Annotated in this window: 46 protein-coding genes, 1 tRNA gene and 4 pseudogenes (2 of these 51 running past the window's edge); 31 read left to right on the top strand and 20 right to left on the bottom strand. The window is 45.8% G+C overall.

The features are described 5' to 3' along the window. Positions 1-2,023 carry the 5' portion of a helicase-related protein gene (locus PMG25_RS15260; protein ID WP_283767758.1) on the bottom strand. Its footprint begins 1,574 nt before the window's first position, so the window shows 2,023 of its 3,597 coding nt (coding positions 1-2,023); it begins with the start codon at positions 2,021-2,023; the stop codon falls past the left edge of the window. Between the two features lie 34 nt (positions 2,024-2,057). Here PMG25_RS15260 and PMG25_RS15255 point away from each other — a divergent pair, with 34 nt between their 5' ends. Beyond that, positions 2,058-3,203 (top strand): beta-ketoacyl-ACP synthase, encoded by a 1,146-nt coding sequence (locus PMG25_RS15255; protein ID WP_283767757.1) that lies wholly within the window; start codon positions 2,058-2,060, stop codon positions 3,201-3,203. Here the strand turns inward: PMG25_RS15255 and PMG25_RS15250 are convergent. Beyond that, entirely contained in the window at positions 3,200-4,282 is a 1,083-nt protein-coding gene (locus PMG25_RS15250) for a Gfo/Idh/MocA family protein (RefSeq protein ID WP_283767756.1), read from the bottom strand. The genes PMG25_RS15255 and PMG25_RS15250 overlap by 4 nt on opposite strands. 166 nt (positions 4,283-4,448) lie before the next feature. Then, entirely contained in the window at positions 4,449-4,751 is a 303-nt protein-coding gene (locus tag PMG25_RS15245; RefSeq protein WP_283767755.1) for a Mo-dependent nitrogenase C-terminal domain-containing protein, read from the bottom strand. Between the two features lie 442 nt (positions 4,752-5,193). Here PMG25_RS15245 and PMG25_RS15240 point away from each other — a divergent pair, with 442 nt between their 5' ends. Next, positions 5,194-7,500: a putative PEP-binding protein gene (locus PMG25_RS15240; protein WP_283767754.1), complete on the top strand. Its 2,307-nt coding sequence runs from the start codon at positions 5,194-5,196 to the stop codon at positions 7,498-7,500. 61 nt (positions 7,501-7,561) lie between these two features. Then, on the top strand, positions 7,562-8,692 hold the full coding sequence (gene hypD / locus PMG25_RS15235; protein WP_347178843.1) for a hydrogenase formation protein HypD: 1,131 nt from the start codon (positions 7,562-7,564) through the stop codon (positions 8,690-8,692). A 66-nt stretch (positions 8,693-8,758) separates the two neighbouring features. Here the strand turns inward: hypD and PMG25_RS15230 are convergent, their stop codons facing one another. Continuing rightward, complete coding sequence (locus tag PMG25_RS15230) at positions 8,759-9,274, bottom strand: FKBP-type peptidyl-prolyl cis-trans isomerase (protein WP_430540971.1); 516 nt, start codon at positions 9,272-9,274, stop codon at positions 8,759-8,761. 70 nt (positions 9,275-9,344) lie between these two features. Then, positions 9,345-9,668, bottom strand: a complete 324-nt coding sequence (locus PMG25_RS15225; RefSeq protein ID WP_283767751.1) for a phasin family protein — start codon at positions 9,666-9,668, stop codon at positions 9,345-9,347. 173 nt (positions 9,669-9,841) lie between these two features. On the opposite strand from PMG25_RS15225, the gene PMG25_RS15220 reads away from it, so the two are divergent. Further along, on the top strand, positions 9,842-10,348 hold the full coding sequence (locus tag PMG25_RS15220) for a GNAT family N-acetyltransferase (protein ID WP_283767750.1): 507 nt from the start codon (positions 9,842-9,844) through the stop codon (positions 10,346-10,348). Here the strand turns inward: PMG25_RS15220 and PMG25_RS15215 are convergent. Next, the gene (locus PMG25_RS15215) at positions 10,232-11,794 is read right to left on the bottom strand and encodes a TM0106 family RecB-like putative nuclease (protein WP_283767749.1); all 1,563 of its coding nucleotides are present in this window, start codon (positions 11,792-11,794) and stop codon (positions 10,232-10,234) included. The genes PMG25_RS15220 and PMG25_RS15215 overlap by 117 nt on opposite strands. A gap of 153 nt (positions 11,795-11,947) precedes the next feature. Between PMG25_RS15215 and PMG25_RS15210 the strand changes: the two genes are divergently transcribed. Next, a complete protein-coding gene (locus tag PMG25_RS15210) occupies positions 11,948-14,815 on the top strand; it encodes a response regulator (protein WP_283767748.1) in 2,868 nt (955 codons plus the stop codon). A 15-nt stretch (positions 14,816-14,830) separates the two neighbouring features. Then, complete coding sequence (locus tag PMG25_RS15205) at positions 14,831-16,450, top strand: class I SAM-dependent methyltransferase (protein WP_283767747.1); 1,620 nt, start codon at positions 14,831-14,833, stop codon at positions 16,448-16,450. A gap of 16 nt (positions 16,451-16,466) precedes the next feature. On the opposite strand, the gene PMG25_RS15200 is transcribed toward PMG25_RS15205, so the two are convergent. After that, positions 16,467-17,060 (bottom strand): esterase/lipase family protein, encoded by a 594-nt coding sequence (locus tag PMG25_RS15200; protein ID WP_283767746.1) that lies wholly within the window; start codon positions 17,058-17,060, stop codon positions 16,467-16,469. A gap of 370 nt (positions 17,061-17,430) precedes the next feature. On the opposite strand from PMG25_RS15200, the gene PMG25_RS15195 reads away from it, so the two are divergent. The 7 genes and pseudogenes from PMG25_RS15195 to PMG25_RS24505 form a co-directional block, all read left to right on the top strand. Further along, complete coding sequence (locus PMG25_RS15195; RefSeq protein WP_283767745.1) at positions 17,431-17,676, top strand: UPF0175 family protein; 246 nt, start codon at positions 17,431-17,433, stop codon at positions 17,674-17,676. Between the two features lie 27 nt (positions 17,677-17,703). After that, positions 17,704-18,033 (top strand): annotated as a pseudogene (locus PMG25_RS15190) (PIN domain-containing protein); the annotation flags it as partial. A 217-nt stretch (positions 18,034-18,250) separates the two neighbouring features. Then, positions 18,251-20,671 carry a VIT domain-containing protein gene (locus tag PMG25_RS15185; protein WP_283767743.1) on the top strand — a complete coding sequence of 807 codons (2,421 nt, stop codon included), beginning with the start codon at positions 18,251-18,253 and terminating at the stop codon, positions 20,669-20,671. A 262-nt stretch (positions 20,672-20,933) separates the two neighbouring features. Beyond that, entirely contained in the window at positions 20,934-21,953 is a 1,020-nt protein-coding gene (locus PMG25_RS15180) for a hypothetical protein (RefSeq protein ID WP_283767742.1), read from the top strand. A 278-nt stretch (positions 21,954-22,231) separates the two neighbouring features. Then, entirely contained in the window at positions 22,232-22,768 is a 537-nt protein-coding gene (locus tag PMG25_RS15175) for a DUF3782 domain-containing protein (RefSeq protein ID WP_283767741.1), read from the top strand. A 201-nt stretch (positions 22,769-22,969) separates the two neighbouring features. Next, positions 22,970-25,123 carry a tetratricopeptide repeat protein gene (locus tag PMG25_RS15170; protein ID WP_283767740.1) on the top strand — a complete coding sequence of 718 codons (2,154 nt, stop codon included), beginning with the start codon at positions 22,970-22,972 and terminating at the stop codon, positions 25,121-25,123. Continuing rightward, positions 25,120-25,227: pseudogene (locus PMG25_RS24505) on the top strand (ParA family protein); the annotation flags it as partial. The gene PMG25_RS15170 and the pseudogene PMG25_RS24505, both read left to right, overlap by 4 nt. 183 nt (positions 25,228-25,410) lie before the next feature. Here the strand turns inward: PMG25_RS24505 and PMG25_RS24500 are convergent. From PMG25_RS24500 to era, 4 genes and pseudogenes are all read right to left on the bottom strand, one after another. Next, positions 25,411-25,629, bottom strand: a pseudogene (locus PMG25_RS24500) (tyrosine-type recombinase/integrase); the annotation flags it as partial. Between the two features lie 179 nt (positions 25,630-25,808). Continuing rightward, a complete protein-coding gene (locus tag PMG25_RS15155) occupies positions 25,809-26,654 on the bottom strand; it encodes a Uma2 family endonuclease (protein ID WP_283767737.1) in 846 nt (281 codons plus the stop codon). A gap of 49 nt (positions 26,655-26,703) precedes the next feature. Beyond that, complete coding sequence (locus tag PMG25_RS15150) at positions 26,704-27,144, bottom strand: Uma2 family endonuclease (RefSeq protein ID WP_283767736.1); 441 nt, start codon at positions 27,142-27,144, stop codon at positions 26,704-26,706. Beyond that, positions 27,087-28,064: a GTPase Era gene (era, locus tag PMG25_RS15145; protein WP_283767735.1), complete on the bottom strand. Its 978-nt coding sequence runs from the start codon at positions 28,062-28,064 to the stop codon at positions 27,087-27,089. The genes PMG25_RS15150 and era overlap by 58 nt, the downstream gene beginning before the upstream one ends. 144 nt (positions 28,065-28,208) lie before the next feature. Between era and PMG25_RS15140 the strand changes: the two genes are divergently transcribed. Further along, positions 28,209-29,285 carry an ATP-dependent 6-phosphofructokinase gene (locus PMG25_RS15140; RefSeq protein WP_283767734.1) on the top strand — a complete coding sequence of 359 codons (1,077 nt, stop codon included), beginning with the start codon at positions 28,209-28,211 and terminating at the stop codon, positions 29,283-29,285. Positions 29,286-29,367: 82 nt separating this feature from the next. On the opposite strand, the gene folK is transcribed toward PMG25_RS15140, so the two are convergent. The 3 genes from folK to fabG all read right to left on the bottom strand — a co-directional run bounded on the left by folK (position 29,368) and on the right by fabG (position 31,385). Next, the gene (gene folK, locus PMG25_RS15135) at positions 29,368-29,754 is read right to left on the bottom strand and encodes a 2-amino-4-hydroxy-6-hydroxymethyldihydropteridine diphosphokinase (protein WP_283767733.1); all 387 of its coding nucleotides are present in this window, start codon (positions 29,752-29,754) and stop codon (positions 29,368-29,370) included. A gap of 270 nt (positions 29,755-30,024) precedes the next feature. Then, complete coding sequence (gene folB, locus PMG25_RS15130) at positions 30,025-30,489, bottom strand: dihydroneopterin aldolase (protein WP_283767732.1); 465 nt, start codon at positions 30,487-30,489, stop codon at positions 30,025-30,027. A gap of 149 nt (positions 30,490-30,638) precedes the next feature. Continuing rightward, positions 30,639-31,385, bottom strand: a complete 747-nt coding sequence (gene fabG, locus PMG25_RS15125) for a 3-oxoacyl-[acyl-carrier-protein] reductase (protein WP_283767731.1) — start codon at positions 31,383-31,385, stop codon at positions 30,639-30,641. Between the two features lie 100 nt (positions 31,386-31,485). Here fabG and trxA point away from each other — a divergent pair, with 100 nt between their 5' ends. Both trxA and PMG25_RS15115 read left to right on the top strand, forming a co-directional pair. Further along, positions 31,486-31,803, top strand: coding sequence for a thioredoxin (gene trxA / locus PMG25_RS15120; protein WP_283767730.1), 318 nt, complete (start codon positions 31,486-31,488; stop codon positions 31,801-31,803). Between the two features lie 104 nt (positions 31,804-31,907). Continuing rightward, positions 31,908-31,978: transfer RNA gene (locus PMG25_RS15115), tRNA-Gly, on the top strand. 243 nt (positions 31,979-32,221) lie between these two features. Here the strand turns inward: PMG25_RS15115 and PMG25_RS15110 are convergent. Continuing rightward, positions 32,222-34,291: an ABC1 kinase family protein gene (locus tag PMG25_RS15110; protein WP_283767729.1), complete on the bottom strand. Its 2,070-nt coding sequence runs from the start codon at positions 34,289-34,291 to the stop codon at positions 32,222-32,224. A 124-nt stretch (positions 34,292-34,415) separates the two neighbouring features. Here PMG25_RS15110 and recN point away from each other — a divergent pair, with 124 nt between their 5' ends. The 7 genes from recN to PMG25_RS15075 all read left to right on the top strand — a co-directional run bounded on the left by recN (position 34,416) and on the right by PMG25_RS15075 (position 43,348). Next, entirely contained in the window at positions 34,416-36,143 is a 1,728-nt protein-coding gene (gene recN / locus PMG25_RS15105) for a DNA repair protein RecN (RefSeq protein WP_283767728.1), read from the top strand. Positions 36,144-36,447: 304 nt separating this feature from the next. Further along, positions 36,448-39,576: an adenylate/guanylate cyclase domain-containing protein gene (locus PMG25_RS15100; RefSeq protein WP_283767727.1), complete on the top strand. Its 3,129-nt coding sequence runs from the start codon at positions 36,448-36,450 to the stop codon at positions 39,574-39,576. Positions 39,577-39,796: 220 nt separating this feature from the next. After that, positions 39,797-40,387, top strand: coding sequence for a hypothetical protein (locus PMG25_RS15095; protein WP_283767726.1), 591 nt, complete (start codon positions 39,797-39,799; stop codon positions 40,385-40,387). Positions 40,388-40,463: 76 nt separating this feature from the next. After that, the gene (locus PMG25_RS15090; protein WP_347178841.1) at positions 40,464-40,919 is read left to right on the top strand and encodes an ABA4-like family protein; all 456 of its coding nucleotides are present in this window, start codon (positions 40,464-40,466) and stop codon (positions 40,917-40,919) included. Between the two features lie 130 nt (positions 40,920-41,049). Further along, positions 41,050-41,235, top strand: a complete 186-nt coding sequence (locus PMG25_RS15085) for a TLTLP motif-containing protein (protein ID WP_283762747.1) — start codon at positions 41,050-41,052, stop codon at positions 41,233-41,235. Between the two features lie 145 nt (positions 41,236-41,380). Continuing rightward, positions 41,381-41,893 carry an inorganic diphosphatase gene (locus PMG25_RS15080; RefSeq protein ID WP_283767724.1) on the top strand — a complete coding sequence of 171 codons (513 nt, stop codon included), beginning with the start codon at positions 41,381-41,383 and terminating at the stop codon, positions 41,891-41,893. Between the two features lie 549 nt (positions 41,894-42,442). Then, a complete protein-coding gene (locus PMG25_RS15075) occupies positions 42,443-43,348 on the top strand; it encodes an MBL fold metallo-hydrolase (RefSeq protein WP_283767723.1) in 906 nt (301 codons plus the stop codon). A 49-nt stretch (positions 43,349-43,397) separates the two neighbouring features. Here PMG25_RS15075 and PMG25_RS15070 read toward each other — a convergent pair whose 3' ends face one another. The 4 genes from PMG25_RS15070 to PMG25_RS15055 form a co-directional block, all read right to left on the bottom strand. Then, positions 43,398-44,120 (bottom strand): lysophospholipid acyltransferase family protein, encoded by a 723-nt coding sequence (locus PMG25_RS15070; protein WP_283767722.1) that lies wholly within the window; start codon positions 44,118-44,120, stop codon positions 43,398-43,400. 121 nt (positions 44,121-44,241) lie between these two features. Continuing rightward, complete coding sequence (locus PMG25_RS15065; protein ID WP_283767721.1) at positions 44,242-45,387, bottom strand: DUF819 family protein; 1,146 nt, start codon at positions 45,385-45,387, stop codon at positions 44,242-44,244. A 12-nt stretch (positions 45,388-45,399) separates the two neighbouring features. Further along, positions 45,400-46,452 (bottom strand): N-acetyltransferase DgcN family protein, encoded by a 1,053-nt coding sequence (locus tag PMG25_RS15060; protein ID WP_283767720.1) that lies wholly within the window; start codon positions 46,450-46,452, stop codon positions 45,400-45,402. Next, entirely contained in the window at positions 46,442-47,497 is a 1,056-nt protein-coding gene (locus PMG25_RS15055) for a dipeptide epimerase (RefSeq protein WP_283767719.1), read from the bottom strand. Before PMG25_RS15055 ends, PMG25_RS15060 begins: the two co-directional genes overlap by 11 nt. 133 nt (positions 47,498-47,630) lie before the next feature. Here PMG25_RS15055 and PMG25_RS15050 point away from each other — a divergent pair, with 133 nt between their 5' ends. The 5 genes from PMG25_RS15050 (at position 47,631) to PMG25_RS15030 (ending at position 53,461) form a co-directional block, all read left to right on the top strand. Then, positions 47,631-48,878, top strand: a complete 1,248-nt coding sequence (locus PMG25_RS15050) for a glycosyltransferase family 61 protein (RefSeq protein ID WP_283767718.1) — start codon at positions 47,631-47,633, stop codon at positions 48,876-48,878. Positions 48,879-49,164: 286 nt separating this feature from the next. After that, a complete protein-coding gene (locus PMG25_RS15045) occupies positions 49,165-49,995 on the top strand; it encodes an ABC transporter permease (protein WP_283767717.1) in 831 nt (276 codons plus the stop codon). Positions 49,996-50,015: 20 nt separating this feature from the next. Next, positions 50,016-51,287: an ABC transporter ATP-binding protein gene (locus tag PMG25_RS15040; protein ID WP_283767716.1), complete on the top strand. Its 1,272-nt coding sequence runs from the start codon at positions 50,016-50,018 to the stop codon at positions 51,285-51,287. Between the two features lie 181 nt (positions 51,288-51,468). After that, positions 51,469-52,362, top strand: a complete 894-nt coding sequence (locus tag PMG25_RS15035) for a class I SAM-dependent methyltransferase (protein WP_283767715.1) — start codon at positions 51,469-51,471, stop codon at positions 52,360-52,362. A gap of 7 nt (positions 52,363-52,369) precedes the next feature. Continuing rightward, positions 52,370-53,461, top strand: a complete 1,092-nt coding sequence (locus PMG25_RS15030) for a glycosyltransferase family 4 protein (RefSeq protein ID WP_283767714.1) — start codon at positions 52,370-52,372, stop codon at positions 53,459-53,461. 10 nt (positions 53,462-53,471) lie between these two features. On the opposite strand, the gene PMG25_RS15025 is transcribed toward PMG25_RS15030, so the two are convergent. Continuing rightward, positions 53,472-54,305 (bottom strand): glycosyltransferase family A protein, encoded by an 834-nt coding sequence (locus tag PMG25_RS15025; RefSeq protein ID WP_283767713.1) that lies wholly within the window; start codon positions 54,303-54,305, stop codon positions 53,472-53,474. A gap of 1,109 nt (positions 54,306-55,414) precedes the next feature. Here PMG25_RS15025 and PMG25_RS24495 point away from each other — a divergent pair. From PMG25_RS24495 to PMG25_RS15010, 3 genes and pseudogenes are all read left to right on the top strand, one after another. Continuing rightward, positions 55,415-55,621: pseudogene (locus PMG25_RS24495) on the top strand (ABC transporter permease); the annotation flags it as partial. 166 nt (positions 55,622-55,787) lie between these two features. After that, positions 55,788-57,023: an ABC transporter ATP-binding protein gene (locus PMG25_RS15015; RefSeq protein ID WP_283767711.1), complete on the top strand. Its 1,236-nt coding sequence runs from the start codon at positions 55,788-55,790 to the stop codon at positions 57,021-57,023. Between the two features lie 259 nt (positions 57,024-57,282). Then, positions 57,283-57,671, top strand: partial view of a glycosyltransferase family 61 protein gene (locus PMG25_RS15010; RefSeq protein WP_283767710.1) — the 5' end (the start) only. The gene runs 784 nt beyond the window's last position; 389 of the gene's 1,173 nt are visible here — the first part of the coding sequence; the start codon lies at positions 57,283-57,285; its stop codon lies beyond the right edge, outside the window.

Below are 57,671 nucleotides of genomic sequence, written 5' to 3'. Positions count from 1 at the left end.
TTAAGGGGGATGTAGGGGGATCGTTCCGACTGTCTCTCATTACCGCGTAAAGTGTTGTATCTCCCATGTCGGTAGCTTCCCAATCCTGACTCAGCAAGCTATCGCTATCCTCATCCGTAGTGCTATCGAGCAAGAGAGCATCTTGGCTGCCAATGGGAATGGGCAAATTCTGGGCGATCGCATACAAATACACCGAATTGCGTAAAATATGACGCTCAATGGACTGAAGAAAAGCCGCGCCACTACTTTCTAGACGCTTAAATAAATTGGTGCGGCAAAACCCCATCAGGCGCTGCCCTGCATGGGAAAGATTGGCCAAAATTTTCCGCTCTGCTTCCGTGGGCTGCAAATGGTCAAATCCAGTAACCAAGCTCATTTGACCGGGTGAAGTTTTACCCTTGGTTTTCTTATTTTTGGGGGGAGATATCACATAATTACCCAAACCATAGCGAGGCAAATGCAAGCGGTTGATCGTATCTACCACGCGATCGCTATACAGCCGCGCATAGGGATCGGTGGCTGCATCGGTAGTAAACGTAACTGTCCGAGGACGGCGCAGAGGAAAATAGAAGCGATCGCCATTAGCAAACTCTAAATAAGCGCCTCGTTCATCCTGTTTAGCATAGGTATTTTTAATAAATCCCCTGGTTCGTCGCAACATATAGCGATTCATCAACTGCTGCCAATCTTCCGGCCGATCGCTCTGTTCAAAAGCCATCAGCGATCGCACCGGTGTCGCCGGGTGTCGCCATACAAATTTCACCTCTCCCCCCATGTCGCGAATATAAGCTTCTGGCTTAATGCCCAAATCCTGTTCTGGACGCAAAAATAGACGCAACTGAGCCGACAAATCTAAATAGTCTTTGTTATAAGGCGTTGCCGTCAGCAAAATACACCGACTCCCACTTTCCTCCACATACTTCTTAATCGCTTGATACCGTTTCCCCTCCCGGTTGCGGAGGTTATGACTCTCGTCAATCAGCACTAACCGAAATCTTGCGGGCACTTCCGGTAAGATTTTTTCTACTTGGCTAACGGGAACCACTTTTCCCCGTAAGCCATATCGATCCACATACCCTTGCCACATCAATTCCAGATTCTTGGGACAGATGATCAAGGTACTCGTACCATATTCTTCTTCGCACTTATAGGCGATCGCCGTTCCCACCAGGGTTTTGCCCAAACCCACCACATCCCCAATGATCACCCCATGGCGCTTATCAATATGCTGCATGGCTACCCGCACCGCTTGCTCCTGAAATTCCAATAAGCCAAAATGTTTGGGCGCTTGGTATCGACTCAAGCCATCTCGCGCTTCCTGGGATAGGTGATAGGCCATCTTCAGGTAAATATAAAAAGGCGATCGCTGTTTACCGGCCCAACTTTCATCAATCACCTCAATCAGATCTTGGGAAATATCCAGGGAAAACCGGTCTTCCCAGCGATCGGTAAACCACTTTTCTAGCTTCTCGGTATCATCGCGATCCGTGACTTCCACATTGAGTTCCCCCTGACCCCTGAGACCGGAAAAGGTCAAGTTACTACTGCCCACATAGGCAATACGGGGAGTAATGCGATCGCCGCGATAAATCAGATAAAGCTTGGCATGGAGCAGATGGCGCAGAAATAGTTTGACCTCCAGTTTGCCCGCTTCTAACTGGCTCTGCAATCGTTTTAGACTCGCTTCATCCTCGGTCGTCGGCACACCATAGGTCAACTGCTCCCGAAACTCTTGGGCCATGACTTTTTTGAGTGGCAGGGTCTGCTCCTGGGACATCTTTAGATTGCCTCGACCAATGGCTAGAAGGCTTTTCAGATGGTCGTTGGGGAGTTTGTGCATTCCCACTAATAAACGACAGTTGTGGCCTGCACCAGCCCTAAATTGCTCGACTTGGGCTTCTAATTTCCCCCAACCTCTGAGGTTAAAATAGCCGACACAGAAATCGGCCCGATAGGCTTGCTGCAAGACCTGCTGGAGTTGGGGCAGTAAGGGAAAATCACAATTATCATAAATACCAGACATAAGGTTAAGTGGCGATAGAGTCGTTTTCGATATTATGACAGTGGTTGTTGTTACTGGATTGGGTTTAGTCTCGGCGTTGGGAACTAGAGATCGCACTTGGGAGAAGTTACTCAAGGGAGAATCGGCGATCGCCACAGCTCAACCCTTCCCCGAACTCAAACCTCGTCCTCTAGCCATGATTGGCGATTCCCCGGCCAATTTGCGGGATCTGACTCGTCAGTTAGTTCTCGATACCTTACAGGATGCGGGGATGACTCCTCCTTTACCCGATTTGGCGATGGTGATTGGATCGAGTCGTAGCGATCAAGGGAGTTGGGAGGCGATCGCCGATCGGTTTTTGACCGGCCATCCCAATTTATCCGATTGTCTCGACTATTTGCCCGATCTGCCAGCGCGAATGGCGGCTCAACTCACCGGGAGTCAAAGCATTGTTCAAGCGCCCATGAATGCTTGTAATACGGGCATGTGGGCGATCGCCCAAGGTTATGAACTGATTCGCACCGGTTATGCTCAACAGGTGTTAGCGGGAGCCATTGAAGCCCCCATTACCCCCTTAACCCTAGCCGGATTTACGCAAATGGGAGCCTTAGCCAAAACCGGATGTTATCCCTTTGACCGCGATCGCGAAGGCTTAGTTTTAGGGGAAGGGGGCGCGTTTCTGCTCCTAGAGTCCCTAGAGTCCGCCCAGCAGCGCCAAGCCTCCATCTACGGTCAAATTCTGGGAGCTGCCTTTACCAGCGATGCCTACCATGTGAGCGCCCCCAAACCCGATCGCACCAGTGCGGCGATCGCCATTAAAACCTGCTTAGAGCGATCCGGCTTAACTCCAAGGGCGATCGATTACATTCACGCCCACGGAACCAGCACCGCCTTAAATGATGCCGCCGAAAGCCGCCTGATCCAGCATCTCTTTCCCCCCACCGTTCCCATCAGTTCCACCAAAGGCGCAACCGGCCATACTCTCGGCGCATCTGGAGCCTTGGGCATCGCCTTTTCCCTAATGGCACTTAAGCATCAAATCTTACCCCCTTGTGTCGGATTAAGAGAGCCAGAGTTTAATCTCAACTTGGTTCGTGCTGCCCATTCTCAGTGTATCCAACACTGTTTATGTCTAAGTTTTGCCTTTGGCGGCAATAATGGGGCGATCGCCACCTCCGCAGTTTCCCGGCGCTTCCCCTAAACAATAACAATGGAAGAATGGAGATTATGGGAGGATTGAGAGTCTAAACCCTGCCAAGATTGACCCTCTAGAGCCATATGCTCAATCGAACTAGCTAACCGCAAGGCTCTCAAGGCTTGTTCGCCGCCGACTGAAGGTTGGTCTCCACCCCGTACACAGGTGACAAAATGCTCCAACTCAGCATGAAGAGGCTCTATATTACTGGTATAAACCTTTTCAATTAATCCATCCTGACGATACAGCACCTGACCATACTCGGTGCGATAGTTGGCAGTGGTTTGGCGATGGATCAAAATTTCATTGTTGAGAAAATCGGCTTCTGTGAGCGAATTCTTGCAATGGGCAGCAATGCGGCGGATTTTGCAATGAGTGACTTTACTGGCAGTCAGAGTAGCAATAATGCCATTTTCAAAGCCTAGAGTTGCAGTGACATAATCTAAATACCCAGAATCTGAGGCTCTATTCCCACTGGCCGTTAGCTTTTTCACAGGAGCAGCGGCCAATTCTAGGAGCAAATCAATATCATGAATCATCAAGTCCAAAACCACCGACACATCATTGGCCCGGTTAGAATAGGGACTCATGCGATGGGCTTCTAGGGCCAGGATTTCCTCAGTTTTGAGGACTTTGCTCAGTTCTTGAAAGGCGGGGTTAAAGCGTTCAATATGGCCGACTTGGAGAATACAGTTACATTCGGCTGCCAGGTTGACTAAATTTTCGGCTTCTTCGATGCTGGCAGCGATGGGTTTTTCAATCAGGACATGGACTCCAGCTTCCAAGCAGGCAGTGCCAACTTCATGGTGGAGACGGGTGGGAACAGCAACACAGACAGCATCGATGTGGGGGAGAAGGTCGTGATAGTTCTCGAAGAAGCGGATGCGATATTTGCCGGCTGTATCTAGCCCTCGTTCGATGTCTACGTCGGAGATGCCAATCAGGTGTACGTCTTTGAGCAAACTTAAAACGCGGGTGTGATGTTGGCCCATATGACCCACACCAATGACTCCAATGCGAATGGGTTGGAGTGGATTATGTGGTTCTTTAATCTCTTCTTTCACATCCTCATTTCCCCGTGACATGGTATGTTGCACTCCTGTCTACTCCTCCACCGGCTGCGATCGCCCTGTTCTTAGCTCGATCGAACCACCAAGATAGTAACATAGCTGCTGAAATCTGAAGAGGAGTTACACCAACTGGTTGTCTCTACTCCTCTTCAGATTGGGGTTCTGTTCGATGATGGAGTCTTCAGATATAAGCTCCGATATCTTCACCACACTCGTCGGCAAGAAAGGACAGACAACGGAACCGGAGACTCATCAGCTCATCATATAGGGGATTGAGTTTGCACAGGGGAGGAATGCGGGCAATTGTGCGTCCAAAAAACTTAATTTCTCGCGCAAAGGGGCATTGAGCGGGGATGAGTTGAACAATTAATCGAGCAATTTTTGGCCGATCAATTTCTAGGGTATTTAACCATTGGCGAACGGGATACAGGAGATCCCAGTGTATGGGAGAGCTGAAGGCGATGTGACTAATTTTGATTAACATAAATCCTCACTCCTTGAGGCGAAATAGATCGATTTTTGGGTTAAAAAAAGGGGGTCACTTACCCTTTTTGGGAATCCTACAACCGGGATATCCAGTTAAGTCTAGGGTTATCGATGGATTCAAGGGGTTAATCGTTCCTTCCGGATCGAGACCTAACTAAAGGGATACACGGGAATTATTGATGAGTTTAACTGGAGGTTAATAGCATCGAGGGTTGATGTAGACGATTCTTGAGTTGTCACCTCGATCGCTCATTTGTTGTTGATGTCGCTCCCATAAAACACTGCTTCTCTAAGCTTTAATCTCAAATGGAGGGAGAAGAACGATAATGTTACAATTATTTAATATTTGCAAGATTAGCTCATGTTTTGTAATTTTTCTTTGATCGAAAATCAGACCGATTACAATAGATTCAAAAGATATCCGACGATCGCCACTGCCCATGCATCCGATTTACTGGCTCACTGAGATTCAAGATCAACACCGCTCTTCCGTGGGCGATCGAGCTTGGGATTTAAGCCAATTGCTGCAACAAGGCTATCCCATATTACCGGGTCTGGTGATTCCCAATGAGATTCGACAGCACTGTTTACAGTCTCTACAGTGGTCTGATCCCCTCCTGGCGCAACAAGTGGGGTTAGGCCTCTCGGAAACCTCTAATCCAACCCTAACGAATCTAGCGGATGAAGAACGGGATATGCAGTTGCGCCAAATGACTCAAAGTATTCGGGCGCAAATTCTCCATAGCGCCCTCAAGGGTTCATGGTATAGCCGGGTACTCGAAGCGATCGCCGACTGGGAAGGAGATTTTGTTCTCTGTCGTCCCTCCCTGAGTTTACCGAAACAACTTACACCCCACAGTCACAGCACCTTGTCTCGATTGTGGAGAGCTTGGGGAACGGCTAAAACCCCTGAACCCCTAGCCCAGACGATTAAACAAATATGGGCCGAAACGTTCCGCAATAAATACTTGCTCTACTGGCAATATCAAGGCATACCCTTAAATCAGATTAGGATGGGCATCTTAATTCAGCCTCTCCAGAATGAAGTCATCAGTGGGGCGATTGAAACCCAAGGTGATAAGATTCGCATTGAATCGACCTGGGGCTTAGGCTATCTCTTCAGCGAACCCCAAGTGACCTCAGATTCTTATCAGATTCACCTTCACCCTTACCAACTCAAAGAGCAACATCTGGGAAACAAACGCCTGGCCTATCAACTCTCTGGAGAACCCTCCCATCTCCCCCTAGAGGCTTCCCTGTTCAACAATCGTGATACCCTTCTCTGTGCCTATACGGTGGAGTCTTCCTGGGTCGATCGGCCCTGCTTAGAGGAGGCCCAAATCCAATGTTTAGGCGATCGCACCCTTTCCCTCAAAAACCAGTGGTACGATGAATTTCGCCTAGAGTGGATAGGCTATCCTGACTTAAATTGGTGGATTACGGATATTGTTCCCTTAAATGAGAACCATCCCACGGCCCTGCTCCACCAGGGTACAGGAGCTGCCCCAGGGGTAGCTGTGGCTCCGGTTTTGGTGTTAACCGATCCACTCGAATCCATGACCGTAACTCCAGGGAAAATTATCGTGAAACAAGCGATCGCCCCCCAAGAAACCTGGGTTTTAAATGGGGCAGTCGGTTTAATTACAGAGGTAGGCGGAATCAGCAGCCATGGAGCCATTGTAGCCAGGGAATTAGGTATTCCTGCCTTGGTGGGAGTCTCCCAGGCGACTCACTATCTATTCACCGGAGATCTGATCCAAATTAACGGTGAAACGGGAGAAATTAGTGCAGGAGTCCATCATTGTTCATCCCCAGAGCCGATTGAAGTTAACCCTGAAATGGGACGGGTGAGTGTAGAAAAACCAGAGAACCCTGTTTCACCCCCACCTGCTCCCCTACATGCAACGCAGCTCTGGATTAATCTCTCGCAACCCCATTCTCCCATGAACCCTTCAGACTTAGACGTGGATGGGGTGGGATTATTGCGCTCAGAATTATGGGCTGCCAGCTTATTTCCGGGGATTCAATGGTGGAGAGATGTGGATCGATTTGTGTCCGAATGGTATAAGCATCTGGCAAAGTTAGCCCAGGCATTTTATCCCCGTCCCATCTATTATCGTTCCTTTGATTCCTTTTATCCCTGCTCCCTACGGGGAACCCTAGCCTGTGAGCTGAATGACCAGAGATCGACTCTATTCGACTGGGAATTAACCGTGCTGGAAAAAGTCCATCGCCAGGGGTATCAGAATCTGCATTTAATGTTGCCCTTTGTGCGGACGGTGGAGGAAGTGGTTGCCATCCGCAAGCGAGTGGATAGACGGCAGTTATCCCAGATGGAATTGTGGATTATGGTGGAGGTTCCTGGGGTGTTATGGCAGATTTCTGATTATGTGCAGGTGGGGATTGATGGGTTGAGTTTGGGGACTAATGATTTAATTCCTCTGTTGTTTGGTCTCGATCGCCAGCAGTGGGAGGAAAATCAAGGGGGTCTAAATGCTGTCCATCCTTTGGTGTTAAGGGCCTTGGAGCAGTGCATTACCCAAGCGCGAGCTGGGGGAATTCAGTGTAGTGTGTGTGGTCAAGCAGTGGTGAATTATCCTCAGTTAATTCACGATTTGGTGCGCTGGGGGATCGCGTCAGTTTCCGTGGAGATGCCTGCTGTCGATCGCGTGCGATGGGCGATCGCCCGTGCGGAGCAGCAGTTGATTTTAGAAGCAGCCCGGAGTCAATTAAAAATTAAAAATTAAAAATTAAAACGGAGAGGGGGTTTTCCTTTTTAATGGTGGGGAAGACTGGGGAACCATGGTTATGAAATTTGTGGATGAATATCGGGATGCTCAACTGGCGCAAAGGATGGCAAAGGCGATCGCCGAAATCACCACCCAACCGTGGACAATTATGGAAATTTGTGGCGGTCAAACCCACTCCATTATTAAGTATGGTATCGATCAACTGTTGCCCGAAGAGATTACCCTGATTCACGGGCCGGGATGTCCCGTTTGTGTGACTCCGGTGACGCTGATCGATCGGGCGATCGCGATCGCCTCCCGTCCCCAAGTGATTCTCTGTTCCTTTGGCGATATGTTGCGCGTTCCCGGAACCGAAAAAGACCTACTGAGCATCAAAGCCTCTGGTGCAGATATACGCATCGTTTATTCTCCCCTAGACTGTCTCAAAATTGCCCAAGCCAATCCAGAGGCTGAAGTCGTCTTTTTTGGTGTTGGTTTTGAAACCACTGCCCCCGCTACCGCCCTGGCCGTATATCAAGCTAAACAACAACAAATTCAAAATTTTTCCCTTCTTGCCTCCCATGTGCGCGTCCCTCCAGCCATGGAAGCCATTCTCTCCTCTCCCCAATGTCGAGTACAGGGATTTCTCGCAGCCGGTCATGTTTGCACGGTAATGGGATATACCGAGTACGAACCCTTGGTGCAGAAATACCAGATTCCCATTATTGTTACCGGGTTTGAACCCGTGGATATTCTTCAGGGGTTATATCACTGTATTGAACAGTTGGAGAAAAAAACAGAAGCAGTGACTCTTGATAATCAATATAGCCGTTCCGTCCGTCGGGAAGGCAATCTAGGGGCCCAAAATCTGATCGATCAAGTCTTTGAAGTCATCTCTCGCACCTGGCGCGGGATTGGCGAAATTCCCGATAGCGGGTTAGGACTGAGAGCAGAATATTCTCCTTGGGATGCCGAAGAGCGCTTTGCCGACTGGCTCGATCCCAATCCCCCCGTACTGACAACTGAATGTATCAGTGGTGAAATCATGCAAGGGGTGAAGAAACCCCATGATTGCCCTGCTTTTGGCACACGCTGCACCCCAGAACATCCTCTGGGTGCGCCCATGGTATCCTCTGAAGGTGCTTGTGCTGCCTACTATCGCTATCGGGGGAATGAAATTAAGGCCTACCAACAGAGGGTTGTTCATTGAAAACCCCCTGGCTTAAAAAGCAGGGGGTTGGGGGGATCTTTACCTGGCCTTCACAGGGACAGGAGATTATTTAACGTCCAAGAGTTCCACATCAAAAATCAAGGTGGCATTGGGGGGAATGACACCGCCTGCACCTCTGGCTCCGTAGCCTAAATCTGGGGGAATGGTGAGCTGTCTGCGGCCACCCACTTTCATGGACATGACCCCCTCATCCCAACCTTTGATCACTTGGCCAACGCCAATGGTGAAGGTAAAGGGATTGTTACGATCGCGGGAACTATCGAATTTTTTCCCATTTTCTAAAGTTCCCGTATAGTGAACCACCACTTTATCGCCTTTACTGGGGCTTTTTCCATCTCCCTCAACCAGATCGACATACTTGAGACCCGATGGGGTCATGGTCGCTTCTGCGGGTGCTAAATTTTCGGCGCTATTTTCGGCACTAGCCATCAGTTCAGTTGCTCCTTGATTGCTGATTTCAGTGATTTCTGGAAGGGAAACCTCTGATACCTTAGCAGCATTCGCCTGACTGGGGGAGCTAAACAGTTGTGCTGCCACCAAAATCACGGCACAGGTCGCCATTACCCCAAAGGTAATCCAAATTTCTTTCACGTAAGTTTTCCTCAATGCGATCGTCGATTCAACAGCGTCATTAACGCCAAAGTTTATTTTCCAAGTCTCGCACCTGGCGCTCCAATCGGTCTAGCCTTCCCCGCAACTCATCCATCTCTGACTGACGGGGAACCCCCCAATCCATCAATAAATTTCGCAGTTGGCGCTGAAACTGTTCATCAAAGCTTCCTTGCTCGGTTTTGAGCTTTTCTACCAGGTCATCCATCATGTTTTTTGCCTGATCTGGGTTAATCGTGCCGTTTTTCACCCATTCGTCGCTGGCCTCTTTGAGCTTCTCAGCGACGATAGAGGTGGTTCCGACTCCCAGCATGAGCAATTGATTAATCAAATTATTGTTATCCATAGGTTGGGTTGTTGAGTTGAACGGTTTTACAGGGGGTTCAGTTCCCGGATTTTGCCGGTATCTGACCCATGGAATTTAATTCTGTATTGATCTTAACCTTGAATTTCTCTCCATCAGTTATACTGCTCTCTGAGATTTTCCTTGCGTTTGGGTAGCCTAAATTCTTGCTTGGCATGACCATCAGATATTCCCGTGAAGCCGATTTACCGAAAATAGTTGAAATTTACAACGCCTCTGTTCCTTGCCGTTTGGCCACGGCCGATTTGCTGCCGATTTCCGTTGAAAGTCGTCTTCCCTGGTATCAAGACCATTCTCCGAGTTCCCGGCCGCTTTGGGTTAAGGAGATAGATGGCCAGATTGTAGGGTGGCTGAGTTTGAATCATTTTTTAAATGGCCGTCCTGCCTATCAATCTACGGCGGAAGTGAGTATTTACATCGATCCTGGATTTCACCGTAAAGGGATTGGTCGGGAGTTATTAACCCAAGCGATCGCCTCCGGGCCGGGTTTGGGTATCACCAGCTTAGTCGCCCTCATTTTCTCCCACAATCAACCCAGTATTGCCCTATTCCAGAAGCTGGGATTTGACTGTTGGGGCCATTTGCCCGAAATTGCCAACATGGACGGACTGAAGCGGGATTTGTTGATTTGGGGGCGGCATTTGTCGGAGGAAGGACACTAACCAGTCTTTGACATGGTAGGTGGCTCGACAGTCGTCTTCGTTATAGCAAATAATGCGCTCTAAGAAGGTGCGATCGCCGCTTTGGAGCCATTGGTCGTACCAATAGACGGTTTGCGCTCCACTGGCGCTCTCATCTCGCCATTCAAACCCCATCCATCGGGCAATGGTTTTGAGGGCATAGCTTTCAATGGGGAGGGTGACAAACCGAGTCACCCGTTCGTGAATATCTACAAAGCGCCGGATCAGGGGTTTTAATTCCGATGAGGGTGTGCCAAACCGTTGCGCTAAGGCGCTGACGGCTTTGACTTCATATTCGCAAAAATGGAAAATGGGCATGGGATCGTAGCGATTCACCAGTTCTAGAAAGTCTTGCCACATTCGCTGTTGATCGTCGGGAGATTCGGCTAAAAAGGGGTAAAACCGGGAGCGTTGGGCCGTGCGATCGATGACTAAAACGCCGAAGAGATATTCTAGATTTAAGTCGGGTTCGGTTTCGATATCAAAATAGAGTTCCACCGGGGTAATGGGAAAATCGTCGGGACTCCAGGGGTGGAGCGCGATCGCCCGTTGTTCTAAACTCGATTGCGCTTGACGGATGATTTGCTGGCTCACCTGCTGGCCAAATTCTTGGCTTAAATCCGGTAAGGGTTCAGTTGTCAAGGATTCTAGGGAGGTTAACCCTAGCTCCTGGAGACGCTCATAGCGTTTTGGAGTAATTCCAGGAATCAAAGAGAGATGATTTTGGTGTTGGGCGACTTGATGACAAGTCGTTAACCATTGACAGAGACTGCATTTTTGCCGACTGATAAACACTTCCGGTTCATCCGACTCTAGGAGCAGGGTCAACATTTGCCCTAGCAGGATTTGAAACTCTGGCCAAAGACGGACGAGATCCACCGTATAGGGCGATCGATCCCTTAAAATCAGGTCTACTGTATCCGGCCATTCCCCTTGGATCTGACTTAAAATCCAAGCATGAAACACCGAGACCATTTGATATTCTCGCTTCGGACGTTTCCCCCATTTTATCTCCACTGGAGTATATTTCCAGGGGCCAAACTTCGACTCCCCTGGCGTTTTTACCCACAAACTCGGACGACTCAAATAAGAGAACTTTGCCCAGTGCTGACTCAGAAAAGGGGGCAACTCCAGCCCTTCTAAATCCGCTTCCTCAAGCCAGAGAATCCCGTGATAGATAGTGTCTACGCCCTCTTGCATCAGAGCGAGGGTTGCTAAAGTCCCTTCTTGCCAATTGCCCTGGGCATACTCTGGTTTATGATAGGAATGATGAGCAAGGATCGTTTTTTGGTAGGCAGAGCTATCCTGTCTTAATTTCAACAGATAGTCACTCGGAGGGTCTCGTTGGCGATCGTCTCCGTACACATCCAGAAACGCTCGGCGATGACAGCGTTGGTAATCTAGTAATAATTGGGCAGTCAGGAGCATGATGATTAGATTAACAAAAACCTGTCATAGGGTGGGGAAAGGTGAGGATATAACTCACTGCGATAAAGTTACATACAGTGTTCTTATCCTAGAGCTACCCTATATATTGTCCCTCGATCTTGAAAGATTGCCCTAGATTAACCCTTAAATGCCGTGAATCCAAACATCGATGATTCTTCCAACCCAGAAATGTCTCGCCCCTCGATTCGGCGTTTAGCCATTCTGTCCTTAGCGTCTTTGGGCATTGTGGCTCTGTTGTCAATGTCGAGTCAAATTTTGATTCAGCGTACTCTGAAACAGGAGATTCGCTACAGTCGGGTTTTGGAGTCAATGGAGAATTATCGCCGCTTAACCACAACGGTAACCGGACAAGGGGTTGCCATTACTCAGGACTTTACGGAGTTTGAGCAGCTCCCTAGAGTGGAAGATTTAGTCCGGGTGCGCCAAGAATGGCAAGAGATTTATGAGAGGCTCCAAGAGGAGATGTTGGGATTACAGGTGGGGCCAAATCAGGCTGACTTAGGACAGAGGTGGGCAGAAATTGAGGGTTGCTATGAGCAGATGTGGGATCTGACGGAAACGCTGGTGAATCCAGAAGTAGCCCCCCGTGCCTCAGAAGAGCAGTTATGGCAACAAGGGACAACTTGCGATCGCCAGATTGAGGCCATTACTAGCCAATGGTATGCTCAGAGCGCCCCCCACTTAAATACGGCTCGCCAAGTTCAATTAGCCGTATTTGGATTAACCTTAGTGGTGCTGTTCCTGGAAGGAGCCTTGATTTTTTATCCGGGACTTCGGCAAATTCGAGACTATATCCAAGCGATCAAATTAGCGGAACAGGAAAAAACCAAGATTACCCAAGAACTCAAAGCCAAAAATAAAGCCCTGGATCTGGCTCTGGAAGAAGCTCAATCCGCTACTCGGCTGAAATCTGACTTTTTAGCAGTTATGAGTCATGAAATCCGCACGCCCATGAATGGGGTGCTGGGAATGACGGGCTTATTGTTGGATACAGAATTGGATGAAGAACAATTAGAATATGTAGACACGATCCGCAATAGCGGCCAATCTTTGCTGACGATTATTAATGATATTTTAGATTTCTCCAAAATAGAAGCGGGTAAGCTGGAATTAGAAACTCAACCTTTTGATTTATATGAATGTGTTGAAGATTCCTTGGATTTATTAAGTACCCATGCGGCCGAAAAAGGTTTGAATTTGGCCTATGAAATCGATCCTCAAACTCCCCATGCTTTAGTGGGAGATGTGACCCGGTTGCGGCAAATTTTGGTGAATTTAATTGGCAATGGTGTTAAATTCACCCAAGAAGGAGAAGTTTGGGTACAAGTAAGTTCAACCCGTGTAGGGGGGGATTCGAGTCCGATTCCCGATCTGGCAGAAAAAGTTTCTTATGACGTAAAATTTATGGTTAAAGATACCGGGATTGGTATTTCTAAGAAAGTGCAAAATAAACTTTTTCAGTCCTTTTCCCAGGTAGATGCTTCGACAACTCGTCGCTATGGAGGAACGGGTTTAGGATTATCAATTTGCAAGCGCTTAAGTGAGTTAATGGGCGGTAAAATGTGGGTGGAAAGTGAAGAGGGAGAGGGAGCCGAATTTCACTTTACCATTGTGGCGGAAGGGGCGCGATCGCCGATTCCCATCCATTTACGCAATAGCCAACCCCAACTGCGAGACAAGCGGATCTTAATTCTCGATCGCTCGGCAACCAATCGCCGCATTCTCAAAGATCACGCCCAACGCTGGGGAATGAATAGTTTAGAGCTGAGTACCCCAGAAGAGGTGATGAACTGGATGGAGCGCTCTATTCCCTTTGATGTTGCAGTTTTGGGGGCGCTTCCAGAAGGAGAATCCTTAGAGAATTTAGTAGATCGGATTCGCCAATACCGCGATCGCGACTCCCTGCCCTTAATCTTACTCACCTTTACCAGCCTGATCGACAAGTCCTACCAAACAAAATTTGATTCTACCCTCTCTAAACCCATTAAACTCTCCCAATTTCACCGGATTTTAATCAGTCTTTGTGCAGGACGCACCGTTGATCCCCATACCTCCCCCACGGAATTTATTCCCGATACATCCGATGCCCATGATTCAGATCATTCAGAAGATAACTCTAAACCTCCATTCTCCCAACCTCCCGTCACCCCACTAGAGACGGGAAACCAGAACGCCCCCTTAGAAAAACCAGAAACTTCCCCAGAAGATTCCTCCGTTTATACTCTACGCATTCTCCTGGCTGAAGATAACAGCGTCAATCAAAGAGTGGCGATAAAAATGTTAGACCGTTTAGGTTATCGCGCCGATGTGGTCAGCAATGGCTTAGAAGTGATTGAAGCCCTGCAACGGCAATTTTATCATATCATTTTAATGGATGTGCAAATGCCGGAAATGGATGGACTCGAAGCGACTCGATACATTTGTCAAACTTGGCAAACATCCCAACGTCCCCATATTATTGCCATGACTGCTGGAGCCGCCGATGGCAATCAATGGCAATGTCTAGAAGCGGGGATGGATGATTATGTCAGTAAACCGGTGAAAGCCGAAGCCCTGAAAGCGGCGTTAGACCGAGCTAAAAGTAAGCTGCAAGAACTGAACACGGTATCTGCTCCAGTTAAGTTAAATTTAACCATGAATCCGGGAAGAGAAGAAAGCTTAGATTGGGAGATTTTTAATCGCCTGCGAGATGAGTTGGATAGCGAAGATGACCCGGAATTTTTTACCGAGTTGATCGATCAATATTTGCAAGATGTGCCCAAAATTCTGGAAGAGATGAAGCAGTCTGCCCAAACAGAAGATAAGGAAACGTTAACCATTAAAGCTCATACCCTTAAGGGTAGCTCGCGAACCTTTGGGGCTAAGGCTTTGGCGAATTTATGCCGAGATCTAGAAGCTGAAGCGCAAACGGCGAGTCTGGTAAAGTTGGGTGAGAAAATTGCCCAAATTGAAGTAGAATTTAATCATGTTAAATCTGTATTAGAACAACAGAAGCAATAATTGTATGATGGATCGATGAAACCTCAGACTATTCAGCCATTGACCTCCGATTTGGTTCGAGCATACTTGTGGGATCGAGTGGGTGGGTTAGAGTCCTTTAATTCCCAGATTCATCTCAAAGATGAGATGTTGCTTTTTCTGTTAGATACGCCGAGTTATAAAGGAGAGCAAGAGCAGGCGATGCTGGCTTATTTTAAGTCGGCTCAGGAGATTGTCGATCGCGTGGATCAAGCGATCCAATGGCATCATCGGGATTGGCATAATATTGACCGTTTTTTAGAGTTTGCTTGTGGGTATGGACGGTTAACGCGATTTTGGGTGAACAAGCTCGATCCACACAAGGTTTGGGCTTCCGATATTTATACGGATGCGGTTGATTATGTTGGGCAAGAGTTGGGGGTGCATGGGATTTACTCGGCGATCGATCCGGAGAGTTATGAGTGTGGAGAACAGTTTGATTGTATTGTGGTTTATTCTTTGTTTAGTCACTTGCCCGCAGATCGGTTTGTCCAATGGTTAAAGCGCTTAGATGATTTACTTTTACCCGGTGGTTTATTGCTGTTTAGCGTTCATGATGAAGCGGTGAAACCACCCGGTTATGAGATGCCGGAATCGGGGATTTTATTTGTGGAACAAAGTGAAAGTCAATCTCTGGATCGGGCGGAATATGGTTCGACTTGGGTGACGGAGGAGTTTGTGAAGGGGGCGATCGCCGCTTCGATGGGTGATAAAGTTTCTTATACTCGTATCCCCAGAGCCTTTACCCTACAAGACCTCTATGTGGTCGTTAAAGCCCCCGATCGCGACTTTTCTGATTTAAACATCAATTTTACCCCCAAAGGCGCTCTAGAAGACTATTTCATGGACGATCAGGGGCGATTTTTTCTGCGGGGATGGAGCGCCATAGTGCAACCGGATCATGGAGTGGCAGAAATCCAAGTGTGGTGGAAAGGAGAAGGGGGGAATCAATTACTGCAAAAATGTATCCCGTCCACTCCTTCTCCAAAAGCAGCGCAAGTTTTGGACATCGATCCGCGATGGACGGAACAAGCTGGATGGTGGTGTGCATTCAGTCTACCGGAGGAAGTGGATTTAGAAACCGGTATCCTGATGATTAAAGCAGTGAGCGATCGCCAGAAAGAACGGATTATTGTCTTAAACTGGATGAAAACCTTATTACCGGATGGTATACGGACTCAACCAGCCCCTAAAACCACTTGGAAAGATGTGATTCGCTCTCAGACCAATTGGTGGCGCTCCAAAGTCTTAGATAATATTTGGTCTAATAATATTCAATCTAATTTAGACCGCGCCACCCTTCAAGCGACTTCAGATGGCCCAGGGATGATTTTAGAATTGGAAGGATGGGTGGTTGCTTTGCATTCTGATATAACTGTTGAAGATATCCAAATTTTCCTCAATGACACACTGACACAGCGCTGTTTACCCACTTGTCTGCGTCCCGATGTGGCTCAATATTGGGGAAAACCCAATTATGTTTATAGTGGCTGGATTGCCCAATTTTATCATCCAGAAGAGATCCAACCGGAGCGCGATCGCCTACACATTAAAATCATTGACTCTGAAGGAGAAATTCATACCCTTTGCGATCAGATCCTGGCGATCGTACTTTAAGAAAACCTATTACCTATTACCGCGCGAAGCGCTGTAAGCATTGCACGACTAACTCAATGGTGCGATCGTCGGTTAACATCCAAGGATGAATAAGAACAGGAACCGTGATATTTTTGCCCACGGGAACTTGAGAACTGTTGGCGGGCAAAATCATTAAATCGTTGTTCGTCCAAATAGAGGTAAACTGAATCGAATTCAGTCGATCCAGATCTCGATTTAAATCTTGCAAAAACTCACTATTGGGACGCATTTGTACGCAACCGGGGTTTTGGCGGAAGTAGGCCATTAGGCTACCATTATGGGGAGAAGATAGGGTAATGAAGCGATCGCATCTTTTTAACCCTCCCAAGCGCTGCAAGTAGTATCGGCTAATGATTCCTCCCATACTAAAAGCTACGATATCGAAGCGTATATCTTGACTAAAGGCTTGGTCTACATACCCCTTAATCTGTTCGGCCAATCGATCTAAACCCACATTACCATTATTGGGTACTAAATCCAGAGCATAGGTGAACCATCCTTGACGCTCTAACACCGCCGCCATTTTCTTAAACACGGCTCCAGTGTCATCAATACCATGAATGAGTAAAACCGGGTTGTGAGTTGTCATGAAAAAATCCTAGAGAGACAAAATCCGAGTGTTACTATAAATTGTAACCTAGCCTCCATACCCGTGCAGTTATATCAAATTCGCTTATTCATGTCCGCGAAGCGGAAATACCCTAATTAAAAATCCAGGGAGCAAGATGCTCCCACTCCAGTCATATCAAAGAATTCGAGGAGTGCGGGCATCTTGCCCGCTTCTTAACAAATTTTCATGTCCGCTTGCGGAAACCGGACTTGATATTATGCCATTCTGGGATAAGATCGGGGGGACGTGAGAATGAGCGATAATCCTCCTAACGATAGCTAGTGGTTTAACCACTGCCCCCAACCAATACTCGTTGTTCGTTATGAAAATTGTTAATTGATATAACACTATGAGTTTAATTATTTCTGATGAAATTGTTGCCGCTAGTGGTTGGTCTGAAGATGAGCTACTGCTAGAGCTAGTTCTGTTGTTATTTCAGCAGGAAAAAATTAGTCTAGGGAAGGCTGCTCGGTTGCTCAATTTCTCCCAGATTCGATTTCAGAAAATCCTAGCAGAGCGCGGGATAAACCTCCATTATGATGTCTCGGAGTTGCGCGAAGATATCCAGTATTTACAATCTAAAGGATGGTTATGATTGTTGTCAGTGACACTTCGGTTTTGAATGGATTGGATTGAGGTTGGTTTGCCTGGCGATCGCCAACTCATTGAAACGCTGCAACAATTGTATCATTTGGATATTGGAGAATCGGAGGCGATCGCTCTGGCCTTAGAAGTTCAGGCAGACGAGTTATTAATTGATGAACGTCTTGGACGCAGACAAGCTATCCGTTTAGGACTCTCAATTACCGGTCTGTTAGGCATTTTGTTAGTGGCCAAGCATAGGCAATTGATCGTAGAAGTGCGACCCATTATCGATTGTCTGATTGAAGAGGCTAATTTTCGAGTCAGTGAGGCTTTGTATGCAGAAATTCTAGCAACTGCTGGTGAATAATACAGCGAAAGTGATTATTGCGTACCCCACATGAAACCATCCTAGAGAGAAAAAATCGGAGTGTTACTAAAAGTGTAACCTAAGCTCTATCCCCTTGCAGTTATGCCATTCTAGGACATGGGGACGCACAGATGCGGGGATACCGAGACGCGGAGACGCGAAGATGGGCCTATTCCCTATTCCCTATTCCCTATTCCCTAACGCGAAGCGCTCTATTATGACTAAACTCACCTATTTTCTCCCCCTATCCTTACTCCTCACCGGGTGTCTCAACAGCACTGCAAACATCTCCATTGTTCCTCCTACCTCCCCCAATCCCATGATGCAAGCGGCTAACCCCATGCAACCCCCCGCCGATACGCCCGCTAACGGTCTCTGGGTGACCTCAGAAGAGGGTCAAACCCAAGTTTTTCCCTTAAAAAACACTTCCGTCAATGCCACGGTTTCCGGCAATGTTTCCCAGGTGGAAGTGACCCAAACCTTTGAAAATCCGTTTGAAGACCCCCTAGAAGCGGTGTATGTGTTTCCGCTCCCGGATGAGGCGGCGGTGTATGATATGGAGATTAAACTGGGCGATCGCATCATCAAAGGCAGCATTAAAAAACGGGAAGAAGCCCAGGAAATCTACGAACAAGCCAGAGCAGAAGGACGCACTGCGGGACTTTTGGAGCAAGAGAGGGCGAATATCTTCACCCAATCTTTAGCCAATATTCGACCGGGAGAAAAAATTGAGGTCACCATTCGCTACACGGACTCCCTCACCTTTGAAGGCGGGAATTATGAGTTTGTCTTTCCCATGGTAGTTGGGCCGCGCTATATTCCTGGTAACTCTATTCAGGGAACGGAAGATACGGATCAAGTGCCTGATGCTTCTCGGATTACGCCCCCGGTACTGACACCGGGGAGGCGATCGGGTCATGATATCCAAGTTTCAGTTAACATTGATGCGGGCGTTCCCATCAGCAATATTAGCTCGACTTCCCATAAAATCTTAGTGCGGCAACAGCGCAACATCACTGAAATTCAACTCTCTCCAGAAGACCAAATTCCCAACAAAGATCTCGTATTGCGCTATCAAGTTTCAGGACAAGAAACCCAAGCTACTATCCTCACCCAAAAAGATAGCAATGGGGGACATTTCGCCGCCTATTTAATTCCAGCTTTAGACTATCAACCCAGGGAAATTATCCCCAAAGATGTGGTCTTTCTGATGGATACTTCCGGTTCCCAGTCGGGCGCACCCATTGCCCAATCTCAAGCCTTGATGCGAGAATTTATTCAGGGTTTAAATCCTGATGATACGTTTACAATTATCGATTTTTCTAATACGGCTCGCCAGTTGTCTGCATCTCCGCTAACGAATACCCCGCAAAACCGGCAAAAAGCGCTCTCCTATATTAATCAACTGAACGCCGAAGGGGGAACGGAATTGATGAATGGCATCAATGCGGTGCTGAACTTTCCCCCACCCCCAGAAGGACGGTTGCGGAGTGTCGTCTTACTCACCGATGGCTATATTGGCAATGACCAGGAAATTATTGCGGCAGTGCAACAGAATCTGCAACGGGGAAATCGCTTGTATAGCTTTGGTGTGGGCAGTTCCACGAATCGATTTTTGTTGGATAGACTAGCAGAAGTGGGCCGGGGAACGGTGCAAGTGGTACGCCAGGATGAGAATATCGACCCGGTGGTGCAGAAGTTTTTCAGCCAAATTAATAACCCAGTTTTAAGCAATATTGAGGTAACCTGGAGCGGTGCAGGAGAAGCTCCCGAAATTTATCCCCTCGCGCCCCCAGATCTGTTTGCCAGTCAGCCGTTGGTGCTGTTCGGACGCAAGGCAGACAGCCAGCCAGGGACGTTAAGCATTCGGGGGGTTTCGGCAGGGGGAAAACGCTATGAACAGGTGTTCTCGGTCAATTTTCGGGGGGATAGTGAGGCGATCGCCCAGCTCTGGGGTAGAGCAAAAATTAAGGATCTGATGACGGAAATGTTTGGCGGCGAAACGAAGTCGGGAGTCGATGCAGTGACGCAGACGGCTTTAGATTATCGCCTCTTGTCTGAATATACGGCATTTATCGCCGTCAGCGAGGAAGTGCGCGTTAACCCGAATGGTGAACGAGTGCGGGTAGAAGTTCCGGTAGAATTACCTGATGGCGTGAGTTATGAGGGCGTTTTTGGTTCCCCAGAGGAGGATCAAGCGGTGATGCAAAGTGCTGGAACTAGAGGAGCATCCCGTTCTGCATCACCTTTAAGGATGTCAGCACCCATGCCTGCTGCGGCTCCTCCTCCTCCTGCTCCCCTAATGGATAGCATGGAAATGGAGCTTGCTGAGGAAGAGAAGGTAGAGGTAGAGCCACGTATTGAAGTGATGAAGGCTGAGGGACTGAGTGAGGAGGCGATCGCCGCTTTAACCCAATATATCCAGTCTATCTCCCTTCCTGACGAAGTTTCCGGCGATCTGACCTTAGAAGTCTGGACAAATAATGGGCGCGTCCGTCGGGTGCTTCTAGATGAGGAGAATTCCACCATAGAAGACGAAGACGTTATTCGAGCAGTGCGATCGGTTTTACTCGGTTGGCCCGTTCCCAGTTCCGTTCAGGGTACAGTATCGGTAACCTTGCGAGTTAACGGGAATTAACAGACTTAGGGACAGGGAAACCTGTCTCTCATTAGTCTTGATCGAGATACCGATTCCACCAACTTTTGAGAAGAGGGATAAAACTTAAAAATGGGAATGAATCACCCTTACTTTCCCAAGGAATTAAGATCGATGTATATCCCCTGATCCCCCAGCCCCAAAAATGGTTGGGAACCAGAAACCCGGTTTCTCCAAGAAACCGGGTTTCTAGGCATAGGTGGGGGCAGCAAATCATCATATCACCCCTTACTTCTATTGCACTATGAACATTTACCCCGACGACAGTAGTCAATACTCACAACCCGATTCCACCGTACCCGAAGCCTATGGCACGACGTGGGACGATAGCACCACCAGCTTACACAGCGATCCAACATCATCGCCCGATCCAGACCCTTATCTCACCCATGAGGATCAAACCTATCAGTTCAGCCATGACCATTATGACCCCAATCAAGACCCGTCCCTAGTGGTTGGACATCCAGCCGAGGAAATGAACTACTGGCACGAGCAGCAAACTGATTATAGCTGTGGAATTGCTGCCCAGCAATCGGCGATCGAGCATCTCACCCATCACCCTTACTCAGAAGCGCAACTGAGCCACTATGCCCAACAGCGAGGTTGGTACGATTCCGCTCATGGAACCCCTAGTGAGGACTTTGGCAAACTTTTGGCAGATCAAGCCCACGTTCCTGTCGAGAGCCATGTGGGGGCAAATTTAACCGACATCAGCACCAAATTAAAGCAGGGTGAAGAGGTTTTTGTTGGGGTTAGTTCCACCGTCGAATGGTTACCCGAAATCATCGACCCCCATTTACTCGCAGGACAACCTGCCGACCACATTGTACAAGTGATTGGGGTAGAACCTAAGCCGGAAATTGCACCACCTACCCATGTCATTCTCAATGATCCAACCTCACCAGAAGGACGCGGTGTAAAAATTCCAGTCGAGCAATTTCAAGTCGCCATGGATGCCAGTCACGATTATATGGCATCCACAGAAATGCACAATCAACCCTCTTGGTTTACCAGCCATTTAGGAAATACTGAATCCATGACCTTTGGCTGTAAGATTACTACTAACAACTATCATCACACAGTTTATCTAGATTCCAGAGAAGTTGGCACGTATAACGGCAACAGTTTCTATTGGAGAAATGGCAATGTTGCTGGGAATTGGAATTGCAATAACCATCATGCCTATAATGCTCATGGACAAGATTTAGGCTATGCCAAAACCTGGTCAGATGCAGCGTTACTCATCTACAAACAAACCCATTAAAATAACCTTGTAGGGGCGGGTTATACCCAAATCTAGAAATCTCACCCAAAACTTCCCTAAACCCGCCCCCACCCTCTCGAAAACCCACCAAAAATGGTGCGTTACATTTCATTAACACACCCGACTGGACTATTTCATCTAATTTGATGCATTAGATTTTGTTTGTAGTGATTGCTTGAGCAATCTCCAGCTAGGCTTTAAAGCACTAAAGTGCTTACTACAAACAAAGCCCTATTTTAGGTGGGTCAGCCCACTACGAAATCGGAGAATCAATCATTATGAGCGAACAAATTACCATTGAAGACATCTACAAACTTTTCCAAGTATCCCAAGCGGAAGCAGACCGACGACTGAAAAAACTGGAGAAAACTGTCGCCCAAACCAGTAAAGAAGTCGCCGGGTTAACCACGCGCTGGGGGCGATTTGTAGAAGAATTAGTCGAGCCTGCCGTCGTGCAACTATTTCAACAGCGAGGCATTCAAATCGACCAAACCTTCTCTCGCGCTCGACAGCGAAGACAGGGACTAGCCATGGAAATTGATATCCTAGGAGTCAATGGTTCTGATGTAGTTGTAGTGGAGTGTAAATCTCGGTTATCGAGAGATGATGTGGATGAATTCTTAGATAAACTGCTACGATTTAAGCAGTCATTTCCCACTTACCAAACCTATCGCGCCTATGGAGCAGTCGCAGCCATTGAAATTGACCGAGGGGTAGACCGATATGCTTATCAAAATGGTTTGTTTGTCATTCATCCATCGGGCAATACGGTGGAAATTGCCAATGATACAGGATTTGAACCGCGCACATGGTGAGGCAATGAACAATTAACAATGAACAATGAACAATTAAATCCTGTAGGGGCGGGTTATACCCAAATCTAGAAAACCAATCCAAAACTTCCGTAAACCCGCCCCCACCCCCTCGCTAGACTTTTAAGCACTAAAGTGCTTACTACAAACAAAGCTCTATTTTAGGTGAAACAGTCCACTACAAAATTATCGGAGGAAATTATCATGAAATCACTGCCTGGAAAACAAAGATGGTGGCAAAGAGCTGGAAATTGGGCTAAATCTGTTTTATTTCCCACTAAAGCCATTATCGATAGCCGACAAGAAAATACTGAAATCATAGCCGCTAATCAACGGGAGATTGCCCACAAGCAGCAACAAATACAATTAGAGGGCTTGAAATTGCAATATGTCCAGCAAGAGCAACGACGCGAACATGAAGCGGAGCAAGCCGCATTGTCGCGAGACTTCCAAGCCAAACAAGCCGAACTCTCCAGGGAACATCAAGAAGCCCTGACGCGATATATTCAGGACTCCGAAAACCGCCGGTTAGCCTCGCGCATTGAACATGAACGGTGGCTAGAGTCGCAACGGGCACAACTGCAACGGGAATTGCAAAAAAGCCAGCAGGAATTCAGCCTGTTTATGGCATTCTTGACGGCTAAAATTAATCGAGACACGGATGAAGAGCGGCGCATTCTCGATAACCAACCTTGGCGGACTCCGCCTAAACCTTTGATGCAATATTATGAGCAATATCGAGACCGGTTGCCGATTCCGCCTTTGGTGGTGGTTTCGCCTCCGGATGTGGAATTTGACCGCTATCCGAATGCGGGTTCTGGACTGCCCCGAATGGCGAATGATATTGAAGATGAATTGAGCAATTTTTTGGGTTGCCATTATCCGGAACGGGACTCGGAACGCCCGGCAAAACCGATTGCGGGACTCTGGGACACCAACCGCATGAAAGATGGGGCGGCGGTGTTGTCGTTGCATTATCTGTTTGCGGCTGTACCGACGATTATTTTGGAGTCTAAAGTTGCGGGGGATTTGCTCAATTTTTCTCTGTTTTCCTGGGACGCGGGACAATTGGACTGGCAGAAAGAATCGATTTTATTTCAGTTTTCTCACAAGGAGTTTATTTACGACGTGCAGCGAGAGTTGGCGCGGGAGTGGGGACAGAAGAAACAGAAACTGATAGAAGCGGGTTTAGATGTTCAAGAAGCCATTAGTGATGCTAAAGAAAATGAGATTGACGAGTTTAACTTAACGAAACTGCTGAGAGAAGAAAAACGTATAGCCTCGAATGTCAAAGTTGCAGTAGAATATCGCCCCACACCTTCGGGTATTATGCGGTTGAAGAAATATCTCAGTCAACTCCATTGTCTTGCCGCAGGGATGGCGCTGGATGATTATCATTTACTGCGTCATGGCACTGCGCCGAAAATGCCGGAGTTGCTGGCTGAGTTTATTGAGGGGATGCCTGACTATGAGGTGCAACCGCTTCTGGAGATTGTCCTGACTCACTATCAAGCGTTGATAGAAGCGTCGGGTGAAGTGTGGTTTGATGTGCCGAGTTTGCTGTTGGATGTGGCTTTGGCGTTCTCGAATTTACCGGATTCTAGTCCGACGCAGCAGTTGATGGAAATTTCTATTAACCGTTGGCTTTCCCAACGTCAGCTACCAGGGAGCGGTGAGCCTCTGGAGACTCTGGGGAGTGCGTTGAATATTGCCGATGAGGGCTATGTGGCGAAATTGAATCGCTGTTTGTCGGTGCTGGGAGACTCGCGGCAACTGGATATTGCCCAATCTTGCTATCGTCGTGGGGTGAAACGTCTGGAAGCAGAGGATTATGAGGGAGCGCGGTATGATTTCGAGCAAACGATTACTCTGGCTCCTCGCGCCATTGCCTATTATCAGCGCGGTTTAGCCTATCAGGGGTTAGGAGAACTCCAGCAGGCACTTACGGATTTGGATAAGGCGGTGAATTTGCAACCGAATCAGGCGAAGTTTCATGAGGCGCGGGGAGATGTTTATCGGCAGTTGAATAATATTGAGATGGCGCTGGCGAATTATGCCGAGGCGGTAGAGTTGGGTTCTGAGAGTGCAGCGCAGAAGTATGAGGAGTTGCAGCGCTGGTGGACAGATGAGCGCCGGAAGGCGAAGGAGGCGGAGGAAGCCAAACAACGGGCTGAAGCAGAGCGACGGAGAGTAGAGGAAGAGCAACGTAAAGCTAAGGAAGCTGAGGAAGCAGGACAACGGGTCACCAAATCAGCAATAAAAACAATGGCAAAATCAATAACAGTAGCGAGTTCATTAGATGCAATAAGGGCAAAGAGTAGAATGTATAACCGGTTACTCTCCGAGAGGAAGGAGTGAGGAAAACCACGACGACGGTGAATCTGGCAGCGATCTTATTGAAGTCCCGGCGCACGTTATTGGTGGATGCTGATCCTCAAGGGTCAGCATCTTGGTGGTGCGATCACGCATCGTCTAAAGGCCTAATAGGTTCAACTCTTCTCGTAATTCGGCAATATTCCTCACCCTCGACCAATCCACATCCGCATCAGCAAGCAAGTCGATCGCCACGCCAATCAGATGCTGAGGATAAGTGCGATCGCAATCGGGAATCGTATCTGTAATCTTTGTAAAATGAGCGGAAAATCTCAGAACAGACTGGAGTCGCCATCAACACTATCCGCAAGGTCAAGAGCTGTATGAGGCTTCTTAGCTGAGTTCAACGCACTCAACGCCGAAACTGCCCCGCGCACCTGGTCGGGATGCACTTCAAGATATCGTTGTAATTGTTCCAAGTTTCGGTGGCCTGATATTTCCTGTATTACGCGCAAAGGAATTCCAGCATCGCTCATTCGAGTTAGGGCTGTCCCGAAGACCAGAAACCCGGTTTCTTCAAGAAACCGGGTTTCTAGACATGGGTGGGGGTTCTGGATTTGGGTATAACCCACCCCTACGGTTTTTGGGGAATAGGATTGGGGATGGGCGATCAAATTGTTACAAACTATTGCCTGTTGGCGATCGCTCAAAAACCGATACAAAGATGGGTTTAGCTTTGTCCCCACTGACTCACTTCCTTAATAGAGAGTCCCAAGATTTCAGCCACCTGTTCGCGACTCATCCCCATACTCAAAAGCCGAGGAATTGCTGCTTTCTGCGCTTGTTCGGCAGCATTAGCCCGTTGTTCAGCGTTGTTGGCTCGTTGGTTAGCCCTCTCAGCCTCTTCCTCTGGCGTAGGAATCCAATTTCCCTGGGCATCATACCAGCGTAACCATTGTCGCTCTAATCCATGGTATTTTCCCAACCATAATCCCAGTCCTAATTCTAATTCGGGAAACCAGAATCTCGATTCAGTCAATTCTTGTTCTTGATAGCGATTTCTTTGCAGTTGAAAGACTTGTAACTGGTCTCGATAGCGGTCAAAAACAATATAGTAAGGAATGCCGAGAATTTGCTCGTAGACTTCCCATTTGGTTGGCTGTTTACCCCGTCGCTTGGTTTTACCCAAGTCTTCATTGCGGGTTCCTGGGGAGAGTAGTTCCACGATCATAATCGGTGGCACTTCTTCTTGCCAGAACACATAACTTAACCGAGCTTCGGTTTCGTCGTACAGGTGAGGTACTCCCACTACAGCATACCAATCCGGTCGCTTGTACCATCGGGGATGTTCGGGGTCATAGTAGAGGTTTAAGTCACCAGCAACTAGGATTTGTTCGGGGGGATAGGTTGGGGGACGGAATGTGGCGCTACAGAGTTCGGCTTGCCACACATGATACAGGTCAGGCAATCCAGAATCTCCTATTTCTTCGCTGGGTAGATCGTACATGGTGGGCAGGGTTTCTTTGTCGGGGAAGGGAGGAGAAACCCGTTTGAAAGCAGTTTCGGTGGGAGACATGGCAATGGCGTTTAAGTTGGGTGGTTGTATTGTAACAATGCTCTCTCATTTACCATTGAAGATCGTCATATAAATCAGCCAAAGAGATCTCACAAGGTAGAGAAGTCAACTTCACCAAATCTGCTCTACTTTGGTATTCAGAAAATACCCATTGATTGACTTTTGCTTTATAATAATGCTCAACTTTGGTTTGATATTGATCGATTAACAGATACTCTTGAAAACTGGAAATACTGCGATAGGCGGCAAATTTTTCATCTTTGTCATAGTTTTTAGTCGATTTAGAGAGGACTTCAGCAATCATCAAGGGATTGGTTACGGTTTCCTTGCGCCCTTCTTGCAGTTCCACTGGAAGAGAAATGACCATGACATCCGGGTAATTGTAACCCTGCTCTGTGTAGCGAGTTTCTAGGGGGTAGAAGCGATCGCTCCTTAATCCTCTCCCACTTGATAGCCAAACTGGGACAGACGAGCGCGAGAGTGTCGCCATTTCGGTCTGACCTTAACAAATAACTCCAAATAAACCTGACCTAAAATCAGTTTTTGCATCTGTTCCCGTGCCGCCGTACCAATACTTTTGAGCATCGATCCCTTTTTACCAATCAAAATCGCTTTTTGGGAATCTCGCTCCACATTAATTGCCGCAAAAACGCGGGTAATTTTCGGAGTTTCTTCCACTCGTTCAATTTCGACAGCCACCGAATGGGGCACTTCTTGGCGCGTCAACAGTAAGATTTGTTCCCGGATTAATTCACCCATAATAAAGCGTTCCGGTTGGTCAGTGACCAAATCGGGGGGATAATAGTAGGGGCCAGAGTCTAAGTTTTCCGCCAACCGGGTTTGTAGGGAGTCTAACCCCTCACCCGTAAGGGCAGAAAATTTCAGGGTTGGCCAATGATGAGCTTGGGCTAGTTGCTCATAGGTTCGATCGATCGCCTCAAAATCATCCGGTTGTTGATCCGCTTTATTCAAACCGAGAATAATCGGTAACTTCACATTCGAGAGCAGCTCGGCAATATAGCGATCGCCCCCTCCCGCAGCCACCCCACTATCGACCACAAACAACACCACATCCACCGATTTAATCGCCAATTTCGCATTTTCCACCAACACCTTCCCCAACTCATGGTGGGGTTTATGAATTCCAGGAGTATCCACAAAAATAAACTGGGCCTCTGAAGTCGTCAGGATTCCCCGTAAGCGGTTGCGTGTCGTTTGAGCCACCGGGGAAGTAATGGCAATTTTTTGGCCCACCAACTGATTCATAATTGTGGACTTGCCCACATTGGGACGGCCGATAATCCCCACAAACCCAGACTTAAAGCCAGGAGGGGGTTCGGGAATTAAATTGAAAGATGCAGGGGCAATATCGTTCAAAGCTTCAGATTCAGGATCGCGAGAATGGGTCATGGGGGATCGTAAGTCAGGAAATAACAAAGATTAAGTCAAGTTGACGTTATGGAACTTTCAGAGAATTTAAGTTTAATTTACTCCTGTAAGGGCCACTTAGCCCTTTCTCTTCACTCAACTTAAAAGCTACAGGAGGACAAAGTTATGGGAAAACGCATTGGCATTTTAACCAGTGGCGGAGACTGTGCCGGTCTCAATGCTGCGATTCGGGCTGTCGTCTATCATGCCATAGGAACCTACGGTTATGAAGTCTTTGGCATTTATCAAGCCACATTAGGGTTGTTGGAGAGGCCTCCAAGAGCAATCCAGTTAACCCGCACCAACATTCGCGGATTATTGCTCACCGGTGGAACCATGTTAGGAACGACCAACAAGGGTGACCCCTTCGCTTATCCGATGCCCGATGGTACATTACTCGATCGCTCCCAAGAAATGATCGAAGGATATCACCAACTCGGTCTCGATGTCCTATTAGTCATCGGTGGAGATGGATCTCTCGCCATTCTGCGTAAACTGGCCCAACAAGGCAACATGAACATTATCGGTATTCCCAAAACCATTGATAATGACATTGGCATCACCGAGCGCTCCATTGGCTTCCAAACGGCGGTTAATATTGCCACAGAAGCCCTAGACCGGCTCCAGTTTACCGCAGCCAGCCATAACCGGGTCTTGATTCTAGAAGTGATGGGCCGGGATGCGGGCCATATTGCCATCAGTGCCGGAATTGCTGGCGGTGCGGATGTAATCCTGATTCCCGAAATTCCCTACGATATCAATAAGGTTTGCGATCATATTGTTAAGCGTCGAGAGCTGGGTAAAAACTATTCTCTGGTGATTATCTCCGAAGCGGTGAAAACCATTGACGGTGGAGCCATTACCAACGTGGATGTCCTTGGAGAGCGTCGCTATGGAGGGATCGGCCATTATATTGCTGATAGCATTACCTCCAAAATTGGCGCAGAAACCAGGGTAACTGTATTAGGACATACCCAACGGGGAGGCATACCCGCAGCCACCGATCGCCTAGTCGCTTCTACGTTTGGAGTAGCCGCCGTCGATTTAGTGGCTGAGGACAAGTACGATCACATGGTGACTTGGCAACATCGGCAAGTCGTGAGTGTGCCCATTGAAGATGCGATTAAGCATTATCAGACGGTTGATGCCGAAGGTACTTTGGTGAAAACGGCTAGAGGGCTAGGAATTTGTTTGGGGGATTAAATCCTAACACAAAGGACTGAGAGCAACTTGTTTTAGGAGCAGAACTCAAAAAAGTGGCTCTCAGCTCCTTGCTCTATAATCTTCAAGAGACTAAATCAGGAATCAACTCTAGAACCGTAGTTTGTAAAAAATCACGTTGATAGAAATCAGGATCAACAATTTCCCGATTGAACACAATAATATCTAAGTCAATACATCGAGGGCCATTCTTGTTTTCAGTTTTAACTCGCCCTAACTCAATTTCAATCTGCTTTAATTTACAGTTTAAATCTTCCTGGCTATCAGCAGTATGAATTAAATAAGCTCCATTCACAAAGTCAGGCTGATTAGTCAAACCTAGAGGTTTCGTTTGATAGAATTGAGATTCCTTAATCAAGATTTGGGTTTCTTGCAGTTTGCTTTTCGCTTTGGGAATATGGAAACTGGGGTCAATGTTAGAGCCAACCCCAATGACTGCTTCGTTTAGCATAATTGTTTAGTCAGCGAAGAGGGAAAATACAGGGCTTTGCGCTAGGCAAAAGGCAAAAGTATTGTTCTACAACGTTTTGAACATTACAGCACTTTCCTCTGCTATGCCCTGCATCAATGGTGGTTTTTAAAGATAGCCAGAATAGCTCACTCGCTAGATTGAGTCTGTTTTTCACTCCCCCCACTCCCCCACTACAGTGCTTCGCGCTGTAAATTCCGTATTCCATAACAGTGCGAACCACTGTATAGAAGAGAAAAACTAGAATGACCATCAAGGAAAGTTGCTGCGGTGGGCTTTGAGTTTAACCGATACAGAATCCGAAAAGCGTAGAGCATAAGGTTTATCAACTTTGACCTTAGTCCAGATTACTTGGGGATCTTCCATCACAACATCAATAATGGTTTGAGCCATTCTTTCGATCAAACCATAGCTACGGCTTTCTACTTGTTCAATAATTTGCTTGGTGATCAATTTATAATTGACCGTATCTTCGATTTTGTCTGTTTCCGAAGACTTTTCGGCATCAAATCCTATTTTGATGTTGATGACGACATCTTGTTTCTTTTCCCGTTCCCAATCGTTAATCCCAATCAACGTTCTTAATCTTAGATTAGTTATTTTAATGACACCTAAACCAGTTTGAATCCCTTTGGTGTGCTTTTGTTCAATTTCTTCGCAGAAAAAGGTGTTTTGCTTGACTGATGACTCGGATGCTGTATGGCTTACTGATATCATAGTAGTTGAAATAATTTTTTGTTAACTTTATTTTAAATCCATTTTAACCTATGCCTACCAACCTTGTCTATATCCATTCTCCGTATTTTCCTAGTTAATATAACTTAATCTCGGAGTGCAGATTATATCTGCACTCCGAGATCAGTAGACTAGGCCATCACCATCCCCCCATCAACGTTAAAGACTTGACCGGTAATATAGGCGGCTGCGGGATCGGCAGCAAGGAAACGCACCATTCCTGCCACTTCCTCCGGTTGACCATAGCGACCCAGGGGAATGAATTTGAGGATTTCATCGGCCGCCAGGTCTTTGGTCATGTCAGTGGCGATAAAGCCAGGCGCAACGGCATTAGCCGTTACGCCACGACTGGCAATTTCTTTAGCTACGGTTTTGGTAAATCCAATGACTCCGGCTTTGGCGGCGCTATAGTTGGCTTGACCGGGGTTTCCCATCAGGCCAGAGACAGAGGCAATGTTGATGATGCGGCCTTTGCGTTTTTTGAGCATAATTTTACTGACGGCGCGAGTACAAAGAAAGACTCCGGTTAAGTTGAGGTTAATGACCGCTTGCCAGTCTTCGGGCTTCATCCGTAGGAGTAGACCATCTCTGGTAATCCCGGCGTTATTGACCAGCACATCAATCTGTCCCCATTGATCCATGACGGCTTTAACCAGGGTATCGACGGCTTCGGCTTGGGAAACATCGGCTCCGATCGCGATCGCCTCTCCCCCTTGGTCTTTGATTTGACTGACCACTTCTTCGGCTGCTGTGCTAGAACTAGCGTAGTTAACCGCAACTTTAGCTCCTTCTGCGGCTAAGTCAAGGGCGATCGCCCGACCAATTCCCCTAGAAGCTCCCGTCACTAGAGCCACTTGATCTTGGAGTAGATTTCCCATAAACGACTTCTCCTGCACTTTCTTAAGGTTTTATTGAGGTTAGGCTTAGGGCATTTTGCCTTAGAATGGGGGAGATTGCCTAACTTTTGCAGAATTTAACATGGCCGTTAAAAAGCAATTCACCAGTTTTTCTGACCTCCTCACCCAATCTGATGTCCCGGTGTTGGTCGATTTCTATGCCACTTGGTGCGGCCCCTGCCAAATGATGGTTCCCATTTTGGAGCAAGTCCAAACTCAGATGGGCAAAGCGATCCAAGTGGTCAAGATTGACTCAGATAAATATCCCCAACTCGCTTCTGAGTACCAGGTCGAAGCCTTACCCACCCTGATTCTGTTTAAGCAGGGGAAACCCATTGATAAGATTGAGGGCGCGATTAAAGCAGAACCCCTGATCGCCCGTCTCCAGTCCCTGATTTAAGAACCGTACAGAAATTTTGCCCACGGTCTAGCTTTTTTCTAAAACTTGTGTTAGATTAATGAGAGTGGGTAATCAACGGTCGCATCCGTTCATTTACTCAAATTGCGGGTATAGTTTAGTGGTAAAACCATAGCCTTCCAAGCTATTGATGGGGGTTCGATTCCCCCTACCCGCTTTTGCCTAATTGCGTTAGTTCTGTTAGGGGTTGTCGGTTCGATTCCCCCTACCCGCTTTTACCTAATTGCGTTAATTCTGTTAGGGGTTGTCGGTTCAAATCCCTCTCTCCGTTTCTCATATCTGATAAAGTTCTTGCCTTTGCGGTAGGTTGCGATCGCCTCGAAATCCCTTGAAAAGCTGCAAGGTGAGGAGATAGGGAATTTACTCATCACCCCACCTTACGCTGTATATACGCTGTATATTACGATTCCATGGACACCACGGCCGCAGCCGGTAAAGCCAAAGGCGAAGACCCGGAGTTAGGAATCGAGGCTAACTTTTTTGCGCTACTTCCGTTTTCCCCATCTTCACTAAGTAACACTTCGCGAATAAACCGTACCAAAACCCGTTGAGCCAAGCCACTAGCAATTTGTTGCCCCATTTGTTGGGTTTCGGGTTTCAAGAGAACTTTGGGCAAGAGGGGCACAATTTTCATGGGGTCAAACCCTTGTGTTTCTTGCACAATTTGTAAAATTCGTTGAATATGTTCGAGGTTTTTCTGATCGTCAGGATTGCCGTTTGATATCGGTTTCACGGGAGTCTGACCATTCATACCGACCGTTTTGCGGAAGCGATCGCTCACGGTTTCCAACGTCGTGCGTCCCAGGGTGTCCACACTTTTAACAATTTCCTCGACGATGCGATCGCGGATAAAGCTGCCGCGATCGGAAAACAGAAAATCAATGGTCTGATTCAACACCACATCTAGATCGTAATCTTGGCTATTGCGGGCATTTTTGAGCAAGTTTTCCAGCCGATTCCAGCGAAAACTACCATCTTTGAATAATAACTCCCTTAAAGAGGTTCGCAATTCTGGGGACTGATCTGTTAATAACCGTTTAGCCACATAAGGATAGGCCTTACTCAACACCTTAAAATTGGGATTTACATTAATGGCAATCCCTTCTAAAGTCACCAGAGAGCGGATAATCAAGGCATAATAAGCGGGAACCCGGAAGGGGTAATCATACATCACCTGGGAGAGTTGATCCGTAATATTCTTAAAGTTCAACTCAGCCACAGACGCGCCCAGAGCATCATTAAAAACTTGAGATAGGGCGGGAATAATGGGAGTTAAATCCGTATCGGGTGTCAGAAATTCTAACTTGACATAATCCTGGGCTAAGGACGAAAAATCGCGATTGACTAAATGAACGATCGCCTCAATCAACCCATAGCGTTGATAGGGCTTCACCTCGCTCATCATGCCAAAATCCAGATAGACCAACTTGCCATCCCCAGAAGCCAGTAAGTTACCAGGATGGGGATCGGCATGGAAAAACCCATGTTCGAGCAGTTGCCGCAGGGAGCATTCAACCCCCACTTCAATTAAATAGGAAGCATCTAAACCTTGCTGGCGAATTTTCTCTAAATCGGTTAACTTTGTCCCCGTGATCCACTCCATGGTCAACACCCGACGGTTGGTGTATTGCCAATAAATCTGGGGCACATAAATATCCGGTATGTAGCCATATAACTGCTCAAACCGCTCTGCATTCCTCCCTTCATGGGTATAGTCCATTTCTTCATAAATGCGAGCGCCAAACTCATCGGCGATCGCCACTAAATCACTGCGGATGCGCCTATTTTTCTGTACCCAAGCCGCTAAAGAGCGGAGAATATAGAGATCGAGAGAAATTCTTTCCCGTAAATCGGGACGTTGAACCTTAATGGCAACCGTTTCACCGGATTTGAGCTTGCCCTTGTAAACCTGACCCAAAGAAGCAGCCGCTACCGGTTTAGAACTAATCTCAGCATAAATAAATTCTGGGCGATCGCCCAACTCCTCCTCAATAAACTGATAAGCCACCTCATTGGGAAACGGAGGCAGTTGGTCTTGAAGTCGGGTTAACTCCTCTAAAAACAGGGGAGGCAGCAGATCCGGCCGAGTCGATAAGGCCTGCCCCACCTTAATATAGGCTGGCCCCAACCGGGTTAAAATTTCCCGCAAATGAATCGCTCGCTGGCGCTGCTTTTTTTCCGAGCTGCCGGTTCGCTTATCCCACCATAATCCCACCAGCAATCCCAAAAATGACCAGACCAACTCAAACATCCGTCCCCACACTTCCCAGGGACGGGAACGGTAAAAGTCCATCAACTCCACTGGATCGTAATGGATGTCAGGGGGTTCCACGGCTGAATCATTCGGTAAGATCGTCTCTTCTGACATGGGACTAAAATGTGCAGAAGAAGAATAAGCAGGACTTCCAGAGTCCTGGACTGTTGACAACCCCTGTTGATGGGAAGATGAAGATGGCATATTGACATTCATGACTTGAGGTGGGCTAGATCTATTACTGATTGTAAAGTAATTTTAACAATTCCCCCCCTCAACCCGCTCGATCAATTTGATTCGGTTCCCTCGATCAAGTGCCTTTCTGGTAAGTAAGCCGTCTATGTTAATCTCCCTAAAAATCGAGAACTTTGCCCTCATCGATCGCCTAGAATTGGACTTTGGCCCAGGATTAACCGTCCTCACCGGGGAAACCGGAGCTGGAAAATCCATCATTCTAGATGCCCTTGATGCTGCTCTGGGCGGAAAATTAAACTCTAAAGCGATTCGCTCTGGAGCCTCACGCGGGATCATTGAAGCCACCTTTACCCTCTCCCCTTTGGTGCTGGAATGGTTGATAGCCCAAGAAATTGAGCCAATGGAAGACCAGACGGTAACTTGTAGTCGAGAGATTCAAATTTACCAAGGAAGTTGGCGATCGCGATCGCGCTTAAATGGTCTAGTGGTCAACCGTACCCAAATGTCCACCTTGCGGGAATTATTAGCCAGTCTCACCGCTCAAGGACAGACGGTACAATTGGGCAGTTCTGAGCGGCAACGGGAATGGCTCGATCTCTATGGAGGAGCATCCCTATTAACCGTTCAACACCAGGTGGCGGGGGCCTATCAAAAAGCCGAAACGATGCGATCTCGCCTAAATCGACAACGTAACGATGAACAATCTCGCCTGCAACGGATTGACCTCTTAGAATATCAACTGAGCGAATTAAATCAGGCCCAGTTAACCACCGCCGATGAATTAACCGAACTCGAACAAGAAAGTCAACGGCTCTCCCACAGCGTCGAACTGCAACAGAAAAGTTATCAAATCTATCAGGCCTTGTATCAGGGTGATCGCTCCCTTGCTGCCGCCGATTTGCTCGGAGAAGCCAAAGATCTGCTCGATGACATCCTCTCCTACGATCGCCAACTGCAACCGATCCTAGACTTAGTAAATGAAGCCTTAGTGCAAGTCGAAGAAGCCGGGCGACAAATCAATACCTATGGAGATAATCTGGAAACCGACCCCGAACGCCTGGAAATAGTCGAATCTCGGATTGTTGAACTCAAGCAAATCTGCCGGAAATATGGGCCATCCCTCTCCGAGAGCCTCACCTACTGGCACAGCATTCAAGCAGAACTCGATGACCTCACCGCCAGCAGTGAATCCCTAGAACAATTAGAAAAAGACTATCAACAAGCCTTAGATCAATTAAAAACATTATGTAATCAGCTACACTTACAACGGCAAAAGGCAGCCGCTAAACTAGAAGCGCGTTTGGTCAAGGAACTCAAACCCCTAGCCATGGACAAAGTACAATTTAAAGTCGCTCTCACCCCCATCGGTATGACCGCCACCGGTAGCGATCGCATCACCTTTGGCATCAGTACCAACCCCGGAGAACCCATTCAACCCCTAGCCACCACAGCCTCTGGTGGAGAAATGAGTCGCTTTTTATTGGCTCTAACCGCCTGTTTTTCCCAGATCAACCCGGTGAATACCTTGGTGTTTGACGAAATAGATGCCGGTGTCTCTGGACGAGTCGCAGAGGCGATCGCCGACAAACTCTATCAACTCTCCCAAAATCATCAGATTCTCTGTGTCACCCACCAACCCCTGATCGCGGCTCTAGCCGATCACCATCTCCAAGTTCGTAAAGAAACCATTCACGAATCCGCCGATAACCTCAACCGAACCGTCGTTCGAGTCCGTACCCTAAATAGCGAACAACGCTCTCAAGAACTCGCCCAACTCACCGGAGGCAACTCCGCCCTCGAAGCCCTATCCTTTGCCCAATCCTTGCTCGAACAAGCCCAAAAAAAACGCCAACTCCATCATCAGCCCTCCTAAACCCACCCAATCGTCCCATGGAAACCAACCCTCCAACCATTTTTCGGTACACTAAAAAAAACTTGCCCAGAACCAAGGCCAAAGCCAAAACAATCCCTCGGATCGCGAGTCTTCAGGGCTACAAAACCCAATTGTGATTAAAATTAGGCTATCCTAACTCTTGAATCTTCGAGCTTTCTCCTTTAAGATCCACCTAACCTAGGGTGTCGTTATCTTAGCTCTGCTTATAATTAAAAAATTGTGCCGTTAGGCCCTTGCGTTTTCCACCAAACCAAGACATAAAACTTCTATATCGGTGACATCTATGGCAACATCATCTTCCAACTCTCCCCTTGTGGACACCACCGCCACCACAATCGATATTGATGCAGTGAATTCTGATGGATCATCTTCCCATACCGTATCAGCAACGGTCATAGATGTAGACGGTAATGCCACCGAACCGGCTCCCCCGGAACCCAACGCCAATCCCCCCAGAGGCGGAGGCTTAGTCACCACAGGAGGCGGGGGGGATTTCTCTAGTTTTCTAGCGCCCCTAAAAAAAGATACCTTCAAGCAAGTCGTTACGGACGTTGAAGACAAGCTCAAGGTCGTTAACCAAACCCTATCGATGTTGGATAACCTACTGGACAACCAGGGGTTTGATGCCATCCTCGATGAAATGTTGCGATCGATTACCCTGAAAACCGGGGAACTGCTCAACGCCGATCGCACCAGTATCTTTCTGTTTGATGAAGAAAAAAATGAACTCTTCACCATCGTTGCCAAAGATGAAAAAGGCAACGCCCTAGAAATTCGCATTCCCGCCGATAAAGGGATCGCCGGAGAAGTCGCCACCTTTCGTAAAGTCGTCAACATTCCCTACGACTTCTATGACGATCCGCGATCGACCACCGCCAAAGCCTTCGACAAAAAAAATGGCTATCGTACCTACACCATGGTTGCCATGCCCCTGGAAAACGAAGAAACCGGGGAATTAGTCGCTGTAGTGCAACTGATTAATAAACTCCAAGTTGATAGCGATCGCGAAGCCGAATTAGACGAAAAAATCGACTTCAACGGCTTCACCGAAGAAGATGAGCAAGTCTTCAAAGAATTTGCCCCCTCCATTCGCCTGATTCTCGAATCCTCCAAATCCTTCTACGCCGCCACCCAACGGCAACGGGCAGCCTCGGCTCTCATGAACGCCGTTAACTCCCTGAGCAAAAGCAGCCTCGATCTAGAAGACACCCTGAAAAAAGTCATGGATCAGGCCAAAGAACTGATGAACGCCGATCGCTCCACCCTCTGGCTTGTAGACGAAGAAAAAGGAGAACTCTGGACAAAAATCCCCATTGGCGGCAACCTAACCGAAATTCGCATCCCCAGAAGCGCCGGATTTGCCGGTATGGTAGCCCAGTCGGGCGAACCCCTCCTGATTCCCTTTGACCTCTATACCGATGAGCGCTCCGAAACCTCCAAAAAAACAGACCAAAAAACCGGGTATCGTACCTGTAGTATGCTCTGTATGCCCGTCTTTAACGCCGACGATCAACTGATTGGCGTAACCCAACTCATTAACAAGAAAAAACAAGGCGAATACCCTGACTACAACCCCGAAAATTGGCCCGAACCCCCAGAACAATGGAAATCGAGCTTCAATCGCAATGACCTAGAATTCATGCGAGCCTTTAATATCCAAGCCGGAGTCGCCCTACAAAACGCCAAACTCTTCGATCAGGTCAAACAACAACAAAAAATGCAGGAAGATATCCTGCGGAGCTTAACCAACGGCGTGATTTCCACCAATAAGAAAGGGTATATTATTGCCGCCAACGAATGTGTCAAAGAACTGTTAGGACTCGATCACACCGAACTAGAAGGGCAATTGCTCGCTCCCCTGATTCGGATCAAAGAAGGAGATTTTAACAAGTGGTTTGAAGCTGCCCTTGCTCCGAAAGGCGATAAAGATCGCCAGCAATTTTATCCCGATCAAACCCTAATTCTGTCCGGAGCAGACGGGGAAGACATTGAGCAGAGCGTCAACCTCTCCATTAACTCCATGAACGATGCCCTTGATCCGACCAAAATCAATGGCGCATTAGTAGTCATGGAAGACATCAGCGACGAAAAACAAGTCAAGAGCCTCATGTATCGCTACATGACTCCAGAGGTAGCAGAATCTTTACTCGCCAGTGGCGACACCGGACTCGGTGGCAAACGCAAAGAAGTTTCTGTTCTGTTTAGCGACATTCGCAGTTACACCACCTTAACGGAGAAATTACAGGCCGAAGAAGTGGTAGCCATGCTCAACAGCTACTTTGAGGAAATGGTTGATTCCGTCTTCCGCTACGGTGGAACCCTGGATAAATATATCGGCGACGCTTTAATGGCCGTGTTTGGCTCTCCCGCTCCCCTAGAAGATCATGCCTGGTGCGCCATGCAAACGGCGGTGGAAATGCGCTATCGCCTAGCCGAATATAACCAGAAACGGAAAGAACAAGGCTTGATGGAAATTAGTATCGGCATTGGCATTCACTCCGATGTCGTCGTCAGTGGTAACATCGGCTCGTCTAAACGCATGGAACTCACCTCCATTGGTGACGGGGTGAATTTAGCCTCCCGTTTAGAAGGAACCAGTAAACAATATGGAACCGACATCGTAATTAGTGAAAGAACCTATACGAATTACATCGATCGCGTCTATGTCCGAGAACTGGATAATATTACCGTAAAAGGAAAGAGCAAACCGGTTACCATTTATGAATTGCTGGGCATTCGCGAAGGCACTTCAGTCGTCGGTCGCCCCCTAACAGAAAAACAAGAAGCGGTGAAAACCCATTATGAGCAGGGACGACGGCACTATTTACAAGCAGCTCATGATAAATTATCTTACAACGAAATCCTGATAGTCTTGGAGCAGTTAGAAGAGTTATCAGAGTCAGAGTTGAAAACCATCTCCTATGATGAAACCCAGATGCTCTCCAAGATGTTGGCCCAGGTTGACCGGGATGAGTTAATCGAAATTTTAGGGGAAGCCACCTTAAAACGGATGCTAGAGGTCGAAGATCTTAGCCGCAAAACGGTTACGGATACTTACTGGCAAACCACTTTACCGGAAAAAGTCAATGAACTCACTCCTCGTCAAGTGAAGAAATTACTGCAAGCTAAAGTGGGCCAATTTGCTGGCGCAGCAGAAACTCGGCAAATGTTAGCCGAAGAAGCCCAGGAAATGTCGTCTGCCCAATTGCGTAAATTTATTGATTTGGCTCGTCAACCCTTTGCCGCTAAAGCCAAAGAGTCCTTTAAACAGGCTCAAGAGGATTTCCAAAAGGTGCTAGAAGTCGATCCCAACAATAAAGCCGCTAAATTGCATATTCAGCGCTGTATGCTTTATGAAGATAATCCTCCGGATGAAACTTGGGATGGAGTCTGGAAACTTACGGAAAAATAGACCCGCCTAACCATGGCTTAACCTTATTTAAACATAGGCCGCTTGACCGCGATCGCCTTTCTGGTTTAGATTAGTTTAAGAGTGGGTACTATCAGAATAAGGGTGTAAGGGTAAACCCCCTGCTCAAGGTCACTTACATTCCTGGAACCTGGAACTCTGGCTTCATCATTCTCATCACTAAGATATTGATTCAAGATTAAATTAACAGCAAATTGGGTTTATGAACGACGTGAATTGGCAGTCGGAATATCGAGATTGGATTGGTAAAGTCCGTCTTTTCTTAAGGCAAACCGCCCAAGCCTACTTATCAGATACACCAAGACTGCCAGAAACTATTGCCCAGCAAATTGTACCATTGTCGCAAAAAGCGCAAGAAATTAAGAAAGATTACCAGGATGAATCGGGTAATCTGCCCGAAGGCGATGCGGATCTGTTGTGGCTCGATCAAGTTTGTCAGTTTTTGCGGGAGTTATCAGGTGTATATTTATCCGATCAACCCTCTTTACCTCAAAATCTGTTCGACTTATCCAGCCGAGCGCGGGAATTGGCAAAAGAGGCACAACGGATACAAGACAATGGCTCTAGCTCAACTTCGGCCTATACTCCAACAGAGAATACCTCCAGCTCTGACCTCGACAACTCTGGAGATTCTCCGCTTCCCCCTGGGGTCAGTCATGACCTAACGATTGAAGACCTGCAAAAAAAAATTAAAATTCAGTGGGCCAATAGCCAAAACCCCAATGCTCCCGAATGGCAACAATTAATTGTGCTTTTGGATGTGGCCAAAGGACTCTACCGTAATTTAGTTTAATCGTTCCTTAAACCGATCGCTCAGAACTAGCAGGACTAGAACGGTATAATAGCCTCTACAGAATTATCTTAGGTTCATGATGCTCGATTGGTTATTTAACGGCGCAAACCTCTTTGTGCTGCCTTTTTGGACATTGATGATTGTCTTACCCAATTGGGGGGGCACTCGATGGGTAATGAAGTCATTCCTGCCCTTTGTGGCTCTAGTCGCTCTATATGTCTATCTTCTAGTGGGCACAATTGACGGAGAATCGGCGGCTGCTTTAGCCAATCCCCAATTAGCCGATTTAGCTCGGTTATTTGCCAATCCCCAGGCAACGGCAACCGGTTGGGTGCATTTCCTGGTAATGGACTTATTTGTGGGACGCTGGATTTATTGGGAAGGACAACGAACCGGAGTTTGGACGATTCACTCCCTGATCCTCTGTTTGTTTGCCGGGCCCATAGGTTTGCTCTCCCATATCCTGACCCAAACCCTCAGTGAGCGATTCTTAAGCCAATCTTCAGAATCAAGGACTCCAGAAATGAGTTAATGAAGATATTGTTGGTTTCACAACAATCTAGCGATCGCGGATCGGTAAAATAGAAGGGAGGGGTCGAACAACTTTCCCCTCCCGATCCAATTCTTATTGTGTTCAATAGAGGTCATTAAACCCCTTCCGTATGGAATCAGAGAGCGAGTCTGGAACTAGGGCCGAACCCCAAAAACCTAGGTTGGCAGATGTGATTGGCACATTCATTGCCCTATTAACCTTGACCTTACCCCTGTGGGCGATCGCCTACTATTCTTCAGGTAATGTCAACATTGTACCCGGCGTGAGTTATCCCCTACCCCAAGCTAGAGAATGACCCCTACCGATTAAAATTATCCCTCAATTGAGAACCCCCAATTCAGACTCAAGAGTTGGGAATAGTGACATCTTCCCCTAAAATTTGATTCGGGGAAAGGACGAGCCATCCTCTCCCCTCCCGTAATGCCATTTGGAGAAAAATTTTGGATTTATCACTCATTCCCGCTCAACCCAAACCGGACTTATTAAACGTATTGATCGAAATCACAGCCGGAAGCCAGAATAAGTACGAATATGATAAGGATTTACAAGCCTTTGCCCTAGACCGAGTATTGTATTCCTCTGTCCACTATCCCTATGATTATGGATTTATTCCCAATACCCTAGCCGATGATGGCGATCCTCTTGATGGTATGGTCATGATGGATGAACCGACCTTTCCTGGATGTGTGATTGCGGCACGACCGATTGGGATGCTAGAAATGATTGATGGCGGCGATCGCGATGAAAAAATTCTCTGCGTTCCCGATAAAGACCCCCGGTATAGCAGTGTCAAATCACTCAAAGACGTTGCTCCCCATAAACTCGATGAAATTGGCGAATTCTTCAAGACTTATAAAAATCTGGAGAAGAAAGCCGTGGAAATTCTCGGTTGGAAAGATGTTGATCAAGTCTTACCCTTAGTCGAGCAATGTGTCAAAGCGGGTGCTAAATAACTAGCTCCGTTCAGCTTAGGGGCCTTCAGTTGTCCCCCAACAGACGTGGCTCCAATCCAGGAATAAAAGCCCAGTTGAGTCACGTCTGACCATCCCAGAGTTAAACGCTCCCCTCTAAAAAAATAAATTAAGGTAAAATCAGAACATCTAGGTAACCTGAACATCAACTTAAACATTCAAAGTCCTCAAACGTCCCCACCCTTAAGGGATGCAAACCATCCAGAATAACCCATTAGGGAGTAACCTAGATTTAGGGTGCAGCAAGTCTCAATCGCATAGACTCGTAAACAAGCGGTATTTATCAGCATTGCTCAGACAACAGGAGACTAATCTAAAGAAATGCGTACAGGGAATGGTGGGAAATCTAGCTCAGATCAGGTTAAGATGACCCAATAGACTCTATTTACATTTCTCCCTCCTCTTGTACCTCCCTGTGAATCTCACTAGGAAACCTGAAAAGCAATGGCTAGGCTAGACATTAAGATGACTTCAGATCTAGCTCTTTACCAAAACAATACTCAGCTAAACCCAGGCTAAATTTAGCGAAAGATGTCACAATCCGATCCCTCAGTTCCTGTTGTCAAACCCGTATCCAGTGCGGATCATACGGAATCCTTTGTTCCGTCTCCCTTAACCCTGAAATTCTGGGGGGTTCGAGGTGATATACCTACACCTGGTGAACAAACCGTCCGCTACGGTGGCAATACTTCCTGTGTGACCCTAGAAACCCCTAAGCATTTTTTGATTTTTGATGCTGGCACAGGGGTTCGCGTTTTAGGTAAATATCTCTTAAGTCGGATGCCTGTAGAAGCTCATTTGTTTCTGTCCCATTGCCAGTGGGATCGGATTCAGGGCTTTCCGTTTTTTGTGCCCGCATTTATTCCCATCAATCGATTTTATGTGTATGGCTCTTCCGCCGTTAATGGGGACTCCATGAGACAGCGCCTCAAGGAACAAATGCAACCGCCCAACTTTCCTGTGCCCATTGACATTATGGGATCGGAGCTGAACTTTCGCGATATCGATCCGGGGGAGGTGCTGAAGTTAGAAGGGATGGACGTTCATACCTGCTGTTTGAACCCCATTAACCAAACCTTGGGCTATCGCGTTCACTATCACAATCAAATTGTGGTCTACGCTACAGATATCGAAGCCCATACCGATCAACTCGATCCGAACTTGATTGAGTTAGCCCAGGAAGCGGATGTACTGATTTATGATACTCATACCTGGATGATTGATGAGGAAGGGGCGAAGGATAATCCTCAACCGAAAGATTGGAATTGGAAAAGCGGTATTGAGGTGGCACAAAAAGCTGGGGTGAAGCAGTTGGTAATGTTTCACCACGATCCCCGTTATACAGATGATTCTTTGGATCAGATTGAACGACAAATCCAGGCGGTGTTTCCCCAGGGTCAATTAGCCCGTGAAGGGATGGAAATTGTGGTCAATTAAACCGTAAAAATTCCCCAATAGAAATAACGTATTTGATGATATTACCCTTCTAGTGCTGAAGCAGCGATAAGGCTTGGAAGAGGTCACTGGTGAGGTGTTGGGCATCGGTTTTTAGGTGTCCGGAGGAATAAGTAGAAACCTCTAGGGGCGTGCCGATGTTAATCTGGACGGAGCAACCTTGTTGGGGGAAGGCTTGGTCGTAATTGAGACTGATGGGTAGGATTTTGATGGGGGTTTGGGGGGAGTGGGTTTGAGCTTGGAGGGCTAGACGAGCTAAACCGGGTTTGAGGGGATGGACTTGGCGATCGCGATAAATATTGCCTTCGGGAAAAATCACTAAGGCTTCTCGATTCCCTAATAATTCTAATCCATGGCGTAGGGAGGAAATGGCTGGTTGTTGGGGATTAATGGCAAATCCCCCTAAGCGACGAATAAACCAGCCTTGAATGCCGCGCATTTCATTGGCAGACACCATAAACCGCAAATGTCGCCCGGTAATATCTTTTCCCAGAGCATAGGGAACCATCAAACAATCCCAGCGAGAGCGATGGGTAGGCGCAAGAATTACGGGTGAACCATCGGTGGGGAAATGTTCCGGCCCTTGTACTTCAATGGAGCGAAAATAGGAGGGTAAGACCAGATGTCGAGCAAAGGGGTAAACCAAGGGGGTTAACCAAGGAGAAATGGAGGATGCAGTTGGAGGGGTGGCGATCGCCTTTTCTTGTCCCTGTAGCGGTAACCTTAATTCCCATTTCGATAATTGAGCTAACATCAGAACGTCTCCTCTAACAATGCTTCTTAAGGTTTACTTTAATCAGCGTTTTAGGGAGGATTGGCACGGATGATGACAGTTTGTCTGTTGTCACTCTGGGGTAAGAGGGAATTGTGGAGTGTTAAGACAGTAAATTTCCCAAAATCAGGCTAATGGGGTTGGCGAGAATGGAGCCAACTGTGCCACAAATAATGGCGGGGATGATCAGGGTTTCCCAGCGTTGAGCAACTGCCATGGCAACTCCTAGGGTGGCGCTGCCGATACTGGCGTTGGAGGCGATGAGGATGTCAGCCCATTCAATATTAAGGAGTTTACCGGCAATCAGGATCACTGCTACGTGGGCGAGGAGAATAATCGCAGCAAATTGGAGGAGTAGGGGGTTGAGGGCTAGAAGTTCGGGGATACTGGTGCTGGCTCCGAGGGTGGAGAAGAAGAGGAGGATCAGGAGTGCGCCAAATTCTTCAATTCCGGCGAGGCGATCGCTAGTGGTAGAAAAAACTTGAGTGAGAATGATGACAATGATGGTGGTGAAGAAGAGTTCACTACCGGGTAAGCGGATGGCGGCGGCGATCGCGTAACCGAGGAGTGCCGAGATCGCGCTAACGGCGAGGGCAAGGGCTAAATCAAAGCGGGTGGGAGCGGTTTGTTTGAGGATGGTGGGGATGGGAGCGCTACCGAAGCGAATGCCCCAGTCTTCTTGATGGGGGCTAAAGAAACTGGGGATACCGGGAATAATGGAGATCAGGAGCCAAAAGAGGATAAAGAGGCTGGTGATGAGGCGATCGACGGTGTTGAGGGTTTCTAGGGAGATTGAGCCTTGAAAGTCGAGGGCAGAGGCAACATCGGCAGCGTTGATGGAATTACCGATATATTGAGCAACAAAAATAGCAGCGAGTTTTCCCCCTTCTGTTCCCAAGGGTAGGAGGATGAAGCCAAGAATTGCGCCTAAAATTGTGCCGCCGATGCCACAGGCTAAGAGGAGGAGGGTGGCTTTAGCATGGGTGGGCAGTTCCCGTAAGTCAATTTGGGAGAGAATCAGGGGAATGGCGAAGGTGATGCCGTAGGTGGCGATCGCTGGGTAGAGGGGGGCGCTACTGGGAATGAGTCCCAGATGGCTACAGAGACTCGCCAGACATAGAACCAGGAGGGCAGCTAGGGGGGGCGTTCCTCGGCGGGTTTGTTCTGTCCAATAGCTGAAGGCACAGAGACTCAGCAGGATAGCTCCTAGAATGAGATTGGCGTTAGGAACGATAAAGGTATCAATCATCCAGAGGTTGGGTTAGAGAACGGCATCTAGGAGGCGATTGGCATTATAGCGGATGGGGTCGGTGCAGGGAAGTCCGGTGAGATGTTGGATCTCGGAGATCGCGCCATCGGCTTCTTCTGGGGTACATTCGTAGGTGTTAAGGGCGATCGCCTTTACCCGTACCGGTTCAGTAGCGCCCGCTACACTCGTCACCCGCTCATACAGCTCAATCACCTCCGGAAGCGCTGGAATAGCCACCTGGGGAGCATGACGGATATGGGTTTGTCCCCAACGATGTACCAAAATCAAAGCCGTCGGTTGAGAGCCGCGAATCAAGGGTAAAGTAGCCGTAGAACCGGGATGGAGCAGCGACCCTTGACCCTCAATATGGAGAATATCAGCCTCCGGGCCATAGGCTAACACCTGCTGTTCGATCGCTCCCGCAGCAAAATCCACCCGTACCGCATCCAGAGGCACTCCCTTGCCGGAAATCATAATTCCCGCTTGTCCCGTGCCGATAAAATGGGACTTTAAGCCCCGCTTTTGGGAGGCTCGATGCAATTCTAAACTGGTGGACATTTTGCCAATAGACATATCTGTACCCACCGTCAGCACCCGAATATTGTTTAAATCTCGCGCTTTAGCCGTGCCAATAGTTAGATTGTTCGGTTCTTGGCGAATATCCCAAATGATTTGCCCCGGTTTCAGAAAAGATTGAAATTGGGGCGCGAGGGGGGTATGGAGTCCATTCACCACAGAAAGTCCCCCTTCCACTGCTTGCTGAATTTCCTTCACCCAAGGTTCGGGGAGAGCGCCACCGGATGGAGCGATACCGATCGCTAATACCTCTGGTTTATAGGTCAAGGCTTCGCTTATATTGGCAACAATGGGGATATTACGACTGATGCCGGTTAATGCTTCTAGCGATCGTCCCCCACTCTCTTCATCAATCAAAACCACCATATCCGCTTCACTGTAGCGAATCAGAGACAATCCCGTTTTGCCAGCCGTTCCCTGAAGTCCCCCATGGAGCAAAATCGCCACCCGACGGTTACGAGTGAGTAAATGGGAAAAATCAACCGTCATGTCGCGTTACTCCTAAACCAGGTTGAGTATTGAGGATTAGCCGAGAGTTTTCTAAGGTAGCTCCCCTAAAGGGATCATCGACTAAGTTCAGATGACTATCCAAGTCCAGATAATCCACCAAGGGGCCCAAATGAGCGGCGGCTGTATTGGACAAACTACTATCTGAGTAACACCCTAACATCACTTGTAAACCACAAGCGCGAGCCGTGTGAATCATGGCCATGGCTTCACTGAGTCCCCCAGCTTTCATCAGTTTGATGTTAATTCCGTGAATGCAATTCGCCAAGGGGGGAATATCAGCGCGGGTGTAGCAGCTTTCGTCCACGAAGATGGGTAATGGGGATTTGTCGTACAGTTGAGCTAAATCTTTTTCTTCCCCAGGAGGCAGAGGTTGTTCAATGTACTCAATCCCCCATTCTTTCAGGCTCTGGGCCATGGTAATGGCTTGATTTAAGTTCCATCCCCCATTCGCGTCCACATAGACCTTACAGCCTTCAGGAGCAACCTGTAAAAGGGCATGGAGCATGGCGCGATCGGCCTCTATCCCTTCTGGACTACCCAATTTGACCTTCAGATATTGCACAGGGGTTACCTCTAACCAATGGCGCAACCGTTCTTGAGCCGCTTCTGGCGTACTAATGCCGATGGTAACGGAGGTCGGCGGGGTTTTCTTATGGTCTAATCCCCACAGTTGCCACAGGGGAAGGTTAACCGATTTTCCCAACCAATCATACAACGCCATATCTAGAGCTGCTTGCACCGCAGAAGGCAGTACAGTACCAGATTTAGCTAGAGTCAGTTGGCACTTCTGCCGCTCTAGGGGACTGAAGGGTTGGAGAACCGGTGCAATTTGCTCCAAAGCTGCTACAATCTCTCCAGTTGTCTGGCTTTTGCCTCCCGTGGAAAAGGGCGTGGCTTCTCCCCATCCCGTGATTCCACGGTATTCCACGCTCACCCAGATATTAGTGTTATGGGTATTGCTCCCGCGACTAATTTTCAGGGCAAAGCGCTTATGGACAGTAAAAGGGGTAATCTGGATCTGCATCAGTGGGTACACTCAACTTTTTTTGAGGGTAATCTGGAAATGGAGATTTCACCACTGTATTTCACCACTGTATTTAAAGAGGGTTTGGAAACTTTTCCCAATTTTAATAAGTTAGAATGCTAGGGGAGGCAGAGTGAATTATAATTTGTTGTCAAAAACAACTCAGTCAATCAATAACCTTACTCGATTCATCTCTATAAAGCTAAATAATATCATAGCTAATCTTCTAAGAATATTGCCAGTTAGCTCAGAAATGTTAGGGCCTATTAAAGGTTTTTACCAATCAACATCAGACTTTATTTCTAGTCAATCTCCTAACTTAATTGGTGATGAATATAGGTATCAACCAGTTTACTTTGAGTCAGATCAAGAAATGAGGAAGCCAATTAGCTTAGATCAAGAGGAACATTGGGAATTCAAATCTTTCTACAATGATCCAATGCCAGAAACATTTGTTGCACATGTACCTAATGCTAGGGTATGGGGATACAGTGGAACAGTTATCGTGGCTGATGATAAGATATTAGCAGATGTTTCTCGAGAGTTTATTCCGAACTTAAAGTGTCATAGCAGTTGGAATAAGATGAAATTTCCATCGATTAGGAAATTAGAAGGTACAGCAGCCGTTTTATCAGCTACAGGTGGAGAAGGTTTTTATCACTTCCTTTTGGATGTTGTCCCACGCCTTAAGCTAATAGAGTGTGCCAAAATAAGCTATACTGAAATAGACTATTTTATAGTGAATAGCTATCAAAAAAAATTTCATCAAGAGATATTAGATAAGTTAGGAATTTGCAAAGAAAAAATCATTGAAAGTGAAACTAATCCTCATGTTAAAGTAGACCAACTAATTGTACCCTCACTGACAGGAAATATTATAACTAAGCCGTCTTGGGTTAGGGACTACCTTTCCCAGAAAATTTTGGGTGATATCGACTATAGCTTGTACGATCAAGTTGTCCGTAAAAATAACCGTATCTATATAAATCGCGAACAAGCAAACATCCGCAAGGTAAAAAATCAAGATCAAGTTCTCGAAGTTTTAGAAAATTTTAAGTTTGAGTTAGTCACCCTAGAGTTAATGTCAGTAACTGATCAAGCTTTACTTTTTAGTTCAGCAGATGTGGTTGTAGCTCCTCATGGTGCTGGCTTGAGCAATATAATATTTTGTCATCCAGGCACTAAGGTCATAGAAATTTTTTCTCCAAATTATGTTAAACCTTTCTATTGGAGTCTTGCAAATATTTCAAATCTCGAATACTATTACATAATGGGTGAAGGAGAAGCTCCAGAACCTTATGTAGACCCTAATAAAATCACAGAAGATATTATGGTAAATATAGAATCATTAATAAAAATATTGAAAATCGCACAAGTGTAACTCTAAAACTTAACTGTCGCAAGGAGGTGAATTCCCTCAGAATCCCCAAAAGTGACGAAAGAGGGGCGGTTTAGATATGTATCAGTGAGTACAAGCAACTTTTTTGAGATTAATCAATCTGGAAATGGAGATTTAACTAGTGTATAGTGTATATAGAGCTGTATATAGAGCAGACAGAATTACACAATTTAGGGATTTTGCCCCAGTTATGCTAGGGTCTACGGTTAATAGTTATTGATATCTTCACAGGTTAGCGTTTTCTTTTTCTAGAGTCATAGGCGATCATATGAGTTATTCCAGTCAAACGGAAATTGTAATAGAAGCCGGAAGGACGGAGCGGGAATATTGGAAAGACTTGTGGCGCTACCGAGAGTTATTCTACTTCTTGGCCTGGCGCGATATTCTGGTTCGGTACAAGCAAACGGCGATCGGGGTTTCCTGGGCATTAATTCGCCCCTTTCTAACCATGGTCGTGTTTACCATAGTCTTTGGTAAATTAGCCGGACTCCCTTCAGACGGAGCGCCTTACCCCATACTTGTATTTTCAGCTATGCTTCCCTGGCAATTCTTCGCCAGCGCCCTTTCTGAATGCAGTAATAGCCTCATTGGGAACGCCAATTTAATCTCCAAAATTTATTTTCCTCGCCTGATTGTCCCCACCAGTGCAGTTATTGTCAGCTTTGTCGATTTCTTGATTTCTGGAATAATTTTACTAGGACTCATGGCTTGGTACAACTTCATTCCTACCTGGAAAATTTTATTATTACCTTTCTTTATATTCATCGCCTTCGCTGCGGCGATGGGCGCAGGTTTGTGGTTAGCTTCTTTAAACGTTCAATACAGAGATTTTCGCTATGTAGTGCCCTTTCTTGTCCAATTCGGGTTATACATCTCTCCTGTAGGTTTTAGCAGTAACGTTGTGCCTGACCAATGGCGTTTAATCTATTCCTTAAACCCAATGGTGGGAGTCATCGACGGATTTCGCTGGGCTATCTTAGGAAATGCTCAACTTTACCTACCCGGCTTCGTATTGTCCGTAATTCTAGTAGGATATCTGTGTATAGGCGGTGTCTGGTATTTCCGCAAGATGGAACGTACTTTCGCTGATGTCATTTGATGAGGGAGGGATTTGCAAGCGTGTCTGAACCAATCATCCGAGTTGAAAACTTAGGTAAAAAATACTTGATCCGCCATCAGCAACAAGAACCCTATACTGCTCTGAGAGATGTAATTACCAACGGCGTTAAATCTTTGGGATGTACTCTAGTAAAAGGAGGAAGAAAAAAGCTGGAAAGCCCCTCAAGAGAAGAGTTCTGGGCTTTGAAAGATGTCTCGTTTGAGATTAATAGAGGCGATCGGGTTGGTATAATCGGTCGGAATGGTGCAGGAAAATCAACTTTACTAAAAATTTTAAGCCGTATCACTGAACCAACAACAGGTAGAATTAATATTAAAGGTAGAGTTGCCAGTTTATTAGAAGTTGGTACTGGCTTTCATCCAGAGCTTACGGGCAGAGAAAATATCTACCTCAATGGCGCAATTTTAGGGATGAGTAAGGTAGAGATTAAGAAAAAGTTTGATGAAATTGTAGCTTTTGCAGAAGTTGAAAAGTTTCTAGATACCCCAGTGAAGCGTTACTCATCTGGAATGTATGTCAGGTTAGCATTCTCAGTTGCTGCACATTTGGAACCAGAAATTCTAATTGTTGATGAAGTCCTTGCAGTCGGTGATTTGCAGTTCCAGGAGAAATGTTTAGGGAAAATGGAAGATGTTGGAAAAGATGGGCGAACGGTTTTATTTGTTAGTCATCAGATGGGTATGATTTCTCAGCTTTGTAGCAAAGCGTTAATACTTGAAAAGGGAAAAATATCGAAAGAAGGTAGTGTTGAAAAAATAATTTCTAGCTATATAAATAGTTTGACAGATAAAAAATCAAATACATACAAAGGTATTGAATTGAATTCAAACCGAACTAAAAGTATGTGGATATCAGAAATTGGGATATATAACACATCTGGCCAACCTATATCTGAAATCATGCATACTGAATCAATAACTGTAAAAGTTGAGTGTAAGATACAAGAATTTATTAAGGGAGTAATGATAGGAATTACAACCAAAGATGTGAGAGGCAGAAAAATTTTTACAACACAGAAGTTGTTAGATGATATTTTTAAAAACAATGACCCAACTCATCTAATAACAAGTTTTATAAAACTTCCAGGTAATCTACTTGCCCCAGGAATTTATTGTTTTACCATTGCATTACATATACCAAATGTACAATTTATAGATAAAGTAGATGATGTATGCTTATTCAAGATCAATGATTGTGGTAATGAACTCTCCATGTACGGAGATGTAGACTATGGGTGTGTGTTGGTAAATTGTCAATGGGAATTTCAATAGATTGAAACATTTGTAGTAAGAAGTGAAGAAGCAGACAATTAACTAGAGTAGCAATTTAATGCACTCTCTGCTATTCATCTAGATTATTTCCCGAATTAAGTAAATTTGGAAAAAGTCGGGAAAAATATCAAGCAAGTGATAATCATTATTGACAACGAATAACTGATAGAGGCTAAAGATTATGCGATTAAAGCAGCTAATAATTAATTGGTACCAACGGCGTTTAGATAACTATAATTCTAAGTTAGTTAGAGAATACATCAAAAATGGTCGTAAACCTTGGTCGCCCGGATATGGAGTTTTCAAATTGAACCTAATTCGGGAAGCTATAGCAGATCCACAAATTTTGTCAAAATTTCATAATAGTTTGCCTCTACCAGAAAAGTATGGTGAATTTATAGATGAGCGCATTGTTGAATATCCTTTGTTATTGTCAAGAATTGATCAATATCAAGGAAATATTTTAGATGCTGGTTCAACCTTAAATAATGAGTTGATAGTCAAACATGAAGCTTTGAAAAATAAGAAACTAACATTATTGACTTTAGCCCCGGAAGAAAATTGTTTTTGGCATCTAGGTATATCTTATGTATTTGCGGATATTAGAGAATTACCGTTTAAGAATAACTTATTTGATGCCGTTGTCTCCGTTTCAACTTTGGAGCATATTGGCATGGATAATACTCTATTATATAGTTCAGATCCTATATATAAACAAGATTCAAAATATGATTTTATCCAAGCAGTTAAAGAACTCAAAAGAGTTTTAAAACCTGGTGGAAAATGTCTTGTTACTGTCCCGTTTGGTCAATATCAACATGATGAATTTCAGCAACAGTTTAATTCAGATATGGTAGAGTCTATCAAGGATGCTTTTAATCCTACTTCATTGATTGAGCTATATTATAAATATGCTGACGGTGGTTGGAATATATCAACAAGAGAAAAATGTAAAAATTGTCAATACTTTAATATTCACAAAACTAAATATTTTGACAAGAATTCTTCACTAGATTATGATGAAGACTTTGCCGCAGCAGCCCGTGCAATTGTCACTTTAGAAATGATTAAGTAATTAAGAAATGAAGATTCTTTATGATGGTCAGGTTTATCGAATGCAAACCGCAGGTGGTATAAGTAGATATTTTAATAATTTGATTACAAGATTACCAGAAGATTTTAGTCCAACAATGACTAGTTGTGTGTCTAAGAAAAAAAATCTTCCAGTTCATCCAAATCTCAAAAATTGGTATTATCAAATATTTCGTCCTGGTCGGTTATCTTACTGGATTGAAAAACATTATTTTCGGGTAATTAATCAATTAGAAAAGTTTGATATAGCCCATCCTACTTATTACTCATTACTTACCAGAAAAGAAATTAAGGATTATGAATATCCTGTTGTTGTTACGGTATGGGATATGATTCATGAAATTTTCTTTGAGCAAATGGATTCTAGTGGTCAGTATGCCCAAGAAAAACAAAAAGCAGTTAAGGCTGCGGATGCCATTATATGTATTTCTGAAAATACAAAGAATGATTTACTTAATCGCTATTCTACAGATGAAAGTAAGGTAACAGTAACTTATTTGGCTTCCCAGATAGATGCTAGTCTTGCGTTTGGCTCTGAACCCGTACCTGAAAAACCGTATTATTTATATGTAGGGAGCCGTGCTTGCTATAAAAATTTTGATGGCTTGTTATCCGCATTCGCTAAAGCTGTCTCTGTCAAACCAGAGATTGTACTTTGTGTGGTTGGTTTACCTTTTGACAAAACAGAGGAAAAAAAGATAGCGGAGCTAAACCTGAGCCATCGCATCTATCATTATGGACAAGTGAGCGATTACCATCTGGCAAAACTCTACCGTTGCAGTATAGCCTTTGTATATCCGTCATTATACGAAGGTTTTGGTATTCCTCCTCTGGAGGCCATGTCCTGTGGAACCCCTGTCATAGCCTGCAACTGCTCTAGCATTCCTGAAGTTGTCGGGGATGCCGGATTGCTCTTTAATCCTAAAGAGATTGGTGAATTAGCGGATATGCTCATTATGCTGCTTGAGAGTCCTGGAGAACGCGATCGTCTGATTGAAAAAGGCCATCAAAGGACTAAAATTTTTAGTTGGGATAAAACCACAGCACAAACTATTGATGTTTATCGTTCAGTTAGCAAGTAATTAATGGCTATTATTGATCAGAAATTAACACTCTATTGGCAGTATCAACAAGGTTTTGCAGATGCCCATTAGCAATGTGTTCGCAGTAATCCCGGTAAAGCTGTTTGATATTAATCACTGATTGCTCTTTGATTTTATTACGGTTATATAAACTCATTCCTCCAACTTCAAAACCTCTAATAAATGGGCAAGCATAAAAGCCAACTTTGTACCCAGACAACCAAGCTCTTATACCTGCCTCATCATCATCAAATTGAAAAGGAGCATATTTTTGATTAATTCCACCAATTTTTAGAAATTCAGTTCTTCTCAGAAATGTTGGCGCTCTATTAACAGACATTGTAAACATGAATGGAATACCAGAGACTGGTTCTCTATAGCAAGGTTTGGAATAAATACGCAATTTATGCAAACCAGGACATTCAATTATATTTCCAATCTGTCTATACTCCTGTTCTTCGTAAGAATCATTAGGTTCAGCCATCATAGTATCTATACCATCTCGTCCTCCAAGCATAATCAAATCTGGATAAATTTCAAATAAAGTTAACGCATCTTCTATCCATTTATTATTATCTGGTAGCATATCATCATCTTGTAACAAACAAACAAATTCTCCTCGAGCCATACTTATAGCACGGTCATAAGTTCTAACCTCAAACAAATCATTACAACGTAATAAAAAATCATTGGGTCTATCTAGGTGTTTGAGCCAATCTTGATAAGATCCATCTATAGAGCCATCATCAATTACAATAATTTCTTCTGCCGTTGTTAATCGCAGAGATTTGATAATACTATCTATATTCTGCCTGTTGTTAAAAAACTGTACGATGATTGACAATTTGGGATGATTTGTGTAACAAGTGTGTTGTTTACAACCTCTCATCTGATTAATTTCTTTCTGTAAGATCGTTTTGTGTTTCGATTGTAATCGAGAAGTATAAATGCGAATTCTCGACTTCAACCATCTTTGATAAATCTGAGAAAAGAAGTTCTTCATTGCAGCTAATAAACCAAGACTGTAAGATAAAATGAATTACGAGTGATGATATTGGAGAGTTTGTTTGTCCAATAGCCAAAAGCACAGAGGGTGAACAGGATAGCTCCTAGAATATCCCTCTTCTATCACTTTCGGAAAAAGGGGGGTGAAACCCTGATTCTTTCGTTCGTGATCGCGGGCTGTAATGGCGGAAATTCGTCAGAATTTCCCAGTTTAACAGAAGAGAGATAAAATTGGCCTTGGGAACAATGAAGGATTAATCATCCAGATGTTGAGTTATGGAACGCCATCTAGGAGTCCATCAGTATTATAGCGGATGGAGTCGGTATAGGGAAGTCCGGTGAGGGTTTGGATCTGGGTGATCGCACGCACGATTGGCTTCAATCGGGACTGCCCAGTTTCACCTTTAGTATTTGGAGAATCGGTACAATTTGCTCCAAAGCTGCTACAATCACTCCAGTTGTCTGGCTTTTGCCTCCCATGGAAAAGGTAGGGCTTCTCCCACTCCCATGATGCCATCCATCATGCTTAACGCTCACCCAGAGATTAGTGTTGTGGGTATTTCTCCCGCGACTGATTGTCAGGGCAAAGCATTTATAAATGCAATACCTTCGCCAAAACCAAAAATGCCTTGATTCGTAGGTTGGGTTGAGGAACGAAACCCAACGAATGCGTTTGGTTTCACTTCGTTCAACCCAACCTACGGGAAAATGGCGAACGTATTGTAAATGGTAAAAGGGGTAATCCGGATCAGTATTAGAAGTTAAGATCAACTTTTTTTGAGGGTAATCTGGAAATGGAGGTTCCACCACTGTATACAGATGGCAAGCAGATGTAACCGGATTACACAGTTTGGAAATTTTCCTCAAGTTGTGCTAAGGTCTACGGTTAATAGTTATTGATATCTTCCCAGGTTAGCGTTTTCTTTTTCTAGAGTCATAGGCGATCATATGAGTTATTCCAGTCAAACGGAAATTGTAATAGAAGTCGGAAGGACAGAGCGGGAATATTGGAAAAACCTGTGGCGCTACCGCGAGTTATTCTACTTCTTGGCATGGCGAGATATCCTGGTTCGGTACAAGCAAACGGCGATCGGTGTTTCTTGGGCCTTAATTCGACCCTTTTTAACCATGGTTGTTTTTACTATAGTCTACGGATTTCGCTGGGCTATCTTAGGCAATGCTCAACTTTACCTACCTGGCTTCGTATTGTCCGTAATTTTAGTAGGATACCTGTGTATAGGCGGTGTCTGGTATTTCCGCAAGATGGAACGTAACTTTTGCTGATGTAATTTAATATTTAATAAAGGAGGGATTTACAAGCGTGTCTGAACCGATAATCCGAGTTGAGAACTTAGGTAAAAAATACTTAATTCGTCATCAGCAACAAGAACCCTATGCTGCTCTGAGAGATGTAATTACCAACGGCGTTAAATCTTTGGGACGTACTCTAGTAAAAGGAGGAGTTCAAAAGCTGGAAAGCCCCTCACGGGAGGATTTCTGGGCTTTGAAAGATGTCTCGTTTGAGATTAATAGAGGCGATCGAGTTGGTATAATTGGTCGGAATGGTGCAGGAAAATCAACTTTACTAAAAATTTTAAGCCGTATCACTGAACCAACAACAGGTAGAATTAATATTAAAGGTAGAGTTGCCAGTTTATTAGAAGTTGGTACTGGCTTTCATCCAGAGCTTACGGGCAGAGAAAATATCTACCTCAATGGCGCAATTTTAGGGATGAGTAAGGTAGAGATTAAGAAAAAGTTTGATGAAATTGTAGCTTTTGCAGAAGTTGAAAAGTTTCTAGATACCCCAGTGAAGCGTTACTCATCTGGAATGTATGTCAGGTTAGCATTCTCAGTTGCTGCACATTTGGAACCAGAAATTCTAATTGTTGATGAAGTCCTTGCAGTCGGTGATTTGCAGTTCCAGGAGAAATGTTTAGGGAAAATGGAAGATGTAGCTCAAAAAGAAGGCAGAACGGTAATATTTGTTAGTCATAATATGGCAGCAATTTCTGGGTTATGTACTAGTGCTTTACATTTAAGTTCTGGCCAAGTTATTGGGAAAGGTTCCGTCGGAAATAACATTGAACGATATATGATGCTTTATCAAGATAAAATGGAGATCAACGAAAATAACCGTGTTAAATTGGGCAAAAACTTATTTCTTAAACAATTAAGTTGTTCGCCTAATCCTGTCGTCAGTGGATCAGAATTAGAAATTAAGTTAGTATTTGAAGCAGTTGAACTGACTCAAATAGAAGAAGTTGCTGTACTTATCTACTCATGTTTAGGGACTAGGGTAGCAATTTTAGATCTTAGACAACCTGATACTAAATACATAGTATCAGAAATTAATCAAACAACTATTAAAATAAAATCGTTTTATTTAATCGAAGGAAGTTACCGAATGGGTTTATATATTCGTGCTGATGAAATATATAAAGATTTCTTAGATTTATTAACAATTAATGTTAGGGCTTGTGATATAAATAAGATAGTTCCTTATCCAAAAGAAGTTAGGGGATTTGTAAAGCTTGATTTTAAGATTGTTAAGTAAGTAAACAAAATAAATGTAATTTAATGCTACTATGATTAGAACTAAGAACAGTAGTTATCATAATCGTTCTTATGGTACTAAGATTAATGTCTCAACAATGGTCAGCTCAACTAGGTGGTAAAACAGATTAAATTTCAATGGTTATAGCTGAAGCCCGTCTATTCTTGGAGTGTTAAGTCCCCGTCTACGTAAAAAAACGATCGAATAACAAATGTTTCCAGTATTAATCAAACTAACTAAGTCTTACTTTTGGCGAACTTTGATTATCAAAGTCCTGAAATTATTGCCTGTCAGCTCTGAATTTTTGGGTTCTCCTAAAAGAGTGTATCAAACAACTTCAGATTGGGTAGAAAATTTGTCTAAATATTTGCAAAATAAACACTCCAAAAAAACACTAATATATAAAGCACTTTATCCACAGCATAGAATTTTTAGAAAGAGACCTATAGGATTAGATAATAATATTCATTGGGAATTTAGGAAAGAGTATCAATTCGATTCTCCAAAAACATTTTTTGTCTTAATTCCTGAAGGAAGATGCTACAGTTTTAGTGGCTCAGTGATCGCTCCAGACGATAGTCTCTTAGCCGATGTGTCTGTAGAATTTATCCCAAACTTAAAATGCCACTCAGCTTTAAATCAACTCAA

Source organism: Roseofilum capinflatum BLCC-M114, assembly GCF_030068505.1.
In the GTDB taxonomy this organism is placed as follows: Bacteria; Cyanobacteriota; Cyanobacteriia; order Cyanobacteriales; family Desertifilaceae; genus Roseofilum; species Roseofilum capinflatum.
The sequence above is the reverse complement of the archived record's forward strand: the minus strand, read 5'-3'. Positions and strand labels throughout refer to the sequence as shown.

Bases quoted from the DNA above. Each gene is read 5' to 3' on its own strand.
- PMG25_RS15255 (WP_283767757.1), top strand. From the start codon at position 2,058: ATGACAGTGGTTGTTGTTACTGGATTGGGTTTAGTCTCGGCGTTGGGA.
- PMG25_RS15250 (WP_283767756.1), bottom strand. From the start codon at position 4,282: ATGTCACGGGGAAATGAGGATGTGAAAGAAGAGATTAAAGAACCACAT.
- PMG25_RS15245 (WP_283767755.1), bottom strand. From the start codon at position 4,751: ATGTTAATCAAAATTAGTCACATCGCCTTCAGCTCTCCCATACACTGG.
- PMG25_RS15240 (WP_283767754.1), top strand. From the start codon at position 5,194: ATGCATCCGATTTACTGGCTCACTGAGATTCAAGATCAACACCGCTCT.
- hypD (WP_347178843.1), top strand. From the start codon at position 7,562: ATGAAATTTGTGGATGAATATCGGGATGCTCAACTGGCGCAAAGGATG.
- PMG25_RS15230 (WP_430540971.1), bottom strand. From the start codon at position 9,274: ATGGCGACCTGTGCCGTGATTTTGGTGGCAGCACAACTGTTTAGCTCC.
- PMG25_RS15225 (WP_283767751.1), bottom strand. From the start codon at position 9,668: ATGGATAACAATAATTTGATTAATCAATTGCTCATGCTGGGAGTCGGA.
- PMG25_RS15220 (WP_283767750.1), top strand. From the start codon at position 9,842: ATGACCATCAGATATTCCCGTGAAGCCGATTTACCGAAAATAGTTGAA.
- PMG25_RS15215 (WP_283767749.1), bottom strand. From the start codon at position 11,794: ATGCTCCTGACTGCCCAATTATTACTAGATTACCAACGCTGTCATCGC.
- PMG25_RS15205 (WP_283767747.1), top strand. From the start codon at position 14,831: ATGAAACCTCAGACTATTCAGCCATTGACCTCCGATTTGGTTCGAGCA.
- PMG25_RS15200 (WP_283767746.1), bottom strand. From the start codon at position 17,060: ATGACAACTCACAACCCGGTTTTACTCATTCATGGTATTGATGACACT.
- PMG25_RS15195 (WP_283767745.1), top strand. From the start codon at position 17,431: ATGAGTTTAATTATTTCTGATGAAATTGTTGCCGCTAGTGGTTGGTCT.
- PMG25_RS15185 (WP_283767743.1), top strand. From the start codon at position 18,251: ATGACTAAACTCACCTATTTTCTCCCCCTATCCTTACTCCTCACCGGG.
- PMG25_RS15180 (WP_283767742.1), top strand. From the start codon at position 20,934: ATGAACATTTACCCCGACGACAGTAGTCAATACTCACAACCCGATTCC.
- PMG25_RS15175 (WP_283767741.1), top strand. From the start codon at position 22,232: ATGAGCGAACAAATTACCATTGAAGACATCTACAAACTTTTCCAAGTA.
- PMG25_RS15170 (WP_283767740.1), top strand. From the start codon at position 22,970: ATGAAATCACTGCCTGGAAAACAAAGATGGTGGCAAAGAGCTGGAAAT.
- PMG25_RS15155 (WP_283767737.1), bottom strand. From the start codon at position 26,654: ATGTCTCCCACCGAAACTGCTTTCAAACGGGTTTCTCCTCCCTTCCCC.
- PMG25_RS15150 (WP_283767736.1), bottom strand. From the start codon at position 27,144: ATGGCGACACTCTCGCGCTCGTCTGTCCCAGTTTGGCTATCAAGTGGG.
- era (WP_283767735.1), bottom strand. From the start codon at position 28,064: ATGACCCATTCTCGCGATCCTGAATCTGAAGCTTTGAACGATATTGCC.
- PMG25_RS15140 (WP_283767734.1), top strand. From the start codon at position 28,209: ATGGGAAAACGCATTGGCATTTTAACCAGTGGCGGAGACTGTGCCGGT.
- folK (WP_283767733.1), bottom strand. From the start codon at position 29,754: ATGCTAAACGAAGCAGTCATTGGGGTTGGCTCTAACATTGACCCCAGT.
- folB (WP_283767732.1), bottom strand. From the start codon at position 30,489: ATGATATCAGTAAGCCATACAGCATCCGAGTCATCAGTCAAGCAAAAC.
- fabG (WP_283767731.1), bottom strand. From the start codon at position 31,385: ATGGGAAATCTACTCCAAGATCAAGTGGCTCTAGTGACGGGAGCTTCT.
- trxA (WP_283767730.1), top strand. From the start codon at position 31,486: ATGGCCGTTAAAAAGCAATTCACCAGTTTTTCTGACCTCCTCACCCAA.
- PMG25_RS15110 (WP_283767729.1), bottom strand. From the start codon at position 34,291: ATGAATGTCAATATGCCATCTTCATCTTCCCATCAACAGGGGTTGTCA.
- recN (WP_283767728.1), top strand. From the start codon at position 34,416: ATGTTAATCTCCCTAAAAATCGAGAACTTTGCCCTCATCGATCGCCTA.
- PMG25_RS15100 (WP_283767727.1), top strand. From the start codon at position 36,448: ATGGCAACATCATCTTCCAACTCTCCCCTTGTGGACACCACCGCCACC.
- PMG25_RS15095 (WP_283767726.1), top strand. From the start codon at position 39,797: ATGAACGACGTGAATTGGCAGTCGGAATATCGAGATTGGATTGGTAAA.
- PMG25_RS15090 (WP_347178841.1), top strand. From the start codon at position 40,464: ATGATGCTCGATTGGTTATTTAACGGCGCAAACCTCTTTGTGCTGCCT.
- PMG25_RS15085 (WP_283762747.1), top strand. From the start codon at position 41,050: ATGGAATCAGAGAGCGAGTCTGGAACTAGGGCCGAACCCCAAAAACCT.
- PMG25_RS15075 (WP_283767723.1), top strand. From the start codon at position 42,443: ATGTCACAATCCGATCCCTCAGTTCCTGTTGTCAAACCCGTATCCAGT.
- PMG25_RS15070 (WP_283767722.1), bottom strand. From the start codon at position 44,120: ATGTTAGCTCAATTATCGAAATGGGAATTAAGGTTACCGCTACAGGGA.
- PMG25_RS15065 (WP_283767721.1), bottom strand. From the start codon at position 45,387: ATGATTGATACCTTTATCGTTCCTAACGCCAATCTCATTCTAGGAGCT.
- PMG25_RS15060 (WP_283767720.1), bottom strand. From the start codon at position 46,452: ATGACGGTTGATTTTTCCCATTTACTCACTCGTAACCGTCGGGTGGCG.
- PMG25_RS15055 (WP_283767719.1), bottom strand. From the start codon at position 47,497: ATGCAGATCCAGATTACCCCTTTTACTGTCCATAAGCGCTTTGCCCTG.
- PMG25_RS15045 (WP_283767717.1), top strand. From the start codon at position 49,165: ATGAGTTATTCCAGTCAAACGGAAATTGTAATAGAAGCCGGAAGGACG.
- PMG25_RS15035 (WP_283767715.1), top strand. From the start codon at position 51,469: ATGCGATTAAAGCAGCTAATAATTAATTGGTACCAACGGCGTTTAGAT.
- PMG25_RS15030 (WP_283767714.1), top strand. From the start codon at position 52,370: ATGAAGATTCTTTATGATGGTCAGGTTTATCGAATGCAAACCGCAGGT.